At 48.2% G+C, this 57,671-nt stretch carries 51 protein-coding genes and 1 pseudogene (2 of these 52 running past the window's edge); 41 read left to right on the forward strand and 11 right to left on the reverse strand.

Going from position 1 to position 57,671, the window contains the following annotated elements:
• The 3 genes from ABXS75_07840 to ABXS75_07850 all read left to right on the forward strand — a co-directional run.
• Positions 1–107, forward strand: partial view of an ASKHA domain-containing protein gene (locus ABXS75_07840; protein XCP86692.1) — the end only. The gene continues 1,504 nt to the left of window position 1, outside the view; 107 of the gene's 1,611 nt are visible here — the last part of the coding sequence; its start codon lies off the left edge, out of view; the stop codon is at positions 105–107.
• Between the two features lie 167 nt (positions 108–274).
• Positions 275–2,329, forward strand: coding sequence for a molybdopterin-dependent oxidoreductase (locus ABXS75_07845; GenBank protein ID XCP86693.1), 2,055 nt, complete (start codon positions 275–277; stop codon positions 2,327–2,329).
• A gap of 2 nt (positions 2,330–2,331) precedes the next feature.
• Entirely contained in the window at positions 2,332–2,766 is a 435-nt protein-coding gene (locus ABXS75_07850) for a 4Fe-4S dicluster domain-containing protein (protein ID XCP86694.1), read from the forward strand.
• Between the two features lie 184 nt (positions 2,767–2,950).
• Here ABXS75_07850 and glgD read toward each other — a convergent pair whose 3' ends face one another.
• From glgD to ptb, 6 genes are all read right to left on the reverse strand, one after another.
• Positions 2,951–4,066 (reverse strand): glucose-1-phosphate adenylyltransferase subunit GlgD, encoded by a 1,116-nt coding sequence (gene glgD / locus ABXS75_07855; protein ID XCP86695.1) that lies wholly within the window; start codon positions 4,064–4,066, stop codon positions 2,951–2,953.
• Between the two features lies 1 nt (position 4,067).
• Positions 4,068–5,207, reverse strand: a complete 1,140-nt coding sequence (locus tag ABXS75_07860) for a glucose-1-phosphate adenylyltransferase (protein XCP86696.1) — start codon at positions 5,205–5,207, stop codon at positions 4,068–4,070.
• Between the two features lie 119 nt (positions 5,208–5,326).
• Positions 5,327–6,574: an MFS transporter gene (locus tag ABXS75_07865; protein ID XCP86697.1), complete on the reverse strand. Its 1,248-nt coding sequence runs from the start codon at positions 6,572–6,574 to the stop codon at positions 5,327–5,329.
• An 8-nt stretch (positions 6,575–6,582) separates the two neighbouring features.
• Positions 6,583–7,374: a zinc dependent phospholipase C family protein gene (locus ABXS75_07870; GenBank protein ID XCP86698.1), complete on the reverse strand. Its 792-nt coding sequence runs from the start codon at positions 7,372–7,374 to the stop codon at positions 6,583–6,585.
• Positions 7,375–7,546: 172 nt separating this feature from the next.
• Complete coding sequence (gene buk / locus ABXS75_07875; GenBank protein XCP86699.1) at positions 7,547–8,617, reverse strand: butyrate kinase; 1,071 nt, start codon at positions 8,615–8,617, stop codon at positions 7,547–7,549.
• A gap of 14 nt (positions 8,618–8,631) precedes the next feature.
• Complete coding sequence (gene ptb / locus ABXS75_07880) at positions 8,632–9,543, reverse strand: phosphate butyryltransferase (GenBank protein ID XCP86700.1); 912 nt, start codon at positions 9,541–9,543, stop codon at positions 8,632–8,634.
• A 281-nt stretch (positions 9,544–9,824) separates the two neighbouring features.
• Between ptb and ABXS75_07885 the strand changes: the two genes are divergently transcribed.
• The 6 genes from ABXS75_07885 (at position 9,825) to ABXS75_07910 (ending at position 15,978) form a co-directional block, all read left to right on the forward strand.
• Positions 9,825–11,003 (forward strand): acetyl-CoA C-acetyltransferase, encoded by a 1,179-nt coding sequence (locus tag ABXS75_07885; GenBank protein ID XCP86701.1) that lies wholly within the window; start codon positions 9,825–9,827, stop codon positions 11,001–11,003.
• Positions 11,004–11,178: 175 nt separating this feature from the next.
• Positions 11,179–11,970, forward strand: a complete 792-nt coding sequence (locus ABXS75_07890; protein ID XCP86702.1) for an enoyl-CoA hydratase-related protein — start codon at positions 11,179–11,181, stop codon at positions 11,968–11,970.
• Positions 11,971–12,003: 33 nt separating this feature from the next.
• A complete protein-coding gene (locus tag ABXS75_07895) occupies positions 12,004–12,876 on the forward strand; it encodes a 3-hydroxyacyl-CoA dehydrogenase NAD-binding domain-containing protein (protein ID XCP86703.1) in 873 nt (290 codons plus the stop codon).
• 83 nt (positions 12,877–12,959) lie between these two features.
• On the forward strand, positions 12,960–14,114 hold the full coding sequence (locus tag ABXS75_07900; GenBank protein XCP86704.1) for an acyl-CoA dehydrogenase: 1,155 nt from the start codon (positions 12,960–12,962) through the stop codon (positions 14,112–14,114).
• A 13-nt stretch (positions 14,115–14,127) separates the two neighbouring features.
• Positions 14,128–14,910 (forward strand): electron transfer flavoprotein subunit beta/FixA family protein, encoded by a 783-nt coding sequence (locus tag ABXS75_07905; protein ID XCP86705.1) that lies wholly within the window; start codon positions 14,128–14,130, stop codon positions 14,908–14,910.
• 24 nt (positions 14,911–14,934) lie between these two features.
• A complete protein-coding gene (locus ABXS75_07910; protein XCP87109.1) occupies positions 14,935–15,978 on the forward strand; it encodes an electron transfer flavoprotein subunit alpha/FixB family protein in 1,044 nt (347 codons plus the stop codon).
• A 149-nt stretch (positions 15,979–16,127) separates the two neighbouring features.
• On the opposite strand, the gene ABXS75_07915 is transcribed toward ABXS75_07910, so the two are convergent.
• Positions 16,128–16,895 (reverse strand): IclR family transcriptional regulator, encoded by a 768-nt coding sequence (locus tag ABXS75_07915; protein XCP86706.1) that lies wholly within the window; start codon positions 16,893–16,895, stop codon positions 16,128–16,130.
• Between the two features lie 375 nt (positions 16,896–17,270).
• Between ABXS75_07915 and ABXS75_07920 the strand changes: the two are divergent.
• The 17 genes and pseudogenes from ABXS75_07920 to sigE all read left to right on the forward strand — a co-directional run bounded on the left by ABXS75_07920 (position 17,271) and on the right by sigE (position 36,118).
• A pseudogene (locus tag ABXS75_07920) lies at positions 17,271–17,882 on the forward strand (bifunctional 4-hydroxy-2-oxoglutarate aldolase/2-dehydro-3-deoxy-phosphogluconate aldolase).
• Positions 17,883–17,914: 32 nt separating this feature from the next.
• Positions 17,915–18,940: a sugar kinase gene (locus ABXS75_07925; protein XCP86707.1), complete on the forward strand. Its 1,026-nt coding sequence runs from the start codon at positions 17,915–17,917 to the stop codon at positions 18,938–18,940.
• Positions 18,941–19,270: 330 nt separating this feature from the next.
• Positions 19,271–20,524 (forward strand): putative peptidoglycan glycosyltransferase FtsW, encoded by a 1,254-nt coding sequence (locus ABXS75_07930; GenBank protein XCP86708.1) that lies wholly within the window; start codon positions 19,271–19,273, stop codon positions 20,522–20,524.
• A 280-nt stretch (positions 20,525–20,804) separates the two neighbouring features.
• Positions 20,805–21,644: a DegV family protein gene (locus ABXS75_07935; protein ID XCP86709.1), complete on the forward strand. Its 840-nt coding sequence runs from the start codon at positions 20,805–20,807 to the stop codon at positions 21,642–21,644.
• Positions 21,645–21,893: 249 nt separating this feature from the next.
• Positions 21,894–22,142: a hypothetical protein gene (locus ABXS75_07940; GenBank protein ID XCP86710.1), complete on the forward strand. Its 249-nt coding sequence runs from the start codon at positions 21,894–21,896 to the stop codon at positions 22,140–22,142.
• Positions 22,143–22,485: 343 nt separating this feature from the next.
• Positions 22,486–22,923, forward strand: coding sequence for a division/cell wall cluster transcriptional repressor MraZ (mraZ, locus tag ABXS75_07945; GenBank protein XCP86711.1), 438 nt, complete (start codon positions 22,486–22,488; stop codon positions 22,921–22,923).
• 60 nt (positions 22,924–22,983) lie between these two features.
• Entirely contained in the window at positions 22,984–23,919 is a 936-nt protein-coding gene (gene rsmH / locus ABXS75_07950; GenBank protein ID XCP86712.1) for a 16S rRNA (cytosine(1402)-N(4))-methyltransferase RsmH, read from the forward strand.
• 96 nt (positions 23,920–24,015) lie between these two features.
• Positions 24,016–24,564 (forward strand): hypothetical protein, encoded by a 549-nt coding sequence (locus ABXS75_07955; GenBank protein XCP86713.1) that lies wholly within the window; start codon positions 24,016–24,018, stop codon positions 24,562–24,564.
• A gap of 10 nt (positions 24,565–24,574) precedes the next feature.
• Positions 24,575–26,425 carry a penicillin-binding transpeptidase domain-containing protein gene (locus ABXS75_07960; protein ID XCP86714.1) on the forward strand — a complete coding sequence of 617 codons (1,851 nt, stop codon included), beginning with the start codon at positions 24,575–24,577 and terminating at the stop codon, positions 26,423–26,425.
• A gap of 86 nt (positions 26,426–26,511) precedes the next feature.
• Positions 26,512–28,266, forward strand: coding sequence for a penicillin-binding transpeptidase domain-containing protein (locus tag ABXS75_07965; protein XCP86715.1), 1,755 nt, complete (start codon positions 26,512–26,514; stop codon positions 28,264–28,266).
• A gap of 178 nt (positions 28,267–28,444) precedes the next feature.
• Complete coding sequence (mraY, locus tag ABXS75_07970; GenBank protein XCP86716.1) at positions 28,445–29,404, forward strand: phospho-N-acetylmuramoyl-pentapeptide-transferase; 960 nt, start codon at positions 28,445–28,447, stop codon at positions 29,402–29,404.
• Positions 29,405–29,500: 96 nt separating this feature from the next.
• Complete coding sequence (murD, locus tag ABXS75_07975; protein XCP86717.1) at positions 29,501–30,862, forward strand: UDP-N-acetylmuramoyl-L-alanine--D-glutamate ligase; 1,362 nt, start codon at positions 29,501–29,503, stop codon at positions 30,860–30,862.
• Positions 30,863–30,908: 46 nt separating this feature from the next.
• Complete coding sequence (locus ABXS75_07980; protein XCP87110.1) at positions 30,909–31,967, forward strand: putative peptidoglycan glycosyltransferase FtsW; 1,059 nt, start codon at positions 30,909–30,911, stop codon at positions 31,965–31,967.
• Positions 31,968–32,003: 36 nt separating this feature from the next.
• Positions 32,004–32,765 carry an FtsQ-type POTRA domain-containing protein gene (locus tag ABXS75_07985; protein XCP86718.1) on the forward strand — a complete coding sequence of 254 codons (762 nt, stop codon included), beginning with the start codon at positions 32,004–32,006 and terminating at the stop codon, positions 32,763–32,765.
• A gap of 173 nt (positions 32,766–32,938) precedes the next feature.
• Positions 32,939–34,126 carry a cell division protein FtsZ gene (gene ftsZ / locus ABXS75_07990; GenBank protein ID XCP86719.1) on the forward strand — a complete coding sequence of 396 codons (1,188 nt, stop codon included), beginning with the start codon at positions 32,939–32,941 and terminating at the stop codon, positions 34,124–34,126.
• A gap of 448 nt (positions 34,127–34,574) precedes the next feature.
• On the forward strand, positions 34,575–35,366 hold the full coding sequence (locus ABXS75_07995; GenBank protein ID XCP86720.1) for a sigma-E processing peptidase SpoIIGA: 792 nt from the start codon (positions 34,575–34,577) through the stop codon (positions 35,364–35,366).
• A gap of 11 nt (positions 35,367–35,377) precedes the next feature.
• A complete protein-coding gene (gene sigE, locus ABXS75_08000; protein XCP86721.1) occupies positions 35,378–36,118 on the forward strand; it encodes an RNA polymerase sporulation sigma factor SigE in 741 nt (246 codons plus the stop codon).
• A 320-nt stretch (positions 36,119–36,438) separates the two neighbouring features.
• Here sigE and ABXS75_08005 read toward each other — a convergent pair whose 3' ends face one another.
• Entirely contained in the window at positions 36,439–38,052 is a 1,614-nt protein-coding gene (locus ABXS75_08005) for an MBL fold metallo-hydrolase (GenBank protein XCP86722.1), read from the reverse strand.
• Between the two features lie 353 nt (positions 38,053–38,405).
• On the opposite strand from ABXS75_08005, the gene sigG reads away from it, so the two are divergent.
• The 3 genes from sigG (at position 38,406) to ABXS75_08020 (ending at position 40,264) form a co-directional block, all read left to right on the forward strand.
• Positions 38,406–39,182 (forward strand): RNA polymerase sporulation sigma factor SigG, encoded by a 777-nt coding sequence (gene sigG / locus ABXS75_08010; protein XCP86723.1) that lies wholly within the window; start codon positions 38,406–38,408, stop codon positions 39,180–39,182.
• Between the two features lie 81 nt (positions 39,183–39,263).
• On the forward strand, positions 39,264–39,914 hold the full coding sequence (locus ABXS75_08015) for an HAD family hydrolase (protein ID XCP86724.1): 651 nt from the start codon (positions 39,264–39,266) through the stop codon (positions 39,912–39,914).
• A gap of 86 nt (positions 39,915–40,000) precedes the next feature.
• Positions 40,001–40,264, forward strand: a complete 264-nt coding sequence (locus tag ABXS75_08020; GenBank protein ID XCP86725.1) for a glyoxalase — start codon at positions 40,001–40,003, stop codon at positions 40,262–40,264.
• 26 nt (positions 40,265–40,290) lie between these two features.
• Here the strand turns inward: ABXS75_08020 and ABXS75_08025 are convergent, their stop codons facing one another.
• A complete protein-coding gene (locus tag ABXS75_08025; GenBank protein XCP86726.1) occupies positions 40,291–40,722 on the reverse strand; it encodes a hypothetical protein in 432 nt (143 codons plus the stop codon).
• 164 nt (positions 40,723–40,886) lie between these two features.
• Between ABXS75_08025 and pth the strand changes: the two genes are divergently transcribed.
• From pth to ABXS75_08050, 5 genes are all read left to right on the forward strand, one after another.
• On the forward strand, positions 40,887–41,468 hold the full coding sequence (pth, locus tag ABXS75_08030; protein XCP86727.1) for an aminoacyl-tRNA hydrolase: 582 nt from the start codon (positions 40,887–40,889) through the stop codon (positions 41,466–41,468).
• Positions 41,469–41,474: 6 nt separating this feature from the next.
• Positions 41,475–44,828 carry a transcription-repair coupling factor gene (mfd, locus tag ABXS75_08035; protein XCP86728.1) on the forward strand — a complete coding sequence of 1,118 codons (3,354 nt, stop codon included), beginning with the start codon at positions 41,475–41,477 and terminating at the stop codon, positions 44,826–44,828.
• Between the two features lie 169 nt (positions 44,829–44,997).
• A complete protein-coding gene (locus ABXS75_08040; protein ID XCP86729.1) occupies positions 44,998–46,020 on the forward strand; it encodes a peptidyl-prolyl cis-trans isomerase in 1,023 nt (340 codons plus the stop codon).
• Between the two features lie 82 nt (positions 46,021–46,102).
• Positions 46,103–46,810: a hypothetical protein gene (locus ABXS75_08045; GenBank protein ID XCP86730.1), complete on the forward strand. Its 708-nt coding sequence runs from the start codon at positions 46,103–46,105 to the stop codon at positions 46,808–46,810.
• Positions 46,811–46,906: 96 nt separating this feature from the next.
• Positions 46,907–47,740 carry a PHP domain-containing protein gene (locus ABXS75_08050; protein ID XCP86731.1) on the forward strand — a complete coding sequence of 278 codons (834 nt, stop codon included), beginning with the start codon at positions 46,907–46,909 and terminating at the stop codon, positions 47,738–47,740.
• Positions 47,741–47,900: 160 nt separating this feature from the next.
• On the opposite strand, the gene ABXS75_08055 is transcribed toward ABXS75_08050, so the two are convergent.
• Complete coding sequence (locus ABXS75_08055) at positions 47,901–48,869, reverse strand: hypothetical protein (GenBank protein XCP86732.1); 969 nt, start codon at positions 48,867–48,869, stop codon at positions 47,901–47,903.
• 313 nt (positions 48,870–49,182) lie between these two features.
• Here ABXS75_08055 and ABXS75_08060 point away from each other — a divergent pair, with 313 nt between their 5' ends.
• The 5 genes from ABXS75_08060 to cysK all read left to right on the forward strand — a co-directional run bounded on the left by ABXS75_08060 (position 49,183) and on the right by cysK (position 54,497).
• Positions 49,183–49,416, forward strand: coding sequence for a FeoA domain-containing protein (locus ABXS75_08060; GenBank protein ID XCP86733.1), 234 nt, complete (start codon positions 49,183–49,185; stop codon positions 49,414–49,416).
• Positions 49,409–51,454: a ferrous iron transport protein B gene (feoB, locus tag ABXS75_08065; GenBank protein XCP86734.1), complete on the forward strand. Its 2,046-nt coding sequence runs from the start codon at positions 49,409–49,411 to the stop codon at positions 51,452–51,454. Before ABXS75_08060 ends, feoB begins: the two co-directional genes overlap by 8 nt.
• A gap of 121 nt (positions 51,455–51,575) precedes the next feature.
• Positions 51,576–52,850: a 3-isopropylmalate dehydratase large subunit gene (gene leuC, locus ABXS75_08070; GenBank protein XCP86735.1), complete on the forward strand. Its 1,275-nt coding sequence runs from the start codon at positions 51,576–51,578 to the stop codon at positions 52,848–52,850.
• Positions 52,850–53,344: a 3-isopropylmalate dehydratase small subunit gene (locus tag ABXS75_08075; protein XCP86736.1), complete on the forward strand. Its 495-nt coding sequence runs from the start codon at positions 52,850–52,852 to the stop codon at positions 53,342–53,344. The genes leuC and ABXS75_08075 overlap by 1 nt, the downstream gene beginning before the upstream one ends.
• Positions 53,345–53,564: 220 nt before the next feature.
• Positions 53,565–54,497, forward strand: coding sequence for a cysteine synthase A (cysK, locus tag ABXS75_08080; GenBank protein XCP87111.1), 933 nt, complete (start codon positions 53,565–53,567; stop codon positions 54,495–54,497).
• A gap of 104 nt (positions 54,498–54,601) precedes the next feature.
• On the opposite strand, the gene ABXS75_08085 is transcribed toward cysK, so the two are convergent.
• Positions 54,602–55,039 (reverse strand): Rrf2 family transcriptional regulator, encoded by a 438-nt coding sequence (locus ABXS75_08085; protein ID XCP86737.1) that lies wholly within the window; start codon positions 55,037–55,039, stop codon positions 54,602–54,604.
• A 122-nt stretch (positions 55,040–55,161) separates the two neighbouring features.
• On the opposite strand from ABXS75_08085, the gene ABXS75_08090 reads away from it, so the two are divergent.
• Both ABXS75_08090 and ABXS75_08095 read left to right on the forward strand, forming a co-directional pair.
• Positions 55,162–56,475, forward strand: a complete 1,314-nt coding sequence (locus ABXS75_08090) for an O-acetylhomoserine aminocarboxypropyltransferase/cysteine synthase family protein (GenBank protein XCP86738.1) — start codon at positions 55,162–55,164, stop codon at positions 56,473–56,475.
• Positions 56,476–56,701: 226 nt separating this feature from the next.
• Positions 56,702–57,671, forward strand: the 5' portion of a protein-coding gene (locus tag ABXS75_08095; protein XCP86739.1) for a hypothetical protein. It continues 260 nt past the right edge of the window; only the first 970 of its 1,230 coding nucleotides appear in the window; the start codon lies at positions 56,702–56,704; the stop codon falls past the right edge of the window.

A 57,671-nucleotide genomic window follows, 5' to 3' on the forward strand; every position in this document is an offset into this window, starting at 1 on the left:
AAGAACAGATGGAAGAACTGGCTGCCAGTATGGAATATATGGAACTGGCGGAGACTCCGGGGTATGACAGAGTGTTCTCCGACTGTATGATTTTTCCGTCGGAGTGATAGATTCGAAGAGTGTAAAGTACGGAGAGATTTTTGTTGCCAAGCATACCTGAGAGAAGGTTTGTGGGCCTTCATCTTGGTTGCCAAGCATACCTAAGTGAAGGTCCGGGGGACCTTCATCTTGGTCAACTAGGGGAAGATTCAAGGTTGAGAAAAGAGGGTGTCAAGTGTCAGAAGAGAAGATTGTAAAAACAAGCTGCTTTATTTGTGGCAGCGGATGTATGGTAAATGCACATGTGAAGGATGGAAAAATGATTTCCATAGAGGGCTTCGGGCGAATGACGCCGGACGGAGGCGGAGTGTGCGCAAAGGGAGCGGCCGCAGCGCAGTTCCTCTACAATAAAGAGAGAATTCTGTATCCGATGAAACGTGCAGGAGAAAAGGGAGAAGGAAAATTTGAGCGCATTTCCTGGGACGAGGCCTATGATATGATTGCAAAGAACCTGCTTCGGATCCGGGAGGAGTATGGGGCGAAGCATACCGTATTTTATACAGGATACCCGAAATGGAACAGGCCGGCACTGCTACGGCTTGCCAACGCCTATGGTTCTCCAAACTACTGCACAGAGTCGAGCACCTGTTTTCAGGCGGCAGCTCTGGCCTGGCGCTCCGTGTTTGGAAACCGCATATGTCCGCCGGATTTTGCGCATGCGAAAACGGTGCTTATTTGGAGCTCGAATCTATATCATACCAATACGCCGATGAGCAGCATGTATCAGGGGCTGAAAAAACGAGGCGTACATATTATCGATGCGGACCCCAGACATTCCGTGACCGCGCATGATGCAGAAATCCATTTGCAGCTCATTCCCGGAACGGACGGAGCGCTTGCACTTTCCATGGGGCATGTGATTATAGAGGAGGGGCTCTATGATAGGGAATTTGTGGAAAAATATGTGTATGGTTTTGAAGAGTATGCGGAGTATGTAAAAGAATTTTCGCCGGAAAAAGCGGAGGAGATTACTGGGGTTCCTGCGGAATTGATTCGAAAGGCGGCAGTCACCTATGCTTCTTCGGGCCCTGCGGCGATCATGTTTTCCGCGTCGCCGATCGTGCATCATATTAACGGGGTACAGAATTATCGTGCCGTATTTGCGCTCTGTGCCATCACCGGGAATTATGATATTGAGGGAGGAAACAGGAGCCGGCCGGGGCCGGCATCTCCTGCAAATGAGTTTGGCAGGGTCAAACGTTTTGATATGGAAGAGGCCATCGGACAAAAGGACTTCCCAGTGTGGTTCGATCTGTCCTGCGAGGAGGCACAGTGCAGCCGGCTGGCAGATTATATTCTGGGTGAGGAACCGTATCCGATCAAGGCTATTTTTGCTATGGGCCTGAACCATCGTATGTGGCCGCAGCCGGAGCGTCTGAAGGAGGCTCTTAAAAAACTGGATTTCTATGTGAATATAGATTTCTTCCTCTCCGATTCCTCAGATGCGGCAGATCTGATCCTCCCGGCAAGTACCAGCTTTGAGCGTGACGAGGTGCGTGCGCTTCGGGGCGGCAGATTTTATTTCTCCAACCATGCAGTCAGGCCGCTGGGCGAGGCAAAGAACGATATCGAGATCATCATTGAGGTGCTAAAGCGCATGCAGCTTCATGACGAGGCGCTGGAAAATGGATATGAGGCGTATATGGAGCATATTTTGAAACCATCGGGGCTGAATCTTAGCGAGCTTAAGAAGAGTCCGGAAGGAATGCCGGGCAGGGTGATCTTTCCGCCGGCAGTGAAAACGTATGAGTCGAAGCCGTTTGATACCCCGTCGGGGAAGGTGGAGCTTCGCTCTCTTGTGTTGGAGAGAAATGGGTATGATGGACTCCCGGTCTACCGTGATTATAGAGAGACGGCGAAGGAGATAAGAGGCGAGTACCCTCTGATCTTAAATACCGGCAGCAGAAAACCACAGTTTTTTCATTCACGGCTGTATCGGCTGCCATGGCTTGCCGGAATCGAGACGGAACCAATGATAGAGCTGCACCCGGCTGATGGAGAAAAATATCAGATTGAGGACGGGGCGCGTGTCAGAGTGATCTCGCCGGCAGGAAAGATGGAGGGAACGGCAGCTTATAATATTTCAGGAAACCCGGGCGTGGTATATATTTATCATGGCAACGCCAAAGGAGATGCCAATGAGCTGATCGATAAGGATTATCTGGATCCAATCTCGGGATTTCCGGGCTTCAAGGGATACTTTTGCAGAATAGAGAGGGCAGGTGAGTAAAAGTGAGCGGACGGATTAAATTTGACCAGAAAAAATGTGTGGGCTGTTTTGCGTGCTATGTGGCCTGCATCAGCGCGCACTACGGACCGGAGGAGGAAGGAGCGCAAAGCTTTCGCAGTATCCGGAAGATCACGGTGCCGGAGGAAGGGTTTCAGAAGAATGTCTGTCCCGGCTGTATCCACTGCGGGCGCTGCATCAAAGAGTGTGACAGGGGAGCGCTGTACAGGGACGAGGAGACAGGTCTTGTGCTTACATACCCGGAGAAATGCGATGGCTGCGGAAAATGCATGGCTGTGTGCCCGAATCAGGTAATTTCACTGGATCTAAGCCGGAAGGTGAAAAAATGTGACGGATGTGTGGAAGTTAGAAAAGAAGGAAGACTTCCGGCCTGCGTAAGCGCCTGTCTGACAGGAGCACTCACGTTTGAGGAAAAATAATGGAGGATAAGGGTGCTGTCTTGTGTGACAGCTCTCTTAGGAATTTTACTTTATTCCACTTGATGTTTTCTTCAATATAAAGCATAATGAAAAGGTAGTATTAAAAAGGACTGGATAGGAGTCTCCCATCCAGTCTCTTTCTAATAGCCTTAAAGACGGCTCATTTCCTAATTCATTCTAAAATCTACAGACTATCCCTGCGGTGAATATATCCGGGTTCTTCCGGAGTAGCAATAATCTCTTTTGCATGAATCAGCTTCGCATGCTTGTCAACCACTATATTCTCTACATGCACGCCTTCTCCGACAACACTATCCGGCAGAAGGACACTGTTCTTAATAACCGCGCCTTTTTTAATCGTACAGCCACGTCCGATAATGGAATTCTCAACCGTTCCCTCAATCTTACAACCGTTGGATACTACGGAAGAGCTTACCTTGGAACCTGCAAAATACTGGGTCGGACAGGAGTCGTTGGTACGTGTATAGATTGGCCAGTCCTCAGAAAACAGATTCTGTGCGGCTTTGTAGTCAATCAGAGACATATTTGCATCGTAATAACTCTTAAAGTCTGTAATAGAAGCAAAATATCCACGATGAGAAACGCCACGGATATCCAGTTCATCAGAAACTTCGTTCACGATGTTGGACAGTGAATACATAGAAGAAATCTTCCGTGCTTTATGAATCAACTCGATAAACAGGTCTTTCTTCATTACATAGGTGTCCATGAAAATGTTACGGTTCTTTGCATTTCCACGGTTCTTGGAAATAGAAAGTACACCCTTCTGACGATTCAGTTCCAGAATGTTACAGCCAAGGAAGGCTTCTTTTGCAGTATCAACAGAGTGGTACAGCATGGTGATATCTGCGCCGGATTCAATATGTGTGTTCAGCAACTCATCAAAGTTCTGCGTGTATACCATGTAGCTGGGGGCGATTACCACATACTCATAGTGCATTCTCTCAATGCTTTCCAGGTTCTCTGCAAAAGCAGCCATATCTACATTGTAGATATCATGCTCTGTTCTGTTTTCAGAGAAGAGCATCTGTACACGGCCTCTCTTGGAGTTAATGTTATAGTGACGTCCGGTTCCGAGATGATCTGCCAGGGAACGCGGTTTTCTTCTTACATATACCTGAATGCGCTCGATTCCGCTGTTGCTCATGTTTGAGATCGGGAAGTCGATGAGCCGATATCTTCCAAGGAAAGAAAAAGCGGCGATAGTACGGTATTCTTCAAGTCCTTCCACCCAGATGTTCTTGCTGGAAGGTTTTACGATTCCAAATGCTTTTGCCATATTATTCAACCCCCTTTACACGTTTTGCTACGAGTTCGATGTTTTCGCTATTAGCATTTCCAACCTTCGCCTGTTTGCCGATCTTTACGCCGTCAGCAACCAGTGCACGCTGAACAACCGCACCTTCTTCAACAACTACGCCAGGCATAAGTACGCTGTCGATAATCTTTGCGCCGGGTGCGACCTTTGCTCCGGTGAATAATACGGAATTCTTAACGGTTCCGTCGATCACGCAGCCCTGTGTGATAAATGCATTCTCAACGCTTCCTTCCGGTCCTACGTAGTGGGGCAGTGAAGTAACATCTTCGGTGTAGATCTTCCAGGTCGGATCGCTAAGATCAAGCTCGTTGTTCTTGTCCAGAAGATCCATGTTTGCCTCCCAGAGGGAATCAATGGTTCCTACGTCCTTCCAGTAACCCTTGAACTTGTAAGCGAACAGGCTCTTGCCGTCGTTTAAGAGCTGTGGAATGATGTCCTTACCAAAGTCATGGTGGGAATCCGGATCCTTCATATCTGCCAGAAGCATCTTTCTGAGCATCTTCCAGTTGAATATATAGATACCCATAGACGCCAGGTTGCTCTTCGGCTCAGCCGGTTTCTCCTGGAATTCTACGATGCGCTCATTCTCGTCCGTATTCATGATACCGAAACGGCTTGCTTCCTTCATCGGAACTTCGATAACCGCGATGGTAGCGTCTGCGTTGTGCTCCTGATGATATTTGAGCATCTTGTCATAGTTCATCTTGTAAATATGGTCGCCGGAAAGAATTAAGATGTAATCCGGTGAATAGGTATCGATAAAGTCGATGTTCTGAGAAATCGCGTCTGCAGTTCCACGGTATACGTCCAGATTGGAATCCGCTTTTTCACGCGGTGGAAGAACGAATACACCACTATCTTTTGCGTCAAGGCCCCAACGGCGTCCTGCTGCTACATAGCTGTTAAGCAGGATGGACTCATACTGGGTCAATACTCCAACAACATCTATTCCGCTGTTTGCACAGTTGCTAAGGGGAAAATCGACAATGCGGTATTTTCCGCCATAGGAAACGGCGGGTTTGGCTACTTTGTTTGTAAGATCATGTAAACGACTTCCACGCCCACCGGCCAGAATCATCGCTAACATACTGTTTTGCTTCATAGTGAACCCTCTCTTTCATATTTATGCATTATATTATACAATTTTTTTGTGAGTTTTTCCATATTTTTATCTAAAAAAATGGGAAAAATTGAAAAAAATTACAAAAAATCAAGTAAATGCTACTTTCGCTCCCTGTTCAGCCGTGCCGCTTTACCAAACAGCACAAATCCAATGATGAACATCACGGAGATGATGGCGACTCCCGCATTGGCAACTCCGGTGATCTGAGCGACCACGCCGACTAAGGTAGTGCCAAGGAAAGATGCGCCCTTACCGCAGATATCATAGATTCCGAAATATTCCCCGGATTTTTCCGGAGGAATGATCTTGGCAAAATAGGAGCGGGAAAGTGCCTGGATCGCGCCCTGGAACATGCCCACGAGGACGGCGAGCAGCCAGAATTCCCACTGTTTGTCAAGCTGAATGGCAAACAGTGCAATTCCCGTGTAGGCGATGATACAGACCTTGATCAGCGAGTCCGTCTCGTATTTTTTGGAGAACCTGGAAAATGCAAGTGCGCAGGGGAAGGCAACGATCTGCGTCACGAGGAGCGCCAGCAGAAGTCCCTGTGTGTCAAGCCCCAGCGCGCTTCCGTATGCGGTCGCCATTTCAATAATGGTATAAACGCCGTCGATAAAGAAGAAAAATGCCAGCAAGTACATAAAAATATTTTTTTGTCCCCTGATATCCTTAAGTGTTGCGCCCAGGCGGGAGAAACTGCCGCGAATCGGGTGCTTTGGCATTTCCACATAATAGGTCTGCTCGTAATTCTTAAGAAGGGGAATGGTCACGATCAGCCACCACGCCGCGTTCAGGAAAAAGGCGAACATCATAGCCGCAGACATGGTAATGCCGATTTTGTCGTACATCAGAACTCCGATCAGAGAGATGATAAAAGGAACGCAGCTTCCGATATAACCCCAGGCGTAGCCGTGGGAGGAGACCGTGTCCATTTTCTCCGCCGTGGTCACGTCTGTCAGCATAGAATCATAGAATATCAGGCTGGAATTGTAGCCCACCTTGGCAACTACGAATACGGCGAGAAACAGGATCCATGATTTGGGGAAGGACAGGGCGGCACAGCCCAGTACTCCGACCATCATGGAGATGGTGAACAGAGGCTTTTTGAAATTCCGGGTGTCTGCGATCGAGCCGAGCACCGGACCGATGATCGCCACCAGCACGGTGGAAACGGAGGCCGCATATCCCCAATACGCCAGATAATCCACCTCTGAGATTCCGGCGTTTCCTGCGAGGTAATTAAAGTAGATGGGAATGATGGTGGACACCAGCAGAATAAATGCCGAGTTTCCTACATCATAAAGTATCCAGTATTTTTCCAGTTTGGTCAGTTTATTATTCTCCATATCGATCCCTATTCAAACGTGCGGTCAAAGCGCTCGTCCAAATCCTTTCCTGTTTGTAGACTTTCATCAAAGCTGGCTATCATGCGCGCAGCGACCGGCACCGCGTTGACCAGGCGGTCAAAAAGACCGGAGACGGCCTCATCGCATTTATGGTTGTCCTTGCGCTGGAGCATCAGCCCTTTATACGTATCATATTTTCCGACGATTTTCATGGCTGTGTTCAGGAACCATTGCTTCACCGGGCAGGGAGCACGAAAGACCCTGCGGACCAGCTTCATATCCTTGAGGGATCTCTTTACGATTTTGGGGTGAATATCATTGTAAAACGGGCGAATCGCCTCCACGGTATCGTCGTCGGTAGGTATAAGCCGGGCCAAGGGGTAGGAAACGGCGTTCTTGCCATCCATATACAGCAGGAATTTTTCGAATTCTCCCTCGATTTCCAGATGTGCGACCCCGGTTTTCTCCATCATCTCCGCCACATACGGGTGGCATTCGCTGTCTAGAATATAGTGACAGATGAAGCCCAGAAGGTAGGCGTACTGATGGCTGTCGCGCCCGTATTTGGCTGCGACTTTGCGTGCGTGCCTGAAAAAAGGAAGAGCGGATACGTGGTGCAGGTGATTTCCGTAGCGCACCACGCGGTTATCCTTGTAGGCGCGGTAGAAAAAGAAGATATCCGGCCCCTGAAGTCCGATCCTGAATTGCGGATAGTATTTTCTGACGATCTCTTTTAGATCTCCCGTCAGCTGCCGGGCTGTCAAAGCCCCGAAACGGTCATGCGCATATTGTGCTGGCATAAGTGATTCCTCCGTGTTCTGTATAGTATATACTTTTATTTTAAAAGTATATCATGAAAATGTAAATGAGAAATATTAATTTGGGGAAAAGTATGTAAAAAAATACTACCAGCAGTTTTGAGGACTGTTGATAGTATTTATCATATTTCTAAAGAAGTAATTTTATGACAGTTTAGTAGGTCAGTGCCTCTTCCTCCCCGGTCATCACGCGAAGAGCGCCCTGGGTCAGGGCAAGGAGTTCATCTTCACCTGCATATACGGTGATCGGTGCGATAAATCCGACCTTGGCAGTGATTTCCTCCACGACCTTTGCGCCGTATGCGATACCGCCGGTCAGAATGATCTGGTCAACTTTTCCGTCAAGAACAGCAGCCATAGCGCCGATTTCTTTGGATACCTGATAGGTAAAGGCGTGGAATACATTTTCTGCCTCGGCGTTTCCTTCCTCGAAGGCCATCTGTGTCACCTGGCGCATATCGTTGGTGCCAAGGTAAGCGTTCAGGCCGCCCTTTCCGTTGATCTTCTTTAAAATCTCTGCCTGTGTATATTCTCCGGAGAAGCACATTTTCACGAGAGCTCCGACCGGAAGGCTTCCGGAACGCTCCGGTGAGAAAGGACCGTCGCCGTGGAGGCAGTTGTTCACATCTACGACCTTTCCGTATTTGTGTGCGCCGATGGACACGCCGCCGCCCATATGTACGACGATCAGGCGAAGAGAGTTATAGGGGACGCCCTGTTCTTTTGCATAACGTTTTGCCACGGCCTTCTGGTTCAGCGCATGGAAAATGCTGACTCTCGGAAGCTCCGGAAGACCGGAATATCTGGCCACCGGCTCTAATTCGTCAACTACGACCGGGTCTACAATATAGGAAGGAACTCCGATCTCATCTCCAATCTCACGGGCAAGGATACCGCCTAAGTTGGAGGCGTGCTGGCCCTGTTTGCCGATCTTTAAGTCTTCTAAAAGGGCGTCGGATACCGTATAGGTTCCGCCCGGGATCGGCTTTAAGAGGCCGCCGCGCCCTACGACTACGTTTAGGCTTTTGATATCAAAATTGTTGGCGGCCAGAATGTCCACGATCAGTTTTTTACGGAAATCCTTCTGGTCAACGATGGTAGCGTACTGAGAAATCTCCTCCGTAGAATGGCGGAGCGTCTCCTCGAATAACAGGGTCTCATCTTCATAGACGCCGATCTTGGTGGAAGTGGAACCTGGGTTAATGACTAAAATCTTATAGCTCATGGATATGTCCTCCTCTAATCAGTGATGGAACCTGCGATAACAGCCGCAAGCGCGATGGAATTCAGCTTGGTCTCAAAATCATCGGAACGTGAGGTGAGTACCACCGGTGCGCTGGTTCCGACCAGAACGTTGCCGTTCTTTGCCTTTGCGGTTCTTACTACTACTTTATAGGTAATATTTCCTGCATCAATGTTCGGGAACAGAAGAACATCGGCGTGTCCTGCGACCGGATTGTTCACGCCCTTATGTACGGCTGCCTCCGGGTCGATGGCAAGGTCCATGGAAAGCGGACCGTATACTTCACAGCCCGTAAGTTCGCCGTTCTCATACATCTTTGTCAGCGCGTCGGCGTCAACGGTAGGCGGCATTTTCGGGTTCAGATTCTCTACTGCACAAAGAGGCGCTACTTTCGGACACTCGATGCCGCAGGCGTGTGCGACTTCCACGGTGTTGCGGATAATATTTGCCTTCTCCTCCAAAGTCGGGTAAGTATTGAATGCAACGTCGGCAAAGAAGAGGAGACGGTCGATGCCTTCGATCTCAAATACGCATACATGAGACATCATCTTTCCGGTACGAAGTCCCACTTCCTTGTTCAGAACACTCTTAAGGAAGGTCTTGGTCTCGAGAAGTCCCTTGAGAAGAATGTCTGCCTCTCCGTTATGTACCAGCTCGACAGCTTTAAGTGCTGCAGCTTCGGTCTCGGGTTCGTTAATAATACGGTAATCACTTAAGTCCATATTGATGGAAGCAGCGATTTCACGGATCTTCGCCTCGTCGCCTACCAGGATTGCATCGGCGATGCCGCGCTCCTTTGCAGCCTTGACAGCCATGAGCACCGGCTCGTCCTGCGCGTTGGATACGGAGACAGTTTTTAATGCTTTGCCATTTGCTTTGGAAATTAATTCATCAAAACTTTTACTCATTTTCACACCCTCTTGTTATATTTGAATAAATAATTTTTTAACAATCATTAGTTTAGCACTATACTAATAAAAGGTCAATATAAAACCGATTTTGAATCTTTCCTTATTATTATAAAAAGTTTATAAAAGGATTGATAAATATTTGACAAATGCCTTCGGCTGGAGTATAGTAAACCTTAGAGGACGTCATTTATCAGGACGACCTACATATAATCCTAATAGGGAGATAAGCATTAGCATATGACACTTACCAAAACGACATGAAAAAGGAGGAAAAAAAGATGTCAAAGAAAATTGTGTTAGCAGGTGCATGCCGTACAGCAATCGGAAGTATGGGAGGATCACTTAGCACAACTCCGGCTCCGGAAATGGGCGCTATCGTTATCAAAGAAGCTTTGAAGAGAGCAGGAGTTGCTCCGGAGCAGGTAGATCATGTATACATGGGCTGCGTAATCCAGGCAGGTCTCGGACAGAACGTTGCTCGTCAGGCTTCCATCAAGGCAGGTCTTCCGGTCGAGACTCCGGCAGTTACCATTAATGTGGTATGTGGTTCTGGTCTGAACTGCGTGAACATGGCTGCACAGATGATCCAGACTGGGGATGCAGATATCGTTGTAGCAGGTGGTATGGAAAACATGTCAATGGCACCATATGCATTAAAGAATGCTCGTTATGGATATAGAATGGGAAATGCACCGATGGTAGATACCATGGTAAATGATGCACTTTGGGATGTATTCAACGATTACCACATGGGAATCACCGCGGAGAACGTAGCAGAGCAGTGGGGACTTACAAGACAGCAGCTTGACGAATTTTCAGCGGCAAGCCAGCAGAAGGCATGCGCAGCAATCGAATCCGGAAGATTCAAAGACGAGATCGTTCCGGTAGAAGTGAAGAAGAAAAAAGAGACCATCATCTTTGATACAGATGAAGGACCGCGTCCGGGAACGACCGCAGAAGGAATCGCAAGACTTCGCCCGGCGTTCAAGAAAGACGGTATCGTTACAGCAGGTAACGCTTCTTCTATCAATGACGGTGCAGCAGCGATCGTTGTTATGAGCGAGGAGAAAGCAAAAGAACTGGGCGTTACCCCGATGGCAACATGGGTGGCAGGAGCACTCGGCGGAGTAGATCCGTCCATCATGGGTGTAGGACCGGTTGCAGCAACGAAGAAGGTTATGGCTAAGACAGGACTTTCCGTAGCAGATATGGACCTGATCGAGGCAAACGAGGCATTTGCGGCACAGTCTCTGGCAGTAGCCCACGACCTTGAGTTCGATATGAGCAAGGTAAACGTAAACGGCGGCGCTATCGCACTTGGACATCCGGTAGGAGCTTCCGGATGCCGTATCCTTGTAACTCTGCTTCATGAGATGATAAAGAGAGACGCTAAGAAGGGTCTTGCAACTCTGTGCATCGGCGGCGGAATGGGCTGTGCTACCATCGTAGAAAGATAAGCACTTAGTTGCCATGCATACCTGAAATAAGGTCCGGTGGACCTTATTTTGGTGAGGTTTTTGAACTTCTTTGAAAATTTGGTTCCGGTCCTTTGGTGCCGGCAGATTGACTTGTCAGATATCTGCCGGCAGGGAACGGAACGTTTTGCATGTAATTAAAAAGAGGAGAATAACTATGGAATTCATTACATACGAAGTAGAGGGAATGGTTGGAACCATTACCATTAATCGTCCGAAGGCACTCAACGCTCTTAACAGCACCGTGCTGGACGAACTTAACGAGACTTTAGACAGTGTGGACCTTGACGCTGTAAGATGCCTGATCTTAACGGGCGCCGGAGAGAAGTCCTTTGTTGCAGGCGCTGACATCGGCGAGATGAGCACACTGACAAAAGCAGAAGGCGAAGCATTTGGCAAGAAGGGAAATGATGTATTCCGTAAACTGGAAACATTCCCGATTCCGGTGATCGCCGCTGTTAACGGATTTGCACTCGGCGGCGGCTGCGAGATCTCCATGAGCTGTGATATCAGAATCTGTTCAGAAAATGCAGTGTTCGGTCAGCCGGAGGTTGGTCTTGGAATCACGCCGGGATTTGGCGGAACCCAGAGACTTGCGAGAATCGTCGGACCTGGGATGGCAAAACAGATGATCTATACAGCAAGAAATATCAAGGCTGCCGAGGCATACAGAATCGGCCTTGTAAATGCGGTTTACCCGTTTGAAGAGCTGATACCTGCAGCAAAGAAGATGGCAGCAGGAATCGCTATGAATGCTCCGATCGCAGTCAGAAACTGCAAGAAGGCAATTAACGAAGGCCTGGAAGTGAACATGGACGAAGCGATCGTGATCGAGGAGAAGCTTTTCGGTGACTGCTTCGAGACAGAGGACCAGAAGGCAGGAATGGGCAACTTCCTTGAGAAGGACAAAGAGAAGAAATTAAAAGTTGTTCCGTTTAAAAACTGTTAATCATACAAATAAAAAATAATGGAGGTAATTACAATGAAAGTAGGAGTTATTGGTGCAGGAACCATGGGACAGGGCATCGCAAAAGCATTTGCCCAGGTTGAGGGATACGAAGTAGCACTCTGCGATATCAAGCAGGAGTGGGCAGAAGGCGGAAAAGCTAAGATCGCGAAAGGCTATGACAGACTGGTACAGAAGGGTAAGATGACACAGGAAGCTGTAGATGCTATCCTTGCAAAGATCACTCCGGGACTCAAAGAAGATCTCTGCGCAGACTGTGATCTGATCGTTGAGGCTGCTTTCGAGAACATGGAAGTAAAGAAAACAACGTTTGCAGAGCTTGACAAGCTCGTAAAACCGGAATGTGTATTTGCTTCTAACACTTCCAGTCTTTCCATCACTGAGATTGGAAACGGCCTGACCCGTCCGATGATCGGTATGCATTTCTTCAATCCGGCTGACCGTATGAAACTGGTTGAAGTGATCGCAGGCGTAAATACACCGGCTGAGACTGTTGAGACGATCAAGAAGATAGCTGAAGAGATCGGCAAGACTCCGGTACAGGTAAATGAGGCTGCCGGCTTCGTTGTAAACCGTATCCTGATCCCAATGATCAATGAGGCTGCTTTCATCAAGATGGAAGGTGTTTCTGATATCGCAGGTATCGATGCAGCTATGAAGCTGGGTGCAAATCATCCGATGGGACCTCTGGAACTGGGAGATTTCATAGGACTGGACATCTGCCTTGCCATTATGGATGTACTTTACGCAGAGACGGGCGACAGCAAGTACCGTGCATGCCCGCTGATCCGCAAGATGGTTCGCGGCGGCAACCTTGGCGCAAAGAGCGGAAAGGGATTCTATGTATATAACGCAGACCGCACCAAGACACCGGTTGATGCAATGTAGAACTGGCATTTAGATGTTGGGGCCAAAAGACTGTCCTTTTGGCCCGGCATTTGTTTTAGAATATAGTCATGGAGGAAGAATAAATGGATTTCGGATTAGATAAAAAACACGAAATGGCGAGAACTCTTTTCAGAGATTTTGCTGAAGCTGAAGTAAAGCCTTTGGCTCAGGAAACAGATGAAACAGAAGAATTCCCGGCAGTCACAGTAGAAAAAATGGGAAAATACGGATTTATGGGTATCCCGGTACCGAAGGAATACGGCGGACAGGGATGCGATCCGCTTACATATGTAATGTGTGTAGAGGAGCTTTCAAAGGTCTGCGCAACGACAGGCGTTATCGTATCTGCACACACTTCTCTTTGTATCGATCCTATTCTGACCTATGGTACGGAAGAACAGAAGCAGAAATATGTAAGACCGCTTGCTACAGGAGAGAAGCTCGGAGCTTTTGCTCTGACAGAGCCGGGTGCCGGCACGGATGCGCAGGGCGCACAGACAAAGGCAGTTCTCGACGGAGACGAGTGGGTTCTGAACGGATCAAAATGCTTTATCACCAATGGTAAAGTGGCAGATGTTTACATCGTAATTGCGATTACAAGCATCACCGAGGATAAGAGAGGAAGAAAGAAGAAAAACTTCTCCGCATTCATCGTTGAGAAGGGAGCGCCGGGATTCTCCTTCGGAACCAAGGAGAAGAAGATGGGTATCCGCGGTTCCTCTACCTATGAATTGATTTTTGAAGACTGCAGAATTCCGAAGGATGCACTCCTGGGACCGGAAGGAAAAGGTTTCCCGATCGCTATGCATACGCTGGATGGCGGACGTATCGGTATCGCTGCTCAGGCACTTGGTATCGCAGAAGGTGCACTTGACCGTGCGATCGCTTATACAAAAGAAAGAAAACAGTTTGGCCGTACCATCGCCCAGCAGCAGAATACACAGTTTAAGCTGGCTGATATGGCAACCAGAATTGAGGCTGCACAGATGCTGGTTTATAAAGCTGCAAAGGCAAAAGAGACCCAGAAGGTCTACTCTGTTGAGGCTGCAAAGGCAAAACTGTTCGCGGCAGAGACAGCAATGGCTGTTACCACAGAGGTGGTTCAGTTGTTTGGTGGATACGGATATATCCGTGAGTACGATGTAGAGCGTATGATGCGTGATGCTAAGATCACAGAGATCTACGAAGGAACTTCAGAAGTTCAGCGCATGGTTATTTCTGGAAACTTATTGAAATAGGGAGGTACGAATCGTGAAGATAGTTGTTTGTGTAAAACAGGTACCGGATACTAAGGGAGGAGTTCAGTTCAACCCGGACGGTACACTTAACAGAGCTGCAATGCTTGCAATTATGAACCCGGATGACAAGGCAGGCCTGGAGGCAGCGCTTAGATTAAAAGATCAGTATGGAGCAGAAGTGACCGTAGTGACAATGGGACTTCCGAAAGCGGCAGATGTGCTTCGCGAGGCGCTGGCTATGGGCGCAGACAAAGCAATCCTTGTAACAGACAGAGTTCTTGGCGGAGCTGATACCTGGGCAACCTCCAGCACGATCGCAGCGGCGATCCGCAACCTGGAATATGACCTGATCATCACCGGACGTCAGGCAATCGACGGAGATACCGCTCAGGTAGGACCTCAGATTTCCGAGCATCTGGATATTCCGGTTATCTCCTATGCGCAGGATATCAAGATTGACGGCGACAGCGTGATTGTTCAGCGTCAGTTCGAGGACAGATACCACGTACTTAAAGCGAAGATGCCGTGTCTTATCACAGCCCTTTCTGAATTAAATGAGCCACGTTACATGACACCGGGCGGAATTTTCGATGCATGTGACGCAGAGATTACCACATGGGGCAGAGCAGACCTTAAAGACCTTGATGATGCCAATATCGGTCTTGCAGGATCTCCGACAAAGATCGCGAAAGCATCTGACAAAGTAAGAAAAGGTGCCGGAGAGAAGGTTGTACTTGATCCGGAAGAAGCAGTTTCTTACCTCATGGGCAAACTGACAGAGAAACATATCGTTTAATAATAAGGAAAAGTGGTGAATATGATGAATTTAGAAGAATATAAAGGAGTATATGTCTTTGCTGAACAGGTAGACAACAAATTAAGCGGCATCGCATTTGAGTTACTTGGAAAGGCAAAAGACCTTGCAGCAGATTTAGACGCAGAAGTGGCAGCCGTTCTTATTGGCTCCGATGTAATAGGCCTTGCAGATGAGCTGGCAGCTTACGGCGCAGATAAAGTGATCGTAGTAGACGATCCGCAGCTGAAAGAGTACAGAACAGAGCCATACGCACATGCACTGGCTTCTGTGATCAATGAATACAAACCGGAGATCATGCTGGTAGGCGCTACCGCAATCGGACGTGACCTTGGACCGAGAGTATCCGCAAGAGTGGCAACAGGACTTACCGCAGACTGTACACAGCTTGAGATCGGTGATTTTCCGCTTAACCCGGTACCGGGCAAAGAGCAGAAGCACAACCAGCTTCTGATGACCCGTCCTGCATTCGGCGGAAATACCATCGCAACGATCGCGTGTCCGGATAACCGCCCGCAGATGGCGACCGTTCGTCCGGGCGTTATGCAGAAGATCGAGAAGATTGAAGGAGCTAAGGCAAATGTGATCGAATACAATCCGGGATTTGTGCCGAATGATAAATATGTTGAGATCATGGATATTGTCAAATCCGTATCTGAGACAGTTGATATTATGGACGCCAAGATTCTGGTATCCGGCGGACGTGGAGTTGGTTCTCCGGAAAACTTTGCAATGCTTGAAGAACTGGCAGCAGCTCTCGGCGGAGAGGTAAGCTGCTCTCGTGCAGTAGTAGATAACGGCTGGAAGCCGAAGGATCTGCAGGTAGGACAGACTGGAAAGACCGTTCGTCCGCAGGTATACTTCGCAATCGGTATCTCCGGAGCAATCCAGCATGTAGCCGGTATGGAGGAGTCTGATCTGATCATCGCGATCAACAAAGATGAGAGCGCTCCGATCTTTGATGTGGCTGATTACGGTATCGTAGGCGACTTAAACAAGATCGTTCCGGAACTGACCAAGCAGATTAAAGCAGCAGTTGCAGCAAAATAGTTGAGCAGAAGTGTAAAAGGAGGCAGTGGTTCTTGCGAGCTACTGCCTCCTTATTAAATTAGTTGCTAAGTATACCTGAGTGGACGTTCATCTCGGCTGCCAAGCATGCCTAAGTGAATGTCCAGGGGACATTCATCTCGGCGCAAGGTTTAGATACTCTGTCCCATTTCCTGCTGGATACGTTTCTTGGTGTTCAGAATCATGTCGCAAAAAACGGTAAGACGATCATCGCTCATGCGATCCTTGGGAGCGGAGATACTAATGGCATAAGAAGATTTACCACTGAAATTCCTGAGGGAGACGGCAACACATCGAACTCCCAGTTCATTTTCTTCATTGTCAAAAGAGTAGCCGTCTTTACGAATCTGTCTAATTAATTCATAAAACTTATCAAAATCAGTGACCGTGTATTCGGTCTGTTTTTTTATCTCACTTTTTTCCCAGATTTCACGAATTTTTTCATCTGGCATGTCAGCAAGCAGCGCTTTCCCGACCCCGGAACAGTAGAGAGGAATCGTCTTTCCTACCATGGACACCAGACGAACAGAGCTTTGAGAAGATTCTACTTTATCTATATATACAGCGTTCGTGCCGTCAATCTCTACCAGATGAACAGTTTCACCACTTTGTTCGGATAGCGCTTTGATGTAAGGCCGGGCAAAGTCAATGATATTGTTCTGGGCCAGAATCTGGCTGGAAATCCTGCAGAATTTAAAACCAAGGCTATATTTTAAAGTTTCTGGATCTTGTTTTGCGTAATCCATACAGATCAGGGAATTCAGAATCCGATGGACGGTCGTCTTGTTTAGACCTAGTTCCTTGCTCAGTTCCAAAAGACCCATAGGTCCGTATTGGGCGAGGCATTCGATGGTATGGAAAATACGTTCCGATACCTGGATAGGATTTTTTTCTTCCATATAGGGTCACTCCATTTCTTGTACTAGTCGAATTGTAGCACGATTAGGACCCGGAGTAAATAATAAAATGGAAACCTCTTGAAACAATGCTCTGTCCAATATTCCGTCAGTTTGCTTTGCTTGCTCAGAGCCTGATGAGGAATTGATCAGGCACGGAATCAAGGGTAAAAAAACGAAGAAAAACAGTGAGAATTGCTTGACATTAGGTGGGAAAGTAGTATAATCAAAATCAAGAAAGTTCATATTATGAAATTAAATTCCATAATATGAAACAAAGGTAAAACGGCAATCACAAAAAACTGCCGAAGAACAGCTTGGGGTGTAGTACATACAGAGCCAATAGAAATCTAATCACAAAAAAGGAGAGAAGCGAAAATGAATGAAGTATTAGAAAGAATTCAGAAAATCGGTATTGTGCCGGTAGTCGTGCTGAATGATGCAAAGGACGCAGCTCCACTTGCACAGGCATTATGTGAAGGTGGACTTCCATGCGCAGAAGTAACGTTCCGGACAGATGCGGCAGAAGAATCGATCCGCATCATGAGCGAACAATTCCCGGATATGCTTGTTGGGGCGGGAACCGTGCTTACGACGGACCAGGTCGACCGGGCAGTCGCGGCAGGCGCGAAATTTATCGTCAGCCCGGGCCTGAATCCGAAAGTTGTAAAATACTGTGTGGAGAAGGGAATCCTGATCACGCCGGGCTGTACGAACCCGAGCGATATCGAGCAGGCACTGGAATATGGGCTGGAGGTCGTGAAGTTCTTTCCGGCTGAACCGGCGGGCGGCTTAAAGATGATTAAGGCAATGGCGGCTCCGTATGTGGGCGTGAAGTTCATGCCTACAGGCGGGATTAATCAGAACAATGTAAAGGACTACCTTGCATATGACCGCATTCTTGCATGCGGTGGAAGCTGGATGGTGAAGGGGAGTCTGGTGGATGCGGGCGAATTTGACAAGATCAGAGAGCTTGCAAAAGAGGCAGTAGAGATTGTAAAAGAAAGCAGAGGTAAATAAAGATGAGTAAGAAGGTTATCACATTTGGTGAAGTGATGTTAAGACTTGCACCGGAAGGCTATTATCGTTTTGTGCAGGCGGACAAATTGGGAGCAACTTTTGGCGGCGGAGAAGCTAATGTAGCGGTATCTTTGGCAAATTATGGGTTTGATGCGGCGTTTGTCACCAAACTCCCGACCCATGAGATTGGCCAGGCGGCAGTGAATTCGCTGAGAAGATACGGCGTAGATACTTCGCATATTGTACGCGGCGGTGACCGCGTAGGCATTTATTTCCTGGAAAAGGGCGCTTCTCAGAGACCTTCCAAGGTTATTTATGACCGTGCAGGCTCTGCCATCTACACTGCCGTACCGGAAGATTTTAATTGGAAGGAAATTTTTGAAGGAGCCAGGTGGTTCCATTTCACAGGCATTACTCCGGCTCTTAACGATGGAGTTGCCGCAATCTGCCTGGAAGCATGTAAAGTGGCAAAAGAGATGGGCGTAAAAGTTTCCTGCGATCTCAACTACAGAAATAAACTGTGGAGCAAGGCAAAAGCCGGCGAAGTGATGGGCGAGCTTTGCAAATATGTGGATGTCTGCATCGCAAATGAGGAGGACGCAGCAGACGTATTCGGAATTAAAGCGACAGATACCGACGTGACGACGGGCGCTGTAAACCGTGAAGGATATAAAGATGTGGCAAGGCAGCTTGCAGATCGTTTTGGATTCGAGAAGGTGGCGATCACACTTCGTGAGTCCCTTTCAGCAAATGACAACAATTGGTCAGCAATGCTATATGACGGAAAAGATTACTATTTCAGCAAGAAGTATAAGATGCATATCGTAGACCGCGTCGGTGGAGGCGATAGCTTCGGAGGCGGCCTGATCGCGGCATGCCTCAGTGGGTATGACCCACAGGAGACGATTGAATTCGCAGTTGCTGCATCTTGTCTCAAACACTCCATTGAGGGTGATTACAACATGGTATCAATGGACGAGGTTGCCAAATTAGCCGGAGGAGATGCGTCCGGCCGCGTCCAGAGATAATATAAAACCCATTTAATGTCATGACTTGGAAAAGGGACGGTTTTCTTTGGAACCAAAGGGAACGTCCCTTTTCGCATGGAAGAAGAGTTATGGAACCAAAGGGGAGATGAATCGATAGCATTTTAGAAATTGTTCCATACTTTTTCCGCTTCATAACTTGTATCAAACCAAGGAGATGTGTTATACTTTATCAGATAAGTTATGCCAGATGAAGCGTTTCTGAGCCTGGGGGTGAGGCGCTTGCCGGGCAGTGGAATAAGGGGCCACTTACCGGTGAGTCTTGAGACGCGGCATTGGCGTGTTGATAATCGAATCATGGGAGTGTAATGAATGACAACGCAAAGCAGAAAACAAAGAAGTGCCGCGACACGGCGCAGCCGGCAGCCTAAGCTGAAAAAGAGCCAGCAGGCGCAGCTAAGGCAGGTGGAAAGCCAGACGGTCAGAAAAAGGAAAAAGAAAACCATTCGATATTTTGATTACAGTCTTCTTGCAGTCATGATATTCTTGATCTGCTTCGGTCTGGTGATGCTGTACAGCACCAGCTCCTACGAGGCACAGAATAAATTCGGCAATAGCATGTATTATTTTAAACGACAGGCGATTATCAGTGGTGGCGGTATGTTTGTCATGTGGTTTGTGTCCCGAATGGACTATCGGAAATATGCAAAATATTCCCCATATCTCTATGCATTTGCGATATTTTTGATGTCACTGGTCAAATATACGCCGTTGGGAGTTGAGATAAACGGTGCCAGAAGATGGCTTCAGCTTCCGGCGGATCAGACCCTGCAGCCATCCGAGGTGACGAAGATCGCAGTGATCCTGTTTATTCCGTTCCTGATCTGCAAGATGGGCAGCAAAGCCAGTGAGAACAAGGGCGCCATGGTGGCGGCCGGCTGGGGAGCGGCGGCAGCGTATGGGGTGTATTATCTCACGGACCATTTAAGCGCGGCCATGGTCGTCATGGGAATTACGATTGCGCTGGTGTTTGTGGTACATAAAAGGCTGAAACCATTTTTGGTGCTGGGCGGTCTCGGGATAGGCGCTTTTGCAGTGTTCTCCTATGTTTTGGGAAAGGTGCTTGAAGACAGCACCAATTTCCGGTTGAGGCGTATTATTGCGTGGCTCCACCCTGAAAAATATGCGGGAGGCCTTGCGTTCCAGACGGTTCAGGGACAGTATGCGATCGGAGCGGGCGGCCTGTTCGGAAAGGGCCTTGGAAACAGCGCGCAGAAGATGATTATTCCGGAAGTGCAAAATGATATGATCCTCACGATTATTTGTGAGGAACTGGGAGTGTTTGGCGCGATTATGGTGCTGACCCTGTTTGCGTTGCTGTTATACCGGCTTTTGTTCATCGCTCAGAATGCCCCGAATCTTTACGGATCATTGATCGTGACAGGAATCTTTGCCCACATTGCCATTCAGGTGGTGTTGAATGTGATGGTTATTTTGAATATTATACCGAATACCGGGATTACCCTGCCATTTATTAGTTACGGAGGTACGTCCATTCTGTTCTTGATGGTGGAGATGGGAATTGCGCTGGGGGTTTCCAGAACGATAAAAATAGAAGAAGGCTAGAGGTACAGTTAGGATGTGGCTGACCGGATCATGTGATTTTAGTTATTGCGTGATCTGGTCATTTTTTGTTGCCAAGTCTACTCGGGGAATATCAAATGAACACTTTTGTGATTTGGCAGTTATACGGCATGAAAGTAAAACAGAAAAATATTTTGGGAATTTTTTGTGAAGAGTGCAAAAAAATCTTTTATTTCATGATGGAGTATGCTATTATAAATTAAGTAGTAATGAAAACTACTTTATATGGAACAAGATATTATATTTTCGGGAGGAAAAAGCGATGAGCTATAAGATTATCGTAGACAGCTGCGGAGAACTGACAGAGGAGATGAAGGCTTCCGGGCTTTGTGAGACGGCATCCCTTAGCATTGACGTAGATGATTATCATATAATTGATGATGAAACTTTTGACCAGGCAGAGTTTTTAAGGAGAGTGGCAGCAAGTCCGAACTGCCCCAAGTCAAGTTGCCCGTCACCTGAGACATACATGCACGGGTATCATTGTGATGCGGATCATGTATATGCGGTGACACTTTCCGCAGAGCTGAGCGGATCCTATAACAGTGCGGTCCTTGGACAGAATTTATATAAGGAAGAATACGGTGAGAAAGATATTTACGTGTTCAATTCGCGCTCTGCGTCTATAGGAGAGACTTTGATTGCCAGAAAGATCATGGAGTGTGAGGAGGCCGGCATGACCTTCCCGGAGATCGTTGACACTGTGGAGGATTATATCGAGCAACAGAATACGTATTTTGTCCTGGAAAGTCTGGAGACGCTCCGTAAAAACGGAAGGCTTACCGGACTTAAGGCGATCGCGGCTACCGTACTGAACATCAAGCCGGTATGCGGGTCAACTCCAAAGGGAGAGATTTGTCAGCTTGGGCAGGCACGTGGAATCAATAAGGCGCTTCAAAAGATGGTGGACGTGATTATGGCGAAGCTTGAAGACAGCGAAGAGAAGGTTCTTGCGATTTCTCATTGCAACTGTCCGGAACGCGCGCAGAATGTAAAGCGTCTTCTGGAAGCAAAAGCGAAGTTTAAAGAGATCATTATTCTGGATACCAGGGGAATCAGCAGTCTGTATGCCAATGACGGCGGCGTGATCGTAGTGGTATAAAGTGGAGCAGATGAATTGCTGTCTGCTGGCGTGGGTTTGCGAAGCGCTTTGCTGAGAACGGAGTGAACTGCAAAGGAAAGTGTGAAATGATTGTGTTATATGCTTGTGTGCTTTTCTCTTTTGTGTTAGAATAAGTACATTGAGAAACGGCGAGACAGAAATTTTATCCTGTTTTCTGTTGCCAAGTATATCTGAAATAAGGTCCAGTGGACGTTTTTTAGTAAAAAGAAACACAAAGGAGTTATTGCTATGAGTCAGGAAAAAGTAGATCGTTATAAACAGGAAAAAGCCAATCGGAAACAGATTATAAAGAAGCAGAGGAGAGCACAGATCATTCGAAATTGCGTGACCGCATTTGTGATAGTTGTACTTCTTGGCTGGCTGGGATATTCCGCATATGGCCTGTATGAGCAGAAGCAGCCAAGAGAAGTGGCTGAGGTGGATTACAAAGCCATGAATGATTATCTCCAGTCATTGGATTTTAGCGCGGAAGAGTAGAAATGTGGAGCGCTTTTCCACTTGAATACAGTGCATAGAAATAAAAAGTGGGAAATTCCCCCACTTTCCCCCCACCGGAAGAGAAAATTCCGATGGGGGATTTTTTTGCGCTTTTTTGGTCTTTTATATGGAACGAAAGTCCCTTAATTTCCTGCGTTTTGCATGGTTTTTGGAAGAAAATAGCAAAATGCACAGAGAAATTGTAAATTTGAAAAAATTCAAAAAAAGGGGTTGAAAAGGGAGTAAAAGTGGTTTACAATGGTTTCAAGTGGTAGAAAGTGGTGAATAGTGGAGCGAAGTGGTGCAACAAGTGGCAGACCACTTTGGAAGAAGGTGATTCCTTATGTTGACTGGAGAATTTAATCACAGTATTGATTCAAAAGGCAGGTTAATCATTCCTTCAAAGTTACGTGAAAGTCTGGGAGAACATTTCGTGATAACGAAGGGGATGGATGGCTGCTTATTTCTGTATCCGGATAACGAATGGGAAGCCTTTGAAGAAAAGCTAAGAACCTTACCACTCACTAACAAAAAGGCCAGAGATTTCAAACGTTTCTTTCTCGGGAGCGCATGTGAAGGAGAATTGGACAAACAGGGGAGAGTTTTGCTCGCTTCTTCACTTCGTGCCTACGCAGGACTTGAAAAGGAAGTAGTCCTTGCAGGAGTCCTTGACAAGGTAGAGCTCTGGAGCAAAGAGGCATGGGATGCACGTACTGCTGAAGTGGAAGAGAATATCGAAGATATTGCAAGTGACATGGAAGATTTGGGACTTAGCATATAAGGTGTCATTCCGGGAGAAGGAGATCTTACCGGAGAGCCTTAGATTTACCAGGAGGACACTATGGCATTTGAACACAAATCAGTACTATTAGAGGAAACCATCGAGGGCCTTAACATCAAGCCGGACGGTATTTACGTCGATGGGACGCTTGGTGGAGGTGGACATGCTTACGAAGTATGCCGCCGCTTAAACAGCAAGGGGAGTTTTATAGGAATAGACCAGGATGCAGCCGCAATCGAGGCGGCAGGCACCCGATTACTCGACTTCGGGGAGAGAGTTACAGTAATCCGGAGCAACTACTGTGATATGAAGTCGAGGCTCCACGAGATCGGCATTGACAAGGTCGATGGGATCGTGCTTGATCTGGGCGTATCATCTTATCAGTTGGATACGGCAGAACGGGGATTCTCCTATCGCGCAGATGCCCCCTTGGATATGAGAATGGACACACGTCAGAGTGTGACGGCAAGGGACATCGTCAATGGCTACAGTGAGATGGAGCTTTTCCGCATTATCCGCGACTACGGTGAGGACAAATTCGCGAAGAACATCGCGAAGCACATCGTAGCCGCACGCGGAAAAGAGAGCATCGAGACCACGGGCCAGCTGACAGAGATCATTAAGGCATCGATACCGATGAAATTTCAAAAGACATCCGGGCATCCTGCTAAGAGGACGTTTCAAGCAATCCGCATTGAATGCAACCGTGAACTGGAGGTTCTCAGGGATTCACTGGACGATATGATCGATATGCTAAACACAGGTGGAAGGATTTGTATCATCACATTCCATTCGCTGGAAGATAGAATTGTAAAAGGGATTTTTAAAAAGAATGAGAATCCGTGCACCTGTCCGAGTTCCTTCCCGGTCTGCGTGTGCGGAAAAGTTTCAAAAGGAAGAGTCATAACAAGGAAACCTATTCTTCCAAGCACAGAAGAGTTGGAGATGAACAGTCGCTCCAAAAGCGCTAAGCTCAGAATCTTTGAGAGAGCATAAGAAGGAGCAAAATGGCAGAGTCTTCCGGGGAGGGATGCAAACCGTATTCCAAAGAGAATATAGAAACAGGGAAGTATAACAAAGGGGCGATGCCACATGGCAGCAAGACGCAGCAACACATATGTAGAGACAACAAGAAGACCGCAGTCACACAGCGGTATGTATATATATGGAAATACCGTCCACAAGGCAGAAGCACAGCCGAAGAGATGGGAACAGGAAACACAGCCGAGGACAAAAAGGCAGAAAAAGGTCAGTCCTCAGGTGCGGAAGAATCGTAGATATGCCCTCCGGATGAATCCGGCATATGTGGCATTTCTTGCCATTGCAGCAGTTCTTGCGCTGGCAGCATGTATCTGGTATCTTCAGGTAAGAGCAGAGCTTACCAGCCGTTCCGAGAACATTACGAGTCTCCAGGAAGAGCTTGCAGATGCGAGAGAAGAGAACACGACCAGGTACAATGCGGTGATGGATTCCGTGAATCTGGAGGAGGTGCGGGATAAGGCGATTGGTGAGATGGGAATGGTCTATGCGGATCAGAGCCAGATCATTACCTACCAGAATCCGGTAAATGATTATGTAAAACAGTATCAGAACATTCCAAAAAGTGGTGTTCTGGCACAGTCAGATAAAGTAAAGAAATAAGGTGGATCAAATGTCAAAGAGAAGAAAGAGAAAAGTTTCCCCTTTGAAGCAGAAATTCACTACTAACATGCAGAAAAAGCTGGTAATACTCTTTATGGCGATATTACTGGCTTTTGCTTTTCTTATTGGTAGGATCATGTATATCAACGCTTCAGAAGGGGACCGCTATACCAAACTTGTTTTGGACCAGCAGCAGTATATAAGCCGGGTCATTCCGTTCAAGCGCGGAGATATCACGGACAGTAACGGGACGAAGCTGGCGACCAGTGAGAGAGTCTATAATGTGATCCTGGATGCGAAGGTCCTTTTGAGTAACGAGAAAAAGGCAGAGAAGTATAAAGAGGCAACAAAAGAAGCGCTGAAGACTTATTTTGATATAGACCCTGAGAGTGTGGAGGAGATCCTGACGGAGAACCCCAGCGGACGGTACAATATTTTAAAGAAAGGAATCAGCTACGATACGGCGAAAAGCTATGAGAACGGCACCGAAGAAAATCCTGACGTGCGGGGAGTCTGGCTGGAAGAGGACTATGTGCGTACATATCCTTACGGCGTGCTGGCCTGCGATGTGCTGGGCTTTAGCGTGGACGGTAATGTGGGCGCCGCAGGGCTGGAAGCATCGTATAATGATGTGTTAAATGGCACGGACGGAAGGGAATACGGTTATCAGGATTCAGACAGCACCGTGCAGAAGACAGTAAAAGAACCGACCAATGGGAATACGGTAGTCAGCACCATTGACGCGAATCTGCAGTCTATCGTGGAAAAGCATTTATCCGCATTTAATGAAGCACACCGAAACGGGGCAACGCCCGGCGAGGGATTTAAGAACGGCGCGGTGATCATCATGAATCCGAATACGGGAGAGATTCTCGCAGAAGCATCCATGCCGAATTTTGATCTGAATAATCCAAGAGATCTGAGCAAGTATTATAAGGAAGAAGAGATCAAAGCCATGACGAGTGAGCAAAAGCTTGAGGTGCTGAATGGACTTTGGAGAAACTTCTGTGTGAGCGATACCTTTGAGCCTGGTTCTACGATTAAGCCGTTTACGGTTGCAGCCGGACTGGAGACAGGGGCGCTGAAAGGCAACGAGACCTACTATTGCAGCGGCTATCTGCATGTGGGTGATCATGATATCAAATGTATTGCCTACGATAAAGGCGGTCATGGAACGCAGAATCTGACTCAGGTTTTGGAGAATTCCTGCAACGTGGCACTTATGAATATCGCCTTTGAACTAGGAAAAGAAGACTTCACTAAATATCAGAGCATCTATGGATTTGGGGAGCGGACAGGCATTGACCTTCCGGGGGACAGCGTGGGAATTCTTCATACGTTGGACGATATGGGAGATACGGATCTTGCGACGAATTCCTTCGGACAGAATTTTACCGTAAATATGACCCAGCTTGTAGCGGGCTTCTGCTCGCTGGTAAATGGAGGAAATTACTATAAGCCGCATGTGGTGAAGGCGATCCAGGACAGCAATGGAAATGTGATCGAAACGATAGAGCCGGTGCTGCAAAAGCGCACTATTTCCCAGGCTACCTCAGAGACAATCAAAAGTTATCTGTATAGTGTAGTGGAAAACGGAAGCGGTCGCTATGCGCAGGTAGAGGGTTATGATGTGGGGGGAAAAACAGGTACGGCAGAGAAGCTGCCCCGTGGAGAGAATAAGAACGTCGTATCATTTATCGGCTATGCTCCCCAGGAGAAGCCGGAGATTGTGATTTATGTGGTGATCGATGAACCGAATGTTCCCTATCAGGCGGGATGCAGTAATCAAATCACGCAGCTTGCTTCCGACATTATGACAGAAGCATTTCCGTATCTGAATATCACAAAATCGACGAAATAATTTTTATGGAGCTTCAGACAAGATCAGGGTATAACCTCGGGATTTCGGTAATACAGTATAGTAATTACCGGTTCCGGGGTTTTTCTATGCGCAATAAGACATATAATAAAAAGAAGATGCTGGTCGTATTTCTTGGTGCCATGCTCATGGTACTGGGGCTCATCGGCCGGCTGGTCTATCTGATGGTGTTTGACGCCGAGTATTATCAGGAAAAGGCGGAAGCGCTTCATGAGAGGGAGCGGGAAATAAAGGCGGCCAGAGGGGAGATCGTGGACCGAAACGGGGAGGTCCTCGCGACGAACAAAACGGTCTGCACCATTTCGGTGATACATAGTCAGATCACCGATGCCGAGCAGGTGATCCAGGTGCTTACAAAAGAATTGGGACTGCCCGAGGAGGACGTGCGAAAGAAGGTGGAGAAGATCTCCTCAAGAGAACGGATCAAGACGAACGTGGAGAAGGAGACGGGAGACCGTATTCGGGGCTATGAGCTGGACGGAGTGAAGGTGGACGAAGATTTCCGCAGGTATTACCCTTATAATGAGCTGGCGTCAAAGGTGCTGGGATTTACCGGGGGAGACAATCAGGGAATCATCGGCCTGGAGGTCAAATATGAGGATTGGCTGAAGGGTACGAACGGAACGATCCTTACGACCACGGACGCCAGAGGAATTGAACTGGAAGGAATCGCGGAGGACCGGGTGGAGCCGGTGCCGGGAAATACGCTGAAGTTGAGTCTGGATTATAATATCCAGTCCTTTGCGCAGCAGGCGGCGGAAAAGGTCATGGAGGAAAAGCAGGCGGACGCTGTCGCGATTCTGGTCATGAATCCGCAGAATGGGGAGATTTACGCCTGCGTCAATGTGCCGGAATTCAATTTGAATGAGCCGTTTACGCTGAATACGGCAGAAGCATCGGAAGAGATCAGCGATGAGAAAAAACAGGAGCTTTTGAACCAGATGTGGAGGAACCGCTGCGTGAGTGATACCTATGAGCCGGGGTCTGTTTTCAAGGTGTTTACGGCGTCGGCAGCACTGGAGGAAGGGGTGGTCTCGCTAGATGATCGTTTCCACTGTCCGGGCTATAAGATCGTGGAGGACCGCAAGATCCGGTGTGCGAGGGTGGGCGGCCACGGGGCGGAAAATTTTGTACAGGGGGTACAGAATTCCTGCAACCCGGTATTTATTGAAGTCGGCCTGCGTCTGGGGGTAGAAAACTTTTATAAATATTTCAGACAGTTTGGGCTGATGGAGAAAACGGGGGTCGATCTTCCGGGAGAGGCCGCAACGATCACACATAAGATGGAAAACGTGGGGCAGGTGGAGCTGGCCACCATGTCCTTTGGCCAGTCCTTTCAGGTGACGCCGATGCAGATGGCGGCGACGGTCAGCTCCCTGATCAATGGAGGAAGAAGGATTACGCCGCATTTTGGAGTGAGCGCTTATAATAGCGAAGGAGAAGAAGTGGAGACCTTTGAATATGGAGAGGGGAAACGGATCCTGTCGGAGGAGACGTCAAAGACCATGCGGCAGGTCCTGGAAACGGTGGTGTCGGAGGGCGGCGGAAAGAAGGCCTATATTCCGGGATATCGGATCGGGGGAAAGACTGCGACGAGTCAGACTCTCCCGAGGAGCGCGAACAAATACATTTCTTCCTTCATCGGATTCGCTCCGGCCGATGACCCCCAGGTGGTGGGCATGGCCATTGTGTATAATCCCCAGGGCGTTTACTATGGCGGAACCATTGCGGCGCCAGTGGTGCGCGATATTTTCGACAATATCCTGCCGTATCTGGGGTTTGAGCGGGCCGAGGTGGAGGAAGAGGAGAAAGATGCCAATTAGAGGAAGAGTTGGTACGATTTTGTAAAAATTGCCTGAAACCGGGCGTAAAACAGATAAAAAATTCATGGCAGTGCGGTTGAAAAACGAGGAGAGATACATTATACTAATTTTAGCTGCCAAGTATGCCTGAGAGATGGCCTGGCGCAAAATACAACGAGAGAAGAATAAGAGGTGTGGTATGGATTATAAAATGGTAATTCCGGTGTTGATCGCATTCGGATTGAGCGTGCTGATCGGGCCAATCGTGATTCCAATTCTGAGAAGACTGAAAATGGGACAGACAGAGAGAGAAGAAGGGGTGAAGTCCCACCTGAAAAAGGCGGGGACTCCGACCATGGGAGGTGTGATCATTCTGCTTTCCATCGCAATCACGTCCCTGATCTATGTCAGGGAATATCCGAAGGTGATCCCGGTACTTTTTGTGACGCTTGGATTTGGACTGATCGGATTTTTAGATGATTATCTGAAGGTCGTGCTGAAACGATCGGACGGACTGATGCCGAGACAGAAGATGGCGCTTCAGATCGTGGTAACGGCGATCTTTGCTTTTTACCTGGTGAAAGTGGCCAAGGTCCCGCTTACGATGCTGGTTCCGTTTACCGGAGGCAAGGTGTACTGGGATCTGAAATGGTTTGCGATTCCGGTGCTGTTTATCGCAGTGATCGGCACGGTAAATGGAGTGAACTTTACAGATGGTCTGGACGGACTGGCGTCCAGTGTTACGGTCCTTGTAGCGACCTTCTTTACGGTGGTGGCGATGGGGACAAAGAGCGGGATCGAACCGGTCACCTGCTCCGTTGTGGGCGCGCTTCTCGGATTCCTTTTGTTCAACGTGTATCCGGCGAGTGTGTTTATGGGAGATACGGGATCTTTGGCTTTGGGCGGATTTGTGGCCTCGGCTGCTTATATGTTACAGATGCCGCTTTTTATTATTATCGTGGGACTCATTTATCTGGTGGAAGTGTTGTCCGTCATGATCCAGGTGTCCTATTTTAAGATCACACATGGAAAACGGATCTTTAAGATGGCGCCGATTCATCATCATTTTGAGCTCTGCGGCTGGAGTGAGACGAAGGTAGTGGCCGTGTTCGCGATTATTACAGCGGTCCTCTGTCTGATCGCATTGCTGGCGCTTTAGGGGCTGCAAGAAGGAAGAAAAGGCCTGGTGCTATTGGCTGAAGCTGAGGAAAGGCTGTCCTTATAGACGCAGGCATAAAAGAAAGAAGGAAAAAACATGGAGTTAAAAGATAAAAAGGTAGTAGTCTTCGGAGCAGGGAAAAGCGGGGTAGGCTCCTGCGGCCTGCTGATAAGGGAAGGCGCAAGGGTCACGCTGTATGACGGGAACACCAAACTGGACCGTGAACAGCTGAAAGCACAGCTTGACGGCGGGAAGGTGGACGTGGCCTTGGGAGAATTTCCCGAGGAACTTTTGAATTCCCTGGATCTGCTTGTCATGAGTCCGGGAGTTCCCACCGATCTGCCGATCGTGCTGAAGATCAGGGAAATGGGAATTCCGGTGTGGGGCGAGATCGAGCTGGCCTATGTATGCGGAAAAGGCGAGATCCTGGGAATTACAGGAACGAACGGAAAGACGACGACCACCACGCTTCTGGGCGAGATTATGAAGAATGCATTTGAAAGTGTATTCGTTGTGGGAAATATCGGAACTCCGTATACCGCGGCCGCGGCGGATACCAGGGAGGATTCCGTGATCGTGGCAGAACTTTCAAGCTTCCAGCTCGAGAGTATTAAGACATTCAAACCGAGAGTCAGCGCCATCTTAAATATCACTCCGGATCACCTGAACCGTCATCATACGATGGAAGCCTATATTCAGGCAAAGATGGATATTACGAAAAATCAGACGAAGAGAGATATTTGTGTCCTGAATTATGAAGATGAAGTGACCCGGCAGATGGCGGAGAAAATTCCGGCATCGGTTCTATTTTTCAGCAGTGCGCATAAACTGGAACAGGGGATTTATCTTGAGGATGGGAATATCATTTACAAACCGGACCGGGAAAATGCCGGCGAAGTGATCTGCAACGTGAAAGAGCTGCAGATGCTGGGCGTCCACAATTACGAGAACGTGATGGCGGCAGCGGCGATGGCGGCTTCCTACGGCGTTTCACTTGATGTGATCCGGGATACGGTGAAAGCATTTAAAGGCGTGGAGCACCGGATTGAATTTGTGGCAGAGAAAAATGGAGTTGCGTATTACAATGATTCCAAAGGAACGAATCCGGACGCTGCGATCAAGGGCATTCAGGCGATGATAAGACCGACGATCCTGATAGGGGGCGGCTATGATAAGCAGTCAGACTTTCATGAATGGATCAGAAGCTTTGATGGAAAAGTGCGCTATCTGGTATTGATTGGCGCAACAAGAGAACAGATTCAAAAAGAAGCGCAGGAATGCGGATTTACTGACTGTATTTTAAAAGATACCTTTGAGGAGGCTATGGACACCTGTGTGGAACTTGCGAGAGAGGGAGATGCGGTGCTTCTTTCTCCTGCATGTGCAAGTTGGGGAATGTTCCCGAATTATGAAGTACGTGGAGAGGAATTTAAAAAATATGTGAATGCTCTGAAATAACGGAAGGGTGTGAGCGGATTTGGAGGAAACGGACAAAGGCGGACGTATGGATCTGACGCTTTTGGGGATCGTGCTTCTGCTGGTGGGAATCGGTCTTGTGATCCTTTACAGCACCAGTGCCTATAATGGGCAGGTGAAGTTTCATGATTCTTTCTACTATCTGAAAAAGCAGGCGTTTGCGACGGTACTGGGAATCGCTGCGATGCTGTTTGTGGCAGGGATCGACTATCACGTGTGGGGGAGACTTGCCACGCTCGGGTATCTGGCGGCAGTGGCCCTTTCCGTGGCGGTTATGTTATTTGGAAGTGAGTATAACGGGTCTAAAAGATGGCTGTCTTTGGGCCCCTTTTCATTTCAGCCCTCGGAATTTTCCAAGGTGGCGCTGATCGTGTTTCTGGCGTATCTGGTGACCAGGCATGCGAAAGAAATCGGGAAGATGAGTACGCTGATCCGGATCATGGTCTGGATCCTGCCGATCGTGGGCCTGGTGGGAGCGAGCAATTTAAGCACGGCCATCATCATTCTGGGAATCGGTGTGATCCTGGTGTTCGTGGCCAGCCCTAAATATGCGCAGTTCATCGGCATGGGCGCGCTGGGAGTCGGCTTCATGGGAATTTTCCTGGCGCTGGAGAGCTATCGCCTGGAACGTCTTGCAATCTGGCGTGACCCGGAGAAGTTTGAAAAAGGCTATCAGACCCTGCAGGGACTTTACGCGATCGGCTCCGGCGGACTTTTTGGGACCGGGCTTGGAAATAGTGTACAGAAGCTGGGATTCGTACCGGAAGCACAGAATGATATGATTTTCTCGATTATCTGTGAGGAACTGGGGCTGGTGGGCGCTTCGCTTATCGTGCTGTTATTCCTGCTTCTGATCTGGCGTTTTTTCCTGATCGCAACCCACGCAAAGGATCTTTTTGGGGCTTTAATCGCATCGGGGGCGATGGCACACATGATGATACAGGTTATACTGAATATCGCGGTCGTGACGAATACGATTCCCAATACGGGGATTACGCTGCCGTTCGTCAGCTACGGGGGGACTTCGGTGGTGTTCCTTTTGGTGGAAATGGGGCTTGTGCTAAATGTCTCGCGGATGGTAAAATGACGGTAGGACTTAGGGGAGTTAATAAGGAGGTTACATATGGGTGATGAACAGAACAAAAGAGGAAGAAGGATCAGGAAACGAACGATTTACGCAATCATTCTGAGCGTCATGCTGTTCTGCTTTGTCATGATCGTCTTTCTTCTGTTGTTTCAGGTGAGAAGGATCGAGGTGAGCGGAAACCGGTATCTGACGAACCAGGAGGTTGCGGACTGGCTTCAGGAGGACGAGCTTTCCACGAATTCGGTCTACCTGATGATAAAGTTCCATCTGCTGGATTATGAGATGCTTCCGGCGATGGAGAATGTAAAGGTGGGGCTTAAAAGTCCCTGGACCGTGAAGGTGACGGTGCAGGAAAAGCGGATTGTCGGCTATATTATGCTTGGAGAAGAGGCGGTGTATTTCGACAAAGACGGAATCGTTTTGGCACAGACAAGGGAGTGGTGGGACGATGTCCCCTGCATTGAAGGGCTGAATGTGGAGAAGGTGACTTTGTTCGAGGAGCTTCCGGTGAGTAAGGAGAACAAGAAGGTGTTTGAGCATCTTCTGGATATGAGTCAGTCCCTGAAAAAATATGACCTGAAACCGGACCGGATCGTATGCAGCGGTTCGGATCTGCAGCTTTATTTTGGAAATAAGTGCGTGATCCTGGGAGATGAGAATTTTGGAGACAGAATTGCACAAATCCCGCCGATTCTGGAGAAGCTGGGGGAGCAAAAAGGGACTCTCCATTTAGAACATTATGACGAAAATAATACCAGTATCAGTTTTATTAAGGACGTTTTGCCGGATGGGAAATAAAAATACCCCCTCAGGAATCAAAAAAGTGTACAAAGTGATTAAAAAAATAAGAAAATATACAAAATTCTATTGATATTTTGGGAAAAAGACTATATTATAGTCTATATATAGCTAATCGTATATTGGGCTTATAGGGTGTATAAGATAATAAGGTGACGAAGGAGGAGAAACTCTTGTTAGAAATTAAGACAAACGAATCAGAGGCTGCTGCTAAGATTATAGTAATTGGTGTAGGCGGTGGCGGAAACAATGCAGTAAACCGAATGATTGACGAACAGATTGCAGGCGTGGAATTTATCGCGATTAATACAGATAAACAGGCACTTCAGCTTTGCAAGGCTCCGACACTGATGCAGATCGGGGACAAGCTCACAAAGGGGCTCGGTGCAGGAGCAAAACCCGAGATCGGTGAGAAAGCAGCAGAAGAGAGCGCAGAAGAGATTTCCGCAGCGCTCAAAGGAGCCGATATGGTATTCGTTACCTGTGGTATGGGCGGCGGAACAGGAACCGGTGCGACTCCGGTCGTGGCACGTATTGCCAAGGAGCAGGGGGCACTTACCGTTGGCGTAGTGACCAAGCCGTTCCGTTTTGAGTCCAAGACCAGAATGAATAACGCCCTTGCCGGAATCGAGAAGCTCAAAGAGAATGTAGATACATTGATTGTAATCCCGAACGATAAACTGCTTGAGATCGTAGACAGAAGAACCACAATGCCGGAAGCTCTTAAGAAAGCTGACGAGGTTCTTCAGCAGGGTATCCAGGGTATCACAGATTTGATTAACGTACCGTCACTGATCAACCTTGATTTCGCGGATGTACAGACTGTTATGACCGATAAGGGAATTGCCCACATCGGTATCGGACAGGGCAAAGGCGATGACAAGGCACTGGAAGCGGTAAAACAGGCTGTTGCCAGCCCGCTGCTCGAGACAACGATCGCAGGTGCGTCCCATGTTATCATCAATATTTCCGGTGATATCACTCTTATGGATGCAAGCGATGCAGCAGAATATGTGCAGGATCTTGCAGGTGAAGATGCTAACATTATCTTTGGTGCAATGTACGACGACTCCAAGTCTGATGAAGCGACCATTACGGTCATCGCTACCGGACTTCACAGTGTAGGAGGCACCGCTTCCAAGCTGCAGTCCAGACTGGAGCATAAGTCCACCATGTTCCCCGGAGCATCTACAGGCGAGAGAACCATGACCCAGAGACCGGAGTTTGGTGTGGAGAGAACTACCTATGTACCGAGAGGACAGGGTGTAGGAGGAGGTATGCCGCAGCTGCAGACTCCGAGAAAACCGACCAGCACGGTAAAAGAACAGTCCATCAAGATTCCGGATTTCTTTAAGAAATAAGGAGCCGCGATCAGGGCACAGTTTGTAAATAGAATAGTATGAGAAAGAAAGAGATATGTTTCGGCATGTCTCTTTTTTATTGCCGGGTATACCTGAGCGAAGGTTCGGTGGACCTTATTTGGGGTGCATGACATGTGAGCATCTATGACAGGAAGAAAAAACATATCTTGTGATGGCAGTAGTTTTAATCTACCACTAAGTGTGTCAAGTACATTTCAAAGTAATTTTTCACTCTGAATTATTCCAAATTCTTTCATTTCGACTGTATTTTCAATAGAAAAAATAAACATTTCGACATTTTCAAGACGCATCTCCCAAAAACTGGGGTGTCGAAGAAAAATAAGGGGGCATGGCATCTTCTGACAAAATATCAAAACGCCTTTCGATATAATAGACCTTGCTTAAGTACCAAATCGATTTTGTATCTGAAGAGAAAGAAGGCGCCGATGTGCAGTATGAATTATACATAGACGTATTTTTCCTTGTAAATTTCGTCATGGATTATCTGGTGCTCCTGACAGAAAAAAGGATACTGAAATGTTCTGCCACTCATTTCCATGTCCTTTTAGGAGCATTTGCCGGCGCTGCGGGAACCTGCATTGTCATCTGCATTCCCGCAGCATCTGCCGTAAAATTCATCTGCTTTCACGCACTGGTCAGTGCAGGAATGATTAAGATCGGGCTGAAAATAAAAGAGACCAGAACCTTTATCAGGGCATGGCTTCTGCTATATCTCATCAGCTTCCTCTACGGAGGGATCCTGACATGGCTTGGCAGCTATCTGCACGGGCGGTTCCGAATCGGAATCCTGTTCCTTGCGGCTCTGATCGTCAGCTATCATCTGGTGTGGGCTCTCCTTACATTTCTGGAAAAATTCTGGAAAATGAAGGGAAGCCACGTGGAAGCGACGCTGTATCTGGGAGAGAAAACGATACGGGTAAATGCAGTCATTGACAGCGGAAATAGCCTGAAAGATGCACTGACTGGAAAGCCTGTTCACATAATTAGTAGAAAAGCAATAGAAAAGTTAACTGATAATGAAAAAATACAAAAAGTGAGGTATATACCATACCACACGATCCAAAGCGGAGAGAATCTGTTACCGGTAATTACGATTGAGAAAATCTGCCTGCATCTGGATTCTGAGAAAGTGATCGAAAACCCCCTTCTCGGAATTTCCGGACAGCAGCAATTTGGAAATGGAACCTTTGAAATGATATTGCACCCTGAAGAATGCTAGGAGGAAAAAAGATGATGATAAAAGTTGCTATGCCCAATCAATTTAAACTGAAAATGATTCCCACCTTCCGCACGATCCTGTTTCCGGAAAAACAGGATATCCATTACATCGGCGGTTCCGACGTACTTCCCGCCCCCTTAGAAGCGGTGGACGAGGCGAAAGCCATTTCCTGGCTGGGAACCGAAGAGGACGAAAAAGGAAAGAAATTACTGATCGAGCACAATCTGCGCCTGGTCGTATACATAGCCAAAAAATTCGATAACACCGGAGTGGGAGTGGAAGACCTGATCTCTATCGGCACCATCGGCCTGATCAAAGCGATCAACACCTTCAACCCGGACAAAAAGATTAAACTTGCCACCTACGCGTCACGCTGCATCGAAAACGAGATCCTTATGTATCTGCGCCGCAACAGCAAGACCAAGATGGAGGTCTCCATCGACGAGCCCCTGAACGTAGACTGGGACGGCAACGAACTCCTCCTTTCCGATATCCTGGGAACCGAGGAGGACACCATTTACCGCGACATGGAAAATGAAGCAGAGCGGAAACTCCTCATAAAAGCCATCAGCCGCCTAAGCTCGCGTGAAAGAACCATCGTCCAGATGCGCTTCGGCCTCGGAACCACAGACGGAGAAGAAAAGACCCAAAAAGAGGTTGCCGACCAGTTGGGAATCTCCCAATCCTATATTTCCCGGCTCGAGAAAAAAATTATGCAGAGGCTGCGCAGGGAATTAGGGCGGGTGTTGTAGACCGCCGGGGCGGGAGGCACCTAGCGGAGGTCGCAAGGGGAAAATGATTCCTGCCAATCTGGCTTTATTCCGCCCATTACCAAACACGTCCCCCACACAACTTCACCAGTATGCCGAAATTTTGAGTGAGCAGGACAGGGGGAAGGAGATTGCGCAGGTTAAGCGGCGCTCACGGAGGATCCGTGCCGAAAATGTTAATGCCCCAGGCAGAAGGCCCACACGCCGCCTGCCTGGGACATTTACAGTTTCGTGCACTAGCCGCAGTGAGCTTTAGCGTCGGAGCAATCACCTTCCCCCTGTCCTGCGGACTACAAAACCTTTCAAATCTCCCTATCCCACTTATCCGCCAAATTCAAAATCTGCGCCTCAAATTTCGCCAGATCCTTATTCGCCAGACCTTCATTCTTAAGCACGACAGCCATAAGCCGTTTCGCTGCCGCCACAACACGTTCAAAGGCTTCTCTTGCCCTCTGGCGTGTCGGTTTTTCTACCGCGCGCTTCGGTGAGCGGATTCCCGGACATAAGATCGTATCGGTCGCAAGATCTACGCATCCGCCGGAATAGGGGGCGAATGCCGGTATACCAAATCGCTCGGTTATCGTCCCGGCAAAGGAATCGGTGACGGTATCTTCGCCGTGTACCACGAACACATGCTCCGGTTTTTTCTGGAAGCCGTCAAGCCAGTCTAAAAGACCGTTCATATCTGCGTGTCCGCTGATGCCCTTAAGCGACTCGATTCGCGCGTTTACTTCCACATTTTCACCGAAGAGCTTCACACTTTGGGCTCCCTCGATGAGCTTTCTGCCGAGGGTTCCTGCGGCCTGGTAGCCCACGAACAGGATCGTACATTCTTTCCGCCAGAGATTATGCTTCAAGTGGTGGCGGATTCGTCCGGCGTCGCACATGCCGGAAGCGGAGATGATGACCTTGGGTTCGTCGTTAATATTGATTCCCTTTGATTCGTCGCTGGTGATCGTCGTCTTAAGGCCCGGGAAGATCAAAGGGTTGGTTCCTTTGTCTATCAGGGCCATGGCGTCCTCATCGAAGCAGGAGTAGATATTCTTGCGAAATGCATTGGTGGCCTCGATGGCAAGCGGACTGTCTACATAAACTTCAAATCCAGGATATTCCGGTAATAGATTGTTTTCTTTGATCTCTCTGATAAAATACAGGAGTTCCTGTGTGCGCCCTACCGCAAAGGAAGGAATGACCACATTGCCGCCTTTGGCAAAGGTCTCGCGCAGTATCCGGGTAAAATCTCCGACATAATCCGGTTTGTGGTCGGAGTGGATCCGGTCGCCATAGGTGGATTCGATGACCACATAATCCGCTTCCGCGACCTTCTGCGGATTCTTGATGATGGGTTGATTCGTATTTCCCACGTCGCCGGAAAAAACAATCTTCTTCGTGGTGCCGTCTTCCGTGATCCAGACCTCGATGCAGGAGGAACCGAGCAGATGGCCGACGTCCGTAAAACGCACCTGGATTCCCTCGCAGAGGGTGATCGTCTGGTCATAATCGATGGGAGAAAAGCGGCTGATAACATTTTCCGCGTCCTCCATCGAGTATACAGGCTCATAAAGCGGAGCGCCGGAACGTTTTGCCTTTCTGTTGCGCCATTCTGCCTCGAACATCTGGATATGCGCGCTGTCGCGAAGCATGATATTTGCCAGATCGCTGGTGGCGAAGGTGGAGATCACCTCCCCGGTAAAGCCGTGTTTGGAAAGCAGAGGCAGGTTGCCGGAATGATCGATGTGCGCGTGCGTGAGCAGGACGTAATCAATGTCTGAGGCGGCGACCGGAATCTCCTGGTTCTCATAGAGATCCGGGCCCTGCTCCATACCGCAGTCTATCAGGATATGCTTCCCACAGGCCTCCAGATAATGGCAGCTTCCCGTAACTTCATGAGCGGCACCGATAAATGTAAGTTTCATATACGTCAACTCCTTTGGACAGTCCGTGATAAAAGTATCCTGCAATCCCACGAAAGTGGAGAAATGTTGTGCAAAATGCTGGAATCTGCGGCTGTATTTTGATTTAGATATATCATATTATACTATATATTTGTTAAATCTGTAACTGTAAGAACAAAAATATATATTAAAAAATAGTAAACTGTTCCGGTTTCCCTTAAGGCGGCAGCCATGCAAGATGGTCACTTGGCTCGCTGTTTATGGAAATAAAATGTCAAGGTCTAATATTTTTTATATTTTCCCCACATTCGTATAAATGAATTCCATTCGAGGAAAAATTCTACTAACTGGAATTGGTTAGGAGGACATAAGACATGGCACTGAATAAAGTAGAAATCTGCGGAGTCAATACGGCAAAGCTGCCGCTTCTGAATGAAGAAGAGAAGGAGGCTCTGTTTGTCCGCATCAAACAGGGAGACGAGGCGGCAAAGGAACGTTACATTAAGGGAAATCTGCGGCTGGTCTTAAGTGTGATCAAACGTTTCGTATCCAGCGGGGAAAATCCCGACGACCTGTTTCAAATCGGCTGCATCGGGCTGATCAAGGCAATCAATAATTTTAACCCGGATCTGGAGGTGAAATTCTCCACCTATGCGGTCCCGATGATCATCGGCGAGATCAGGCGCTATATGCGGGACAATAATTCTATTCGGGTCAGCCGTTCGCTGCGGGATACGGCCTACAAAGCGATCTATGCAAAGGAAAATTATATCCGCAAGAACTTAAAGGAGCCGACGGTGCAGGAAATCGCGGAGGAGATCGGCATTTCCAAGGAGGATATCGTATATGCCCTGGACGCGATTCAGATGCCTGTAAGCCTGAATGAGCCGGTCTACAACGATAACGGGGACGCCCTCTATGTCATGGATCAGATCAGTGATAAAAAGAACAAGGAAGAAAGATGGGTGGAGGATCTGTCTTTGCAGGCGGCTATGGAGCGTTTGGGGGAGAGGGAGAGATACATTATTAAACTGCGTTTTTTTGAGGGAAAAACGCAGATGGAGGTGGCCCAGGAGATCCAGATCTCGCAGGCTCAGGTCAGCAGACTGGAGAAGGGGGCGCTTAAGGCTATGCGTCAGTATTTAGAATAAACATTTTGACTAAAAAACGTATTTTTATATTGAAATTTGACAGGGTTCATACTATGATAATCATAGACAAGGAGAGAGACAATGATTAAAGCGTGTATATTTGATTTGGACGGAACCCTGACAGATACCCTGGAATCCCTGACTTTCTCGGTGAATGAGACATTGAAGGAGATGGGACTAAATTCGATTACATCACAGCAATGCCGGCAGTTCGTAGGAAATGGAGCAAGAGTCCTGATGGAATGTGCTTTGAGAGCGTCAGGAGATGCAAAGCTCGTGAGAATAGAAGAGGGAATGCAGATCTACGGCAGAATATTTGGAGAGAACTGTAACTACCATGTTGCGCCTTACGATGGAGTTGCTAAGATGCTTAAGGAACTTAAGGCGCGAAAAATCAGCCTGGCCGTTCTTTCCAATAAACCGCACAGACAGGCGGTCGATGTGGTGGAGACGATTTTTGGAACAGGAGTATTCGAGATGATTCAGGGGCAGTGTGACGAGATTCCGAGAAAACCGGATCCGGCGGGAGTCTACCAGATTCTTGACCGGCTGGGCGCAGAACCCGGGGAGGGAATCTATCTTGGAGATTCCGAGGTGGATATGAAGACCGGGAAGGCGGCGCACCTTCTCACCATCGGTGCAGCCTGGGGCTTCAGATCGAGAGAAATTTTAAATGCTTCCGGCGCAGATGCCGTCATAGATCACGCAGAAGAGTTGTTGAGATTCCTTTAGAATCACTTATAGCTAGTGTAGTGTTTTAGTATAAGACTGCTGATGTCAGTGATTCACTGCACTAAGACCAAGGAGGGTATATCAATATGTTTGAGTACGACGAGGATTGTCTGAGGACCTTTATTAAGAGGCAGTCGCAGTTATTTGATGAACCGGTGGCCGAGACCCTGGAGGAAGCAGAAGCATTTCTTGAGGACTGCATGGCAGTGATCGTAGATTCTATGAAAGAGGTCAGAGAATATTTTGAGGAGAGCGGTGCTGATGTGGAAGGAATGAGCGACGAGGAGCTGGAGGAGGCTTCTGAAGTATTCATACTTCCGAGTGGACAGTACCTGATCGTAGAAGGGTAAGAAAAGAATGGATAAAGGCCGTAGTTTTAAGATACTACGGCCTTTTTGAGTGCCTCGTCGATGGCATTTAGCAGGATTTGTGAAGTGTAGGGATTGTCTTCGGAGAGCTGAATATTGTCAAGCGACTGGCTTTCCAAAATCTGATCGGCAAGCTCCTCGATCGCAGGCTGGATCAGAGGATACATGGCGGTGACGGTTTCGTCCAGATTGCTGATGCGGATAGAGTTGATCTTTTGCTTATCCACTGCAACTTCCACTTCCAGATTCGTATTGTTCAGGGTTACAGTGGAGGTGTAGATTCCCGGAGCATACTTCTTCTGTCCGGCAGCGCTTTTTTTCTCTCCGGAGAAGAACATGAAGAATAAAAGGCATAGGATCACGATCCCGAGTACGGCGAAGATGGCCGTGTAGATGATTTCCCTCATGTGAAGGACGATGATTTTGGTTTTGGAACTCATAGTAACCTCCCGATTAAAGCATATGTATTCATATCCCGTAATTTGCTGTCTAACACAATATATGAAAACAGGAGAAAATTTATGCTTGTTTTGCGTGACAAATGAGGAGCGATTTAGTAGAATAGGAACGTGGACCAAAGGAAATGAAATAAGAGGTGAAAGAGATGTTTATCATAGCGGGACTTGGTAATCCGGACGACAGATACAAGGGAACCAGGCATAATGTAGGATTTGATGTGATAGATTTACTGGCGGAAAAATATAATATACCGGTGGATACGAGAAAGCACCGCGCTTATATTGGCAAGGGAATCATCGCCGGCCAGAAGGTGATTCTGGCAAAACCGCAGACGTACATGAATTTGAGCGGAGAGAGCATCATTAGCCTTGTGGAATACTATAAGGTCGACCCTGAGGAAGAACTGCTCGTGATCCATGACGATATCAGTCTGGACGTGGGGCAGCTCAGGATTCGTAAAAAGGGCAGTGCCGGGGGGCACAACGGACTGAAGAATATCATTGCGCATCTGGGGACGAACGTGTTTCCCCGGATCAAGGTAGGCGTGGGAGAAAAGCCTAAGGGGTATGATCTGGCAGATTATGTGCTGGGACATTTCTCAAAGGGAGAGAGAGGGCAGATGGAGGAGGCTTACGGTTTGGCGGCAGAAGCGGCGGCGCTGATCGTGAACCGCGAGGTGGACCAGGCGATGAATGAGTATAACAAGAAAAGGGAAATGAAGGAGTAAGGAAAGATGAAAGCGTTAAAAACGCCTCTTTTGGAGCTGGCTGAATTTGAAGAACTCCAAAAACAGCGGCAGAAAAAGCCGGGAATGCTTCTTGTGTCCGGCTGCGTCACTTCTCAGAAGACCCATATGATCTATGCACTTAGCGATGGCTGTCCTATCACAGTCATCGTTCTTTCCGGTGAGGAAAAGGCGAAACAGATGTATGAAGAATATCGTTTCCTTACGGAGAGGGTCGTGTACTATCCTGCAAAGGATCTGCTCTTTTATCAGGCAGATATTCATGGGAAATTACTGGTACAAAAGAGAATGGAAGTGGTCCAGGCTCTTCTGGAAAATAAAGAGATCGCGGTCATTACGACCTTTGACGGATTTATGGACGCTCTGGCGCCCCTGGAGGTCATACGCGGGAAGGTGTGCACCCTTAAGGTGGGTGAGACATGGGATTTTTCCGCTCTTCAGGAGAAGATCGCACATCTGGGATACGAGCGGGAGGTCCAGGTGGAAGGCCCCGGCCAGTTTGCGGTAAGGGGAGGAATTCTTGATATTTATCCTCTGACGGAAGAGGTGCCGATCCGTATTGAGTTCTGGGGAGATGAGATCGACTCGATCCGGACGTTTGACGTGGACAGCCAGCGCTCGATCGAGAATCTGGAAGAGATCGTGCTGTACCCGGCAGATGAGATGCCTTATGGAGATGAAAAAGTTTCTTTTATAGACTATATAGATAAAAAAGAAAGTTTAATATTTCTTGATGAGCCTGTTCGCCTGTTGGAGAAGGGGCAGAAAGTGGAAGAGGAAGTAGAAAAGGCCGGCAGAATGCGGGAGGAGACCGAGGACCGCTCTGCTTTAGGAGGCTTAAAGCCGGAGTTTTTCACGGTGGACGAGATTGTAAAGAAACTAAATCGTTATCAAATGATTGGATTTAGTGCTTTAGAAACAAAATGCAGACCGTTTTTGGTAAACAAGACATACCCTCTCCAGGTCAAAAGTGTGAATCCTTATAACAACAGCTTCGAGATGCTGACCCAGGATCTGAAGCGTCTGAAGCGGAATGGATATCGGACGATACTGATCTCCGGGTCCAGGACCCGGGCGAAACGACTGGCGGAGGATCTGCGGGACTACGATCTGAACAGCTTTTATAGCGAAGACAGTGAGCGGGAAGTGATGCCGCGGGAGATCATGGTCTGTTACGGGCATGTGGAAGTGGGATACGAGTATCCGATGATCAAGTTCATGGTGATCTCCGAGACGGATATTTTCGGGAAGAGCCGGAAGAAAAAGAAGAGAAAGGCATATGAAGGGCAGAAGATCCAGAATTTTTCCGATTTGAAAGCAGGGGACTATGTGGTGCATGAGAATCACGGGCTGGGCATTTACAAGGGAATCGAAAAAATCGAGGTCGACAGGGTGATCAAGGATTACATGAAGATTTCCTATGCGGACGGCGGGAATCTGTATATTCCGGCGACGCAGCTTGACCTGATCCAGAAATACGCCAGCGCCGATGCCAGGAAGCCACGGCTTAACAAGCTGGGAGGTCAGGAGTGGAGCCGTACCAAGACGCGGGTGCGCGGTGCGGTGCAGCAGATTGCCAGGGATCTGGTGGAGCTTTACGCGGCGCGCCAGTCGAAGGTGGGCTATGTATATGAGAAAGATACCGTGTGGCAGCGGGAGTTTGAGGAGATGTTTCCTTTTGAGGAGACGGAGGATCAGCGCCTGGCGATCGAGGCGGCCAAGCGGGATATGGAGAGCCCGAAGATCATGGACCGCCTGATCTGCGGGGACGTGGGATTCGGGAAAACGGAAATCGCCATTCGGGCAGCGTTCAAGGCGGTGCAGGAGAATAAGCAGGTGGTGTATCTGGTGCCGACCACGATTCTGGCGCAGCAGCACTACAACACCTTTATCCAGCGTATGAAGGAATTTCCGGTGCGGGTGGATCTGCTCTGCCGTTTCCGCACGCCTGCGCAGCAGAAGAAGACGCTCCAGGATCTGAAGAAGGGACAGGTGGACATTCTGATCGGTACGCATCGTGTCCTCAGCAAAGATGTACAGTTCAAGGATCTGGGGCTTTTGGTCATAGATGAGGAACAGCGATTTGGCGTACAGCATAAGGAGAAGATCAAGAAGCTGAAGGAAAATGTGGACGTTCTGACGCTTACGGCAACGCCGATTCCGCGTACCCTCCACATGAGTCTGATCGGAATCCGGGATATGAGTGTGCTGGAGGAGGCGCCGATGGATCGTATGCCGATCCAGACGTATGTGATGGAGTTCAGCGATGAGATGGTCAGGGAAGCCATCGAGCGTGAACTTTCCCGGGGCGGCCAGGTCTATTATGTGTATAATCGTGTCAAGGATATCGCGGAGGTGACGGCGCGCATTCAGAATCTGGTGCCGGAGGCGACGGTGGTTTCTGCGCATGGTCAGATGCGGGAGCACCAGCTGGAGCGGATCATGTACGAGTTTATAAATGGAGAGATCGACGTGCTGGTGTCCACCACAATCATCGAGACGGGACTTGATATTTCCAATGTAAATACGATCATTATCCACGACGCGGATAAGATGGGACTCTCTCAGCTCTACCAGCTCAGAGGGCGCGTGGGAAGATCCAACCGCATGGCCTACGCTTTCCTGCTTTACCGAAGAGATAAACTGCTTAAGGAGGTGGCGGAGAAACGGCTGGCGGCGATTCGGGAGTTTACGGATCTTGGCTCCGGCGTCAAGATTGCCATGCGGGATCTGGAGATCCGCGGGGCCGGAAACCTTTTGGGTGAGGAGCAGCACGGCCATATGGAGGCGGTAGGATACGATCTGTACTGTAAGATGTTAAATGAAGCGGTCCGGCATCTGAAAGGAGAACTGCCGGAGGATCTCTTTACGACGACCATCGATCTGAATATCGATGCCTTTATTCCACCGTCCTATATTCCGAATGAATATCAGAAGCTGGATATTTATAAGCGGATAGCGGCGATCGAGACGCAGGAGGACAAGGACGATATGCTGGAGGAGCTGATCGACCGTTTTGGGGAGCCGCCCAAAAAGGTGCAGCAGCTTCTTGCAATTTCGCAGCTAAAGGCCTTTGCGCACAGCGCTTACATTACGGCGGTGGAACAAAAAGGAGAAGAATTCCGGTTTACCATGTATGAAAAAGCGAAGGTAAATGTGCAGGCGATCCCGCAGCTTTTGAAGAAATATAACGGGGAGCTGAATTTTAAGGCGGAGGCGATTCCGTATTTTATTTATAGGGATCTTCGCAGGAAGAAAAAGGAGAAGGATCAGGAGGTGCTGGAGAAGATAAACGGTGTGGTATCAGACATTCATTCTCTGGTACTTGCAGAAGTGATATAATGAAGAACACTGGTGAGAGTTTATGCTCTTGTGGTATAGGGCAATCGTATCGAGATAATAATATGCATTTTTTGTGAAAATGATTGCCAGTCATGTTAAAAAACGCTATACTATAACGTGTACACCGAAAAAGGCGTGCGATGGGATACAACGAAGGAGGATTTTTTCAATGAAGAAAAGAATAGTTTCGCTTGTTCTGGCGGCAGCAATGACGGCTGCGGCTATAACAGGCTGTGGAAAATTAGATGGAAGCGCGGTGGTCGCAGAAGTGGGTGAGGAGAAAATCACAGCAGATGTGGCGAATTTTTACGCCCGTTATCAGCAGGCACAGTATGAGACCTATTATGCGAGCTTCATGGGAACCGACCTGTGGGCTGGCGAAGCACAGGACGGAAAGACGTATGAGGAGAGTATAAAAGAATCTATCATGGAATCCTTAGAGACATTGTATGTACTTGACGCACACAAATCAGAATACAATGTTGAACTGACAGATGAGGAGAAGGAGAATATCAAGAAAGCAGCCGAGAGCTTTGCCGATGCGAACGGGAAGGAAGAAAAGGAAGTGATCTCAGGAGATGCGGCGACGGTACAGAAGGTGCTGGAGCTTTTGACTATCCAGGAAAAGATGCGTGTAGAGATCGGCAAAGGCGCGGATACTGAGGTTTCCGACGAGGAGGCAGCACAGAAGAAGCTGCAGTATGTGCGGTTTCCATTTACCACGACGGACGCAGACGGCAATCAGACCACGCTTTCTGATGAGGAGAAGGCAGAGCTGAAGGAGAAGGCGGAAGCATTCAAAAATGGTGCGGCAGACGCCGACGACTTTGAGGCATTTGCAAAAGAGCAGGGCTATGAGGCCACGAGCGTTACTTTTGATGATGAGTCGACCTCACTTCCACAGAATCTTCTGATTGCGGCAGATATGCTGAAAGAGGGAGAGGTCACCACAGTGGTAGAAGACACTTCTGCATATTATGTAGGAAAGCTGATCAGTCTTCTTGACAGGGAGGCAACGGATACGAAGAAGACCACCATCGTCTCTGAGAGAAAGCAGGAGTTGTTCAATGATACCTGCGAAAAGTGGAGAAAAGATGCGGGTGTAAAGGTGCATAAGAGCACATGGAATAAGATCGATTTTGTTAAACAGGGAGTAACAATCAAGAGTACCGACACAGAAACGGAAGAATAGGGAGACTCTGGGAAGAGGAATCCGTGAAGCGGGATATGAATATTGAAGGAGAGGAATAATTAATACGGAGGAGGAGATTCTAATGGGAGAGATCAACACTTTGATAAATAGTCTGACAAGTAATCCGGAAGCGATACTGGAAACAGGAGCAGAGTTAACTGTACCGGTTCTGGCAGTGAACGCGGTGGTGTCACTTTTGATCTGCGTGCTGGGTTTGAAGCTGATACGGCTCTGGAATGTGCTTGCAGGTCTGGCGGCGGGAGCTGTCGTAGGCGCTGCAGTCAGCCTGGCGCTGGGACTTGAGGTGAACGTGTTTCTGATCGTTACAGGCGTATCTGCAGTGGTCATCGCCGTTTTGAGTGGTATTTTCAAACGGTTTGGGGCGTTTATCTTTAGTTTTACGGCTATCAGTGGAATTGCTATCAGCCTTTTGGGATTTCATAATCGGATTTTTGTGGGAATTGCTGCGGTAGTTGCGTTAATCCTTGCCGTTCTGGCAGTGATCTGGTTCGAACCGATGGTAATTGTGGTCACTTCCATATATGGTGGTTTTGGACTTGGCGGGGCGGTCGCAGGACTTAGCGGGCTCAAAAATCCATACGTATGTGTGGCTATATATGTGGTACTCATTATCCTTGGCATGGTGATTCAGTTTACCATGAAATCCGGCGAGATCAAAAGAAGAGATCGTAAACGCGCTCAGGCAATCAAAGAAGAGCATTCCGTAGAGTCGGAAATAGATAAGGCCAGAGCGATACTGGATGCTGATGACGAAGACGACGACTATTAGAAAAATGTGTTGCTGGTACAGCGATCATGCTGTGCGGGTAAAAAGGTCTGATATATTCAGCAGAGGATCTGACTGTCAAAGAGAGGAGTGGTGTGTATGAGAATTGATATGCACTGTCATGTGAAGGAAGGCTCGCTCGACAGTAAAGTGCCGTTGGGGGAATTTATTTCGATACTAAAAGATAAAGGAATCGACGGTATGGTGGTGACCGATCACGACACATATAATGGTTACCGGCATTGGAAATATCAGATGAAGGACAAGGAGCACCCGGATTTTGTGGTACTCAAAGGGATCGAATACGATACCCGGGATGCGGGACATATTCTGGTCATTATGCCGCAGGGGGTGCGTATGCGTCTTCTTGAACTAAGGGGGCTGCCGCTTTCTCTTCTGATTAATTTCGTGCATCACCACGGCGGAATCTGTGGACCGGCTCATCCCTGCGGGGAGAAATATCTCAGCTTTACACACACGAAATGTTTTAAGAAAACGCCGGAGTTGATGGAGCAGTTTGATTTTGTTGAGGTATTCAACGCCTGTGAGTCCCCGGAATCGAATGAAGGGGCAAGAAAGCTGGCCGAGGAATACGGGAAGATTGGAGTGGGCGGAAGCGACGCTCACAGGCCGGACTGCGTGGGAATGGCGTATACGGAATTCGAGGATCCGATCAAGACGGAGCTGGATCTGATTCAACAGATACGCAGCAGGAAGCCGATACAGGCCAAAGGCGGATTTTACACCGGCACCACGAAGGATAAGATGGGAAGGGCGAATAAGCTGCTGGTATATTCTTTTTGGCTCTATAATTTTGGCGGGGCGCTGCTTCGGATGCGGGGAAGAAAGGACAAGATTCAGGCGGAACAGCCCATCGATCCGATCGACCCGATTGAGATGCCATATTTAAGTGAGATAAAGAGGAAATATTAAATAAAAAAGAGGAAAATCAGATTTGTTTCTTGTCTGATTTTCCTCTCTTTTTATTTAATTGTATCTATGAGACCTATTATCCGTCATATTTAAGTACCTCGTGAGCAGACATATATGGAAAAACTTATCGGTCGTTTAGCGTAATTTGGCGCGTAACCTTCTATTTTTTATTATCCATATAAGAATCTATCCTCCGCCGAACTTCGCTCAGCATCTCCTGGTATCTGCGGCTCTGCATTTTAGGGAATGCATTAAGAAGACGCTTCTGAATCCGGTCATTGTTCTCCGTGTATTCTTTGTAGCGCTTGTACAGATCAGAAATCCGGGCCTTTACTTCGTCGGAGACGGTATCCAGGGTCTCGGAAACATTTTCCAGAGCTTCCGAAACATTTTCCAGGGTTTCTGAGATATCTTCGCGCTTTTCGACCAGTGCATCTTTGAAAGCTTCCTGTCTCTCGGAGAAGACTTCCTTCCATTCGTCCTGCTTCTCGGAGACGGTATCAATAAGTTCATCCTGCTTTTCGATGGCAGAGATGGTCGTGCGGTAAATATTTTCCCCGAGCCTGTCCGAAATATCGTGCAATTCGTTTGCAATCTGCTGCATGGTCTCCAGACGTTTGTTCATCTTCAGGATGCCGGATGCTGTGATGTACAGGTCGGCAAACATGGCAATTCCTAAAATCGTCATAACGGGAATGGTGACAGGCAGTGGAATGAACGCCAGTACCCTGTGGATCAGTGGGTGGATGAAGTCAACGATCAACACGCAGGCTACGCCCCAGATCAGAGAAAAAAGCAGGCAGACATAGCCGTTTAAATTCAGGGGCATATCGGAATAGTCCCACCATTTATTATGAAATATTTTTTCAAGAATAAAGCCGGTCAGCCATTCCAGCGCAGTCACAAGAATAATACTTGTGATGTAAAGCAGGATTAGGTTGGATTTATACGGGGTCAGGAACATCACAACGATTCCGACGCCGATCCCGTAAATGGGGCAGATAGGTCCGTTTAAAAACCCACGGTTTACGAAGTGGTGCGTCTTCCATGCCGCGAAAGCGACCTCCGTGCACCAGCCGAGGAAACCGTAAACAAAAAAGTACAGGATAAAAAAATATAATTCATTCATGATAAAATCTCCTTTGGAATTTTCACAGAAAAAGTGTACCTCGCCAAGTGTTTCATATTATATACAAAAAATTGCCGGTTGTAAATGCGGGAAATATAAATATAGAAGAAATTTTGAAGACAGGTTATGGAAAAAGCGGTAAGAGGGGATTCAGGGATTGTATTTTTTGCATCGTGAATTGGTAATGTAGGCAGCAGAGTATAGAAAATGATTATAAAAACGCATCATTATTGGGAAAAAGTTTCATTAATTCTTGCGGTAACAGTAGATTCGGGTCTATAATAGGTACGGAATACACGAGGAGATAAGGATCATGAATTTAAAAGAAGGAAAAAATAATCGAACCTATGAGGTAAAAATGATTGACCTGGAATTAGGACTGGAACGCCGTCTGGAAGCGCTTGGACTTACGGAAGGGGCGAAGATCACGGTGCTGAATAATGACAAAAAGGGAGCGCTCACCGTAAAGTTCCGCGGCACCCGCTTCGCGCTTGGCAAAAGAATTGCCGAGCATATTACGGTAGAAGGGGGAGAGGATCATGAGTAAGCCGGTAAGCGTCGCATTTATCGGGAATCCGAATTGTGGAAAGACGACTCTTTTCAACGCCTATACCGGGGCAAACCTAAAAGTGGCCAACTGGCCGGGAGTTACGGTGGAAAAGAAGGAAGGAAAGACGATCTATGACGGGCAGGAATATAAGCTTATAGATCTTCCCGGCATTTACAGTCTGACCTCTTATACTATGGAAGAAAAAGTGTCCAGACAGTGCATTTTAAGTGATGAAGTCGATGTCATTGTGGATGTAGTAGACGCGTCCTGTCTGGAGAGGAATCTGTATCTGACGCTTCAGCTCATCGAGCTGGGTAAACCGGTGGTGCTGGCGCTCAATATGATGGATATCGTGGAGGAGCGCGGAATGGAGCTGGATCTGCACCGCCTTCCGGAGATGCTGGGAATCCCTACGATTCCGGTGTCCGCAAGAAAGCGGAGCGGGCTTTCGATCCTGATGCACGCTGTTGCACATCACCAGGATCTGGAAGTGAGAGATCCGCTGATCCATCACCATGCAAACCGGAAGCCGTCGCAGCATGTTCACAATCATCATTCCGAATATGCGATGGTATACCGGGATGAGATCGAGGATAAGATCGATCTGATTTCCGAGACCCTGATCCAGAGTTATCCGGAGATTTCCAATCCGAGGTGGCATGCAATCAAATATCTGGAAAATGATGCGGAGGTGATGGAAAGCCACCCGATTACGATAGAAAAAGAGCTTCTTGAAAATTGTGAGAAAGAGATCATCAATCAAAAATATGATTTTATCGAGGAAGTGATTGAGGAAGCGCTGGTAAATAAAGACGCCAAAGCGCAGAAGACGGACAAGGTGGACCGCTATATGACGCATAAATACCTGGGTCTTCCGATTTTCCTTGGAATCATGGCGCTGGTATTTTTCCTGACCTTTACGATCGGGGACTGGCTGAAGGGATATTTTGAGATTGGCCTTGAGATGTTCGGCAATTTTGTTTTTGAGGGTCTGACGGCGCTACATACCAGCGATATGCTGATTTCCCTTGTGGTAGACGGAATCATTTCCGGCGTGGGCGGAATCCTGACCTTCCTGCCGAATATTTTCATCCTGTTCCTTGCCCTGGCCTTTCTGGAGGACAGTGGTTATATGGCGCGGGTGGCGTTTGTGATGGATGATATCATGAGCAGTCTTGGGCTTTCGGGAAGGGCATTTATTCCTCTGCTTCTCGGCTTCGGATGTTCAGTTCCGGCAGTTATGGCATCAAGAGCGCTGGAGCACCGGAAAGACCGCTTGAAAACAATACTTATTACGCCGTTTATGTCCTGCAGTGCGAGACTTCCGATTTATGTGCTGTTCTCGTCCCTGTTTTTTGGAAAACGCGCGATGCTTGTCTGCTACTCCATGTATTTGCTGGGAATCGTTGTGGCGATTGCAACGGCATTCGTCCTGTCCAAGGTGGATGGAAGCAAGGCGGAGCATAATCTTTTGATAGAGCTGCCGGAATATAAGACGCCGAATGCGCGGACGATCGCCATCTATGTGTGGGAGAAAGTAAAGGATTATCTGACGAAGGCGGGAACCGTGATCTTCGTGGCGTCCGTTATTATGTGGGTGCTGCTGAATTTCGGAACATCAGGCTACACGACAGATATTTCCCAGAGTTTTGGTTCCATGATCGGAAAAGGTATCGTACCGCTGTTCAGACCTCTGGGCCTTGGATACTGGCAGATCGTGGTGGCGCTGATCGCGGGAATCGCGGCCAAGGAAGTCGTGGTCTCCAGTTGTGGCGTGCTGTTCGGAATCAGCAATGTGACAGGGAAGGCCGGAATGGCGGCGTTTACTGCCACTTTGGGAAGTATGGGCTTCGGCGCGGCCAATGCCTATGCGCTGATGGTATTCTGCCTGCTGTATGTGCCGTGTACGGCAACGATCGCGACCATTCGACGGGAAGTGGAGAGCAGGAAAATGACGCTGCTGATCGTAGGATACCAGCTTGCAGTGGCGTGGATTGTAAGTTTTATTGTATATCAGATAGGGTGTATGCTGTGATGCTTGATGGTTCTTAACCTATATGCCGTTGGTTCTTGCAAGAATCTTATAGATTGTGGTACACTGCATTCTATAGTACAATAACACTATAAAGTGAGAAAATAAAAGGAGGAATTTCATCATGGGAATGACGATGACACAGAAGATTCTTGCCGCTCATGCAGGACTTGACTGCGTGGAGGCAGGACAGCTCATCGAAGCCAAATTGGACGTAGTGATGGCGAACGACATCACCGGACCTATGGCTCTGCCGATTTTCAGAGAGATGGCAGAGAACGTATTTGACAAGGACAAAGTGGTCTTGGTACCAGATCATTTTACTCCCAATAAAGATATCAAGTCGGCAGAGAATTCAAAAGCGATCCGTGAGTTCGCGAAGGCGCAGGGACTCAGCTGGTATTTTGAACAGGGTAAATCCGGTGTGGAACATGCGATTCTGCCGGAGGCCGGCGTGGTGGCAACCGGAGAGTGTATTATCGGTGCGGACTCCCACACCTGTACATATGGCGCATTAGGGGCATTCTCTACGGGAGTCGGGACTACCGATATTGCGACGGGAATGGCTATGGGAGAGCTTTGGTTCAAGGTGCCCTCTGCGATTCAGTTCGTGCTCACCGGGAAACCGGGACCGTATGTGACGGGTAAGGATATTATCCTGCACATTATCGGAAAGATTGGAGTGGACGGAGCGCTCTACAAATCAATGGAGTTTACCGGAGACGGTATTGCGAATCTGACCATGGACGACCGGTTCACGATGGCAAATATGGCGATCGAGGCCGGTGCGAAGAATGGAATCTTCCCGGTAGATGAGAAGACGGAAGAGTATTTGAAGGAACATACAAAGAAGAGCTATCAGATCTATACGGCGGACGAGGACGCCGAGTACGATGAGGTAGTTATCATCAATTTGGCAGAGGTACGCCCGACGGTGGCATTCCCGCATCTTCCGGGTAATGCAAAGACCATTGATGAGATTGAGGAGATGGAGCCAATCAAGATCGATCAGGTAGTCATCGGTTCCTGCACCAACGGCCGGATGAGCGATATGAGAAAAGCGGCAGCAATCCTGAAGGGCCACACGGTACATCCGGATGTGCGTGTTATGGTTGTTCCGGCGACCCAGAAGATTTATAAGGAATGTATCAAGGAAGGATTGATTGATATTTTCATTGACGCGGGATGTGCGGTCAATACGCCGAGCTGCGGACCGTGTATGGGAGGACATATGGGCGTTATGGCAGCAGGTGAGAAATGCGTATCCACGACCAACCGGAATTTCGTAGGAAGAATGGGTCATGTTGATTCCCTGATCTATCTTGCCTCCCCGGAGGTGGCGGCGGCCAGCGCCATCGCAGGCTGTATTGCAAATCCTGAGAAAGTAGGTGACAGATAATGAAAGCACTGGGACATGTATTTAAATATGGTGACAATGTAGATACGGACGTGATCATTCCGGCAAGATATCTGAACTCTTTCGATGCCAAGGAGCTGGCAAGCCACGCTATGGTCGATATCGATCCGACTTTTGCTAAGAGAGTACAGCCGGGGGATCTGATCGTGGCAAATAAGAACTTTGGCTGCGGTTCTTCCAGAGAACACGCACCGCTCTGTCTGAAAACAGCAGGCGTAAGCTGTGTCATCGCAGAGACCTTTGCGCGGATTTTTTATCGGAATGCAATCAATATCGGACTTCCAATCATCGAATGCCCGGAAGCGGCGAGAGGGATCGAAGCAGGGGATGAAGTGGAAGTAGACTTTGATTCCGGGAAGATTTACAACAAGACCAGAGGAACCGAGTTCCAGGGACAGCCGTTCCCGGAATTCATGCAGAAGCTGATTGCAGCCGGCGGTCTGGTAAAATATACGAACAGCAAAAAAGAAAAATAGGGTTTTAAAATCATGTAAGAATGTGACGGGAGGCTTCGCTGAGGAAGAATGTGCAGGGGGCTTCCCGCGTTTTATTATATGGTTTTTTATTGCGAGATATATTTTTATATTTGGTATTGACATGGCAATATCTGGGTGCTAGAATAAAGCCTATAAAACAGGTAGGTATTATATGAATTAAATATATATGTAATACCGGTACATGAGAACAGGAGGAGTAATTATGAGAGTTTATCGAGGAATCACGGAACTGATCGGTCATACGCCGCTTATGGAATTAGCGAACTATGAGAAGGATCAGAAGTTAAATGCGGTGCTTCTTGCTAAGCTGGAGTATTTTAATCCGGCGGGAAGTGTGAAGGACAGAATCGGAAAAGCGATGATAGAAGATGCGGAGGAGAAAGGAACGTTAGTTCCGGGTTCCGTCATTATTGAACCGACCAGCGGTAATACCGGTATCGGACTTGCAGCGGTGGCAGCCGCGCGCGGTTATCGGGCAATCCTGACCATGCCGGAGACGATGAGCGTGGAGAGAAGGAACCTTCTGAAAGCATACGGCGCAGAGATCGTTCTGACAGACGGAGCCAAAGGAATGACAGGGGCGATTAAGAAGGCCGAGGAACTGGCAAAGGAGATTCCGAACAGCTTCATTCCGGGACAGTTCACGAATCCGGCGAATCCGGAAGCGCACCGCAGGACGACCGGCCCTGAAATCTGGGAAGATACGGACGGAACCGTAGATATCTTTGTTGCAGGTGTAGGAACCGGAGGGACGCTTACCGGAGTGGGAGAATATTTAAAATCAAAGAATCCTCAGGTGAAGGTGGTCGCGGTGGAGCCGTCCACATCTCCCGTACTTTCCAAAGGGGTGGCCGGACCGCACAAGATTCAGGGAATCGGGGCCGGATTTGTACCAGATACCTTGAATACGGATATTTATGATGAAATTATTGCAGTGGATCACGAAGATGCTTTTGCGGCAGGAAGAGCCATTGCAAGACGCGAGGGCATTCTGGTGGGAATCTCCGCAGGGGCGGCAGTATTTGCGGCGGCAGAGCTGGCAAAGCGCCCTGAAAATGAAGGGAAAACCATCGTGGTGCTTTTGCCGGATACGGGAGACCGATATTTGTCTACCCCGATGTTTACAGAATAGTGATTAAAATAGCTGAATGAAGCCGAGCGCAAAGATGACCCATTTTCTGGACGGCTATGCAGATATGATCATGAAAAGAGACACCAGGCATATGCCGATGCCCCTTAGATCACATAATCATTACCGCGGAGATTTTCCTGACGATCCAGGATATCCTGAAGGGTGATTCCGTCGAGATATTCATTTACCACCTGGTACAGACCCTGCCATACAGCAAGAGTGATGCATTCGTCTTTTCTCGTACAAAGGTTGGGGTCCTGTTCCAGGCAGGCAACAGGTGCAAGACTTCCTTCGGTGATCCGCAGGATATCGCCTACCGTATAGTAGCCGGGATCTTTGGCCAGCATGTAGCCGCCTTGATAGCCGCGGCCTCTGAGCAGGATATCCGCACGATTGAGCATAGGAACGATCTGTTCCAGATATTTTTTGGAAATTCCCTGGCGCTTGGCAATGTCTTTTAGCGCAATGTAACCGTTGTTGCGGTGCTGGGCAAGGTCTAGAAGCATACGCAGGGCATAACGGCCTTTCGTGGATATTTTCATAAATCTACACCTCTCTTTTCATAACCTAAGTATACCATAGGTTTTATAGGGATTCAATGAAAGAGTTGACAGTAACTTAATAGAAAATGCAATCTGATTTGACAAAACAGGAGGACAACATCATGAGCAAGAAAACCAGAGCAGAGCGAGAATTTAGATTTGAGACATTACAGCTTCATGTAGGACAGGAACAACCCGATCCGGTAACAGACGCAAGGGCGGTTCCGATTTACCAGACTTCTTCTTATGTATTTCGCAACAGTGAGCATGCTGCGGCTAGGTTTGGACTCAGTGATGCGGGAAATATCTACGGCAGACTGACCAACCCCACGGAGGACGTGTTCGAGAAGCGTATTGCGGCGTTGGAGGGCGGAGTGGCAGCTCTTGCCGTGGCTTCCGGAGCGGCAGCGATTACCTATACGTTCCAGAACCTGGCCAAGAATGGGGATCACATTGTGGCGGCGAAAAATATTTACGGTGGCACTTATAATTTGCTGGCGCACACTCTTCCACAGTATGGAATCACCACTACTTTCGTCGATCCCTTTGATTATGAGCAGGTGGAAGGTGCCATTCTGGATAATACGAAAGCGGTATTCATCGAGACACTGGGAAATCCCAACTCCGATGTGGTAGATATTGAAAAACTGGCCGGGATCGCTCATGCGCACAAGATTCCGCTGGTCATCGACAATACATTTGCGACCCCTTATCTGGTGCGCCCGATCGAGTACGGCGCAGACATCGTCGTACATTCTGCGACGAAATTCATCGGTGGACATGGAACCACCATCGGGGGCGTGATCGTCGACAGCGGTAAATTTGACTGGGAGGAAAGCGGTAAATTTCCGTCTCTTACCGAGCCGAACCCGAGTTACCACGGAATCAGCTTTACCAAAGCAGTGGGCGCGGCAGCATTTGTGACGAAGATCCGCGCGATTCTTCTTCGGGATACGGGCGCGACATTATCGCCGTTTCATGCTTTTTTCTTCCTCCAGGGGCTGGAGACATTGTCTCTTCGCGTGGAACGCCATGTGGAAAATGCGCTTAAGGTGGTAGAGTATTTGAATAATCACCCGCAGGTGGAGGCGGTGCATCATCCGTCCGTTTCCAGTGATCCGCTGCAAAAGGAACTGTACCAGAAATATTTCCCGGATGGCGGAGGCTCTATTTTTACATTTGAGATCAAAGGAGATGCCGAAAAAGCCAAAGCCTTTATCGATAATCTGGAATTATTCTCCCTTCTGGCAAATGTGGCGGATGTGAAGTCTCTGGTGATCCATCCGGCGTCCACGACACATTCGCAGTTGAATGAGGAGGAGTTATTAGATCAGGGAATTAAGCCGAACACCATTCGTCTGTCCATCGGGACGGAAAATATTGCTGATATTATTGAAGATTTGGACGAGGCGTTCAAGGCAGTGAGTGAAAAATAGAGAAAACTGAAAATTTAAGGAATGTAACAGTTAGAAAGCAGATCATTTTATTTGGCCAATATGCAGATAAAGGGTCTGCTTTTTTGGCGCAAAGTTTAACTAATTGGAGGTTTCGCCAGACAAAAATCCACATTAAAATGCAGAAAAAATTTCAAACGGATAGATTTCCCACACATCCTTTCGTAATAATCATTAGAGACATCATGGAAAGAGGGGAGGAAAGAGTATGTTCTATGTGCGGACGGCATTTCGCAATATTCGACGATATAAATACAAAAGTATTCTGCACATGCTGATAGGGATCGTAGTGATTTTATTTCTGGACATCTATGCGGAAAATCTGGTAAAAAGCAGGGAACAGATACTGGGTCTGGCGGATAAGATCCCGGTGGAAGGGCGGATTACGAACCTGCAGGGTTCCCGGGAATCGGGGCTGTTTATCAAGGAGAGTTATTATGACGGAGTGATGAAGTCGGATTATGTGAAGGAGCCAAAATTCACACTGCAGCTCATCGGCAGACTGGAAGAGGAGGAGTGCGCCGTTATGGCGGTGAACAGCCTGTATGCGATTGGCGGCGTCAAAGAGGAGATGCTTGTTTTTCAAAAAAAGGAGGATGCGGAGGAGTTTTTTACATCGAACAGGAAAGAGTGTCTGGTCACCTTGGCGTTTCTGGAAAAGCATGGAATGAAGGTGGGAGATGCGCTTACTCTGGACATGGAATATTACCAGTTCCAGAAAGAAACGCACACGGAAATGATAGCAAAACCGCTCGAGCAGGTGAGGTACACGATCGCGGGCACGATTGCGGATACGTTCCAGGAGGATTTAAAAGAGTCTTCCTCCGGCAATCAGGTTATGATTCCCGAAATTATGATTCCGATGGAGACGGCGAGGGACAGTTTCCGATCCCGGGGGATTCCCTTTTACACGGATTCAGGCTCTTTCTATGTGAAAAATCCGCTGGAGCTGGAAGCACTTAAGGCGGAAATGGATGAGCTGGACTTTTTTGAAGTCGTTCCGACAGCGCAGTACGCGATCGAAGGATTTGCACTTCTGCTTTGCGATGAGACCTTTATCCGCGCCTATGGAAGTCTTGGCGAGGGCTATGAGATGCTCCGCATGATTCTCCCCGGTATCTGCGTCACTTTGGCGGGGGCAGGATTCATCACTTCCTATTTGCTTGCGGGCAGCAGGC

Origin of the sequence: Roseburia hominis (genome assembly GCA_040702975.1) — a bacterium.
Taxonomy (GTDB): Bacteria; Bacillota; Clostridia; order Lachnospirales; family Lachnospiraceae; genus Allocoprococcus; species Allocoprococcus hominis_A.

Bases quoted from the DNA above. Each gene is read 5' to 3' on its own strand.
- ABXS75_07890 (XCP86702.1), top strand. From the start codon at position 11,179: ATGGAATTCATTACATACGAAGTAGAGGGAATGGTTGGAACCATTACC.
- ABXS75_07965 (XCP86715.1), top strand. From the start codon at position 26,512: ATGCGCAATAAGACATATAATAAAAAGAAGATGCTGGTCGTATTTCTT.
- sigE (XCP86721.1), top strand. From the start codon at position 35,378: ATGATGATAAAAGTTGCTATGCCCAATCAATTTAAACTGAAAATGATT.
- ABXS75_08005 (XCP86722.1), bottom strand. From the start codon at position 38,052: ATGAAACTTACATTTATCGGTGCCGCTCATGAAGTTACGGGAAGCTGC.
- ABXS75_08075 (XCP86736.1), top strand. From the start codon at position 52,850: ATGAAAGCACTGGGACATGTATTTAAATATGGTGACAATGTAGATACG.
- ABXS75_08020 (XCP86725.1), top strand. From the start codon at position 40,001: ATGTTTGAGTACGACGAGGATTGTCTGAGGACCTTTATTAAGAGGCAG.
- ABXS75_07925 (XCP86707.1), top strand. From the start codon at position 17,915: ATGAGTAAGAAGGTTATCACATTTGGTGAAGTGATGTTAAGACTTGCA.
- ABXS75_07900 (XCP86704.1), top strand. From the start codon at position 12,960: ATGGATTTCGGATTAGATAAAAAACACGAAATGGCGAGAACTCTTTTC.
- murD (XCP86717.1), top strand. From the start codon at position 29,501: ATGGAGTTAAAAGATAAAAAGGTAGTAGTCTTCGGAGCAGGGAAAAGC.
- ptb (XCP86700.1), bottom strand. From the start codon at position 9,543: ATGAGTAAAAGTTTTGATGAATTAATTTCCAAAGCAAATGGCAAAGCA.
- rsmH (XCP86712.1), top strand. From the start codon at position 22,984: ATGGCATTTGAACACAAATCAGTACTATTAGAGGAAACCATCGAGGGC.
- ABXS75_07940 (XCP86710.1), top strand. From the start codon at position 21,894: ATGAGTCAGGAAAAAGTAGATCGTTATAAACAGGAAAAAGCCAATCGG.
- sigG (XCP86723.1), top strand. From the start codon at position 38,406: ATGGCACTGAATAAAGTAGAAATCTGCGGAGTCAATACGGCAAAGCTG.
- ABXS75_08045 (XCP86730.1), top strand. From the start codon at position 46,103: ATGGGAGAGATCAACACTTTGATAAATAGTCTGACAAGTAATCCGGAA.
- ABXS75_07910 (XCP87109.1), top strand. From the start codon at position 14,935: ATGAATTTAGAAGAATATAAAGGAGTATATGTCTTTGCTGAACAGGTA.
- ABXS75_08060 (XCP86733.1), top strand. From the start codon at position 49,183: ATGAATTTAAAAGAAGGAAAAAATAATCGAACCTATGAGGTAAAAATG.
- pth (XCP86727.1), top strand. From the start codon at position 40,887: ATGTTTATCATAGCGGGACTTGGTAATCCGGACGACAGATACAAGGGA.
- leuC (XCP86735.1), top strand. From the start codon at position 51,576: ATGGGAATGACGATGACACAGAAGATTCTTGCCGCTCATGCAGGACTT.
- ABXS75_08040 (XCP86729.1), top strand. From the start codon at position 44,998: ATGAAGAAAAGAATAGTTTCGCTTGTTCTGGCGGCAGCAATGACGGCT.
- ABXS75_07985 (XCP86718.1), top strand. From the start codon at position 32,004: ATGGGTGATGAACAGAACAAAAGAGGAAGAAGGATCAGGAAACGAACG.
- buk (XCP86699.1), bottom strand. From the start codon at position 8,617: ATGAGCTATAAGATTTTAGTCATTAACCCAGGTTCCACTTCCACCAAG.
- ABXS75_07930 (XCP86708.1), top strand. From the start codon at position 19,271: ATGACAACGCAAAGCAGAAAACAAAGAAGTGCCGCGACACGGCGCAGC.
- mraY (XCP86716.1), top strand. From the start codon at position 28,445: ATGGATTATAAAATGGTAATTCCGGTGTTGATCGCATTCGGATTGAGC.
- ABXS75_07865 (XCP86697.1), bottom strand. From the start codon at position 6,574: ATGGAGAATAATAAACTGACCAAACTGGAAAAATACTGGATACTTTAT.
- ABXS75_08090 (XCP86738.1), top strand. From the start codon at position 55,162: ATGAGCAAGAAAACCAGAGCAGAGCGAGAATTTAGATTTGAGACATTA.
- mraZ (XCP86711.1), top strand. From the start codon at position 22,486: ATGTTGACTGGAGAATTTAATCACAGTATTGATTCAAAAGGCAGGTTA.
- mfd (XCP86728.1), top strand. From the start codon at position 41,475: ATGAAAGCGTTAAAAACGCCTCTTTTGGAGCTGGCTGAATTTGAAGAA.
- ABXS75_07895 (XCP86703.1), top strand. From the start codon at position 12,004: ATGAAAGTAGGAGTTATTGGTGCAGGAACCATGGGACAGGGCATCGCA.
- ABXS75_07955 (XCP86713.1), top strand. From the start codon at position 24,016: ATGGCAGCAAGACGCAGCAACACATATGTAGAGACAACAAGAAGACCG.
- ABXS75_07980 (XCP87110.1), top strand. From the start codon at position 30,909: ATGGATCTGACGCTTTTGGGGATCGTGCTTCTGCTGGTGGGAATCGGT.
- ABXS75_08085 (XCP86737.1), bottom strand. From the start codon at position 55,039: ATGAAAATATCCACGAAAGGCCGTTATGCCCTGCGTATGCTTCTAGAC.
- ABXS75_07935 (XCP86709.1), top strand. From the start codon at position 20,805: ATGAGCTATAAGATTATCGTAGACAGCTGCGGAGAACTGACAGAGGAG.
- ABXS75_07960 (XCP86714.1), top strand. From the start codon at position 24,575: ATGTCAAAGAGAAGAAAGAGAAAAGTTTCCCCTTTGAAGCAGAAATTC.
- ABXS75_08015 (XCP86724.1), top strand. From the start codon at position 39,264: ATGATTAAAGCGTGTATATTTGATTTGGACGGAACCCTGACAGATACC.
- glgD (XCP86695.1), bottom strand. From the start codon at position 4,066: ATGGCAAAAGCATTTGGAATCGTAAAACCTTCCAGCAAGAACATCTGG.
- ABXS75_07885 (XCP86701.1), top strand. From the start codon at position 9,825: ATGTCAAAGAAAATTGTGTTAGCAGGTGCATGCCGTACAGCAATCGGA.
- ABXS75_08055 (XCP86732.1), bottom strand. From the start codon at position 48,869: ATGAATGAATTATATTTTTTTATCCTGTACTTTTTTGTTTACGGTTTC.
- feoB (XCP86734.1), top strand. From the start codon at position 49,409: ATGAGTAAGCCGGTAAGCGTCGCATTTATCGGGAATCCGAATTGTGGA.
- ABXS75_08050 (XCP86731.1), top strand. From the start codon at position 46,907: ATGAGAATTGATATGCACTGTCATGTGAAGGAAGGCTCGCTCGACAGT.
- ABXS75_08025 (XCP86726.1), bottom strand. From the start codon at position 40,722: ATGAGTTCCAAAACCAAAATCATCGTCCTTCACATGAGGGAAATCATC.
- ABXS75_07915 (XCP86706.1), bottom strand. From the start codon at position 16,895: ATGGAAGAAAAAAATCCTATCCAGGTATCGGAACGTATTTTCCATACC.
- ABXS75_07870 (XCP86698.1), bottom strand. From the start codon at position 7,374: ATGCCAGCACAATATGCGCATGACCGTTTCGGGGCTTTGACAGCCCGG.
- ABXS75_07860 (XCP86696.1), bottom strand. From the start codon at position 5,207: ATGAAGCAAAACAGTATGTTAGCGATGATTCTGGCCGGTGGGCGTGGA.